This is a genomic window from Microvirga roseola (assembly GCF_020866965.1).
GTDB classification, from domain to species: Bacteria; Pseudomonadota; Alphaproteobacteria; order Rhizobiales; family Beijerinckiaceae; genus Microvirga; species Microvirga roseola.
On the sequence record NZ_JAJATX010000004.1, the window covers coordinates 1 to 55,903 of the forward strand.

58 protein-coding genes and 1 riboswitch (1 of these 59 cut by a window edge) are annotated in these 55,903 nt (G+C 65.3%); of the genes, 29 read left to right on the forward strand and 29 right to left on the reverse strand.

Annotation, left to right across the window (positions count from 1 at the left end):
• Both LG661_RS03985 and LG661_RS03990 read left to right on the forward strand, forming a co-directional pair.
• Positions 1-582: response regulator (locus tag LG661_RS03985; RefSeq protein WP_230530579.1), on the forward strand; the 582-nt coding region annotated here is incomplete at its 5' end.
• A gap of 208 nt (positions 583-790) precedes the next feature.
• Positions 791-1,084 carry a hypothetical protein gene (locus tag LG661_RS03990; protein WP_230530580.1) on the forward strand — a complete coding sequence of 98 codons (294 nt, stop codon included), beginning with the start codon at positions 791-793 and terminating at the stop codon, positions 1,082-1,084.
• A 133-nt stretch (positions 1,085-1,217) separates the two neighbouring features.
• On the opposite strand, the gene LG661_RS03995 is transcribed toward LG661_RS03990, so the two are convergent.
• Positions 1,218-1,625, reverse strand: coding sequence for a hypothetical protein (locus tag LG661_RS03995; RefSeq protein WP_230530581.1), 408 nt, complete (start codon positions 1,623-1,625; stop codon positions 1,218-1,220).
• Between the two features lie 494 nt (positions 1,626-2,119).
• Here LG661_RS03995 and LG661_RS25660 point away from each other — a divergent pair, with 494 nt between their 5' ends.
• The 3 genes from LG661_RS25660 (at position 2,120) to LG661_RS04010 (ending at position 4,327) form a co-directional block, all read left to right on the forward strand.
• Positions 2,120-2,767 (forward strand): lipocalin family protein, encoded by a 648-nt coding sequence (locus tag LG661_RS25660; RefSeq protein ID WP_230530582.1) that lies wholly within the window; start codon positions 2,120-2,122, stop codon positions 2,765-2,767.
• 39 nt (positions 2,768-2,806) lie between these two features.
• Positions 2,807-3,223, forward strand: coding sequence for an SgcJ/EcaC family oxidoreductase (locus LG661_RS04005; protein WP_230530583.1), 417 nt, complete (start codon positions 2,807-2,809; stop codon positions 3,221-3,223).
• Positions 3,224-3,394: 171 nt separating this feature from the next.
• Complete coding sequence (locus LG661_RS04010) at positions 3,395-4,327, forward strand: DMT family transporter (RefSeq protein WP_230530584.1); 933 nt, start codon at positions 3,395-3,397, stop codon at positions 4,325-4,327.
• 2 nt (positions 4,328-4,329) lie between these two features.
• Here LG661_RS04010 and LG661_RS04015 read toward each other — a convergent pair whose 3' ends face one another.
• Complete coding sequence (locus LG661_RS04015) at positions 4,330-5,220, reverse strand: LysR substrate-binding domain-containing protein (protein ID WP_230530585.1); 891 nt, start codon at positions 5,218-5,220, stop codon at positions 4,330-4,332.
• Between the two features lie 252 nt (positions 5,221-5,472).
• On the opposite strand from LG661_RS04015, the gene LG661_RS04020 reads away from it, so the two are divergent.
• Complete coding sequence (locus tag LG661_RS04020; RefSeq protein WP_230530586.1) at positions 5,473-5,802, forward strand: DUF1127 domain-containing protein; 330 nt, start codon at positions 5,473-5,475, stop codon at positions 5,800-5,802.
• On the opposite strand, the gene LG661_RS04025 is transcribed toward LG661_RS04020, so the two are convergent.
• The 3 genes from LG661_RS04025 to LG661_RS04035 are packed head-to-tail and all read right to left on the reverse strand — an operon-like array spanning position 5,789 to position 9,835.
• A complete protein-coding gene (locus LG661_RS04025; RefSeq protein ID WP_230530587.1) occupies positions 5,789-6,565 on the reverse strand; it encodes a DUF937 domain-containing protein in 777 nt (258 codons plus the stop codon). The genes LG661_RS04020 and LG661_RS04025 overlap by 14 nt on opposite strands.
• A gap of 40 nt (positions 6,566-6,605) precedes the next feature.
• A complete protein-coding gene (locus tag LG661_RS04030) occupies positions 6,606-7,985 on the reverse strand; it encodes an MATE family efflux transporter (protein WP_230530588.1) in 1,380 nt (459 codons plus the stop codon).
• Positions 7,985-9,835: a monovalent cation:proton antiporter-2 (CPA2) family protein gene (locus LG661_RS04035; protein WP_230530589.1), complete on the reverse strand. Its 1,851-nt coding sequence runs from the start codon at positions 9,833-9,835 to the stop codon at positions 7,985-7,987. The genes LG661_RS04030 and LG661_RS04035 overlap by 1 nt, the downstream gene beginning before the upstream one ends.
• A gap of 255 nt (positions 9,836-10,090) precedes the next feature.
• Here LG661_RS04035 and ispH point away from each other — a divergent pair, with 255 nt between their 5' ends.
• Genes ispH through rnhA form a run of 3 tightly spaced genes read left to right on the forward strand, consistent with a single transcriptional unit; the run spans position 10,091 to position 12,498 of the window.
• A complete protein-coding gene (gene ispH, locus LG661_RS04040; RefSeq protein ID WP_230530590.1) occupies positions 10,091-11,050 on the forward strand; it encodes a 4-hydroxy-3-methylbut-2-enyl diphosphate reductase in 960 nt (319 codons plus the stop codon).
• Positions 11,051-11,053: 3 nt separating this feature from the next.
• Complete coding sequence (locus LG661_RS04045) at positions 11,054-12,019, forward strand: homoserine kinase (RefSeq protein ID WP_230530591.1); 966 nt, start codon at positions 11,054-11,056, stop codon at positions 12,017-12,019.
• Between the two features lie 20 nt (positions 12,020-12,039).
• A complete protein-coding gene (gene rnhA / locus LG661_RS04050) occupies positions 12,040-12,498 on the forward strand; it encodes a ribonuclease HI (RefSeq protein WP_322098838.1) in 459 nt (152 codons plus the stop codon).
• A 27-nt stretch (positions 12,499-12,525) separates the two neighbouring features.
• On the opposite strand, the gene LG661_RS04055 is transcribed toward rnhA, so the two are convergent.
• Together LG661_RS04055 and LG661_RS04060 are read right to left on the reverse strand one after the other, a co-directional pair.
• Complete coding sequence (locus LG661_RS04055; RefSeq protein WP_230530593.1) at positions 12,526-13,008, reverse strand: peroxiredoxin; 483 nt, start codon at positions 13,006-13,008, stop codon at positions 12,526-12,528.
• Positions 13,009-13,048: 40 nt separating this feature from the next.
• The gene (locus LG661_RS04060) at positions 13,049-13,873 is read right to left on the reverse strand and encodes a protein-disulfide reductase DsbD domain-containing protein (RefSeq protein WP_230530594.1); all 825 of its coding nucleotides are present in this window, start codon (positions 13,871-13,873) and stop codon (positions 13,049-13,051) included.
• A gap of 94 nt (positions 13,874-13,967) precedes the next feature.
• Between LG661_RS04060 and LG661_RS04065 the strand changes: the two genes are divergently transcribed.
• Positions 13,968-14,588 carry a YqgE/AlgH family protein gene (locus LG661_RS04065; protein ID WP_230530753.1) on the forward strand — a complete coding sequence of 207 codons (621 nt, stop codon included), beginning with the start codon at positions 13,968-13,970 and terminating at the stop codon, positions 14,586-14,588.
• A 14-nt stretch (positions 14,589-14,602) separates the two neighbouring features.
• Here the strand turns inward: LG661_RS04065 and LG661_RS04070 are convergent, their stop codons facing one another.
• The 4 genes from LG661_RS04070 to LG661_RS04085 form a co-directional block, all read right to left on the reverse strand.
• Positions 14,603-17,482: an EAL domain-containing protein gene (locus LG661_RS04070; RefSeq protein WP_407666640.1), complete on the reverse strand. Its 2,880-nt coding sequence runs from the start codon at positions 17,480-17,482 to the stop codon at positions 14,603-14,605.
• Positions 17,483-17,684: 202 nt separating this feature from the next.
• Complete coding sequence (locus LG661_RS04075) at positions 17,685-18,971, reverse strand: M16 family metallopeptidase (RefSeq protein ID WP_230530595.1); 1,287 nt, start codon at positions 18,969-18,971, stop codon at positions 17,685-17,687.
• Complete coding sequence (gene thrC, locus LG661_RS04080) at positions 18,968-20,383, reverse strand: threonine synthase (RefSeq protein ID WP_230530596.1); 1,416 nt, start codon at positions 20,381-20,383, stop codon at positions 18,968-18,970. The genes LG661_RS04075 and thrC overlap by 4 nt, the downstream gene beginning before the upstream one ends.
• Positions 20,384-20,459: 76 nt before the next feature.
• Positions 20,460-20,981, reverse strand: coding sequence for a GNAT family N-acetyltransferase (locus LG661_RS04085; protein ID WP_230530597.1), 522 nt, complete (start codon positions 20,979-20,981; stop codon positions 20,460-20,462).
• Positions 20,982-21,209: 228 nt separating this feature from the next.
• Here LG661_RS04085 and LG661_RS04090 point away from each other — a divergent pair, with 228 nt between their 5' ends.
• Entirely contained in the window at positions 21,210-21,566 is a 357-nt protein-coding gene (locus LG661_RS04090) for a hypothetical protein (RefSeq protein ID WP_230530598.1), read from the forward strand.
• On the opposite strand, the gene LG661_RS04095 is transcribed toward LG661_RS04090, so the two are convergent.
• The 8 genes from LG661_RS04095 to coxB form a co-directional block, all read right to left on the reverse strand.
• On the reverse strand, positions 21,549-22,319 hold the full coding sequence (locus LG661_RS04095) for an SURF1 family protein (RefSeq protein WP_230530599.1): 771 nt from the start codon (positions 22,317-22,319) through the stop codon (positions 21,549-21,551). The genes LG661_RS04090 and LG661_RS04095 overlap by 18 nt on opposite strands.
• Positions 22,316-22,687 (reverse strand): DUF983 domain-containing protein, encoded by a 372-nt coding sequence (locus LG661_RS04100; protein WP_230530600.1) that lies wholly within the window; start codon positions 22,685-22,687, stop codon positions 22,316-22,318. Before LG661_RS04100 ends, LG661_RS04095 begins: the two co-directional genes overlap by 4 nt.
• A 118-nt stretch (positions 22,688-22,805) precedes the next feature.
• A complete protein-coding gene (locus LG661_RS04105) occupies positions 22,806-23,669 on the reverse strand; it encodes a cytochrome c oxidase subunit 3 (RefSeq protein ID WP_230530601.1) in 864 nt (287 codons plus the stop codon).
• A 68-nt stretch (positions 23,670-23,737) separates the two neighbouring features.
• The gene (locus LG661_RS04110) at positions 23,738-24,328 is read right to left on the reverse strand and encodes a cytochrome c oxidase assembly protein (RefSeq protein WP_230530602.1); all 591 of its coding nucleotides are present in this window, start codon (positions 24,326-24,328) and stop codon (positions 23,738-23,740) included.
• 7 nt (positions 24,329-24,335) lie between these two features.
• On the reverse strand, positions 24,336-24,494 hold the full coding sequence (locus LG661_RS04115; RefSeq protein ID WP_230530765.1) for a hypothetical protein: 159 nt from the start codon (positions 24,492-24,494) through the stop codon (positions 24,336-24,338).
• A gap of 7 nt (positions 24,495-24,501) precedes the next feature.
• Positions 24,502-25,458 carry a heme o synthase gene (locus LG661_RS04120; protein WP_230530603.1) on the reverse strand — a complete coding sequence of 319 codons (957 nt, stop codon included), beginning with the start codon at positions 25,456-25,458 and terminating at the stop codon, positions 24,502-24,504.
• A gap of 136 nt (positions 25,459-25,594) precedes the next feature.
• Complete coding sequence (gene ctaD / locus LG661_RS04125) at positions 25,595-27,211, reverse strand: cytochrome c oxidase subunit I (protein WP_230530604.1); 1,617 nt, start codon at positions 27,209-27,211, stop codon at positions 25,595-25,597.
• Positions 27,212-27,240: 29 nt separating this feature from the next.
• Positions 27,241-28,095 (reverse strand): cytochrome c oxidase subunit II, encoded by an 855-nt coding sequence (gene coxB, locus LG661_RS04130; protein WP_230530605.1) that lies wholly within the window; start codon positions 28,093-28,095, stop codon positions 27,241-27,243.
• Positions 28,096-28,446: 351 nt separating this feature from the next.
• Here coxB and LG661_RS04135 point away from each other — a divergent pair, with 351 nt between their 5' ends.
• Together LG661_RS04135 and LG661_RS04140 are read left to right on the forward strand one after the other, a co-directional pair.
• A complete protein-coding gene (locus tag LG661_RS04135) occupies positions 28,447-28,920 on the forward strand; it encodes an invasion associated locus B family protein (protein ID WP_230530755.1) in 474 nt (157 codons plus the stop codon).
• 26 nt (positions 28,921-28,946) lie between these two features.
• Positions 28,947-29,516 carry a hypothetical protein gene (locus LG661_RS04140; protein WP_230530606.1) on the forward strand — a complete coding sequence of 190 codons (570 nt, stop codon included), beginning with the start codon at positions 28,947-28,949 and terminating at the stop codon, positions 29,514-29,516.
• A 7-nt stretch (positions 29,517-29,523) separates the two neighbouring features.
• On the opposite strand, the gene LG661_RS04145 is transcribed toward LG661_RS04140, so the two are convergent.
• Positions 29,524-30,831: a hemolysin family protein gene (locus LG661_RS04145; protein WP_230530607.1), complete on the reverse strand. Its 1,308-nt coding sequence runs from the start codon at positions 30,829-30,831 to the stop codon at positions 29,524-29,526.
• Positions 30,832-31,000: 169 nt separating this feature from the next.
• Positions 31,001-31,091: riboswitch (glycine riboswitch) on the forward strand.
• Positions 31,092-31,248: 157 nt separating this feature from the next.
• Here LG661_RS04145 and gcvT point away from each other — a divergent pair.
• The 7 genes from gcvT to LG661_RS04180 all read left to right on the forward strand — a co-directional run bounded on the left by gcvT (position 31,249) and on the right by LG661_RS04180 (position 37,167).
• The gene (gene gcvT, locus LG661_RS04150; protein WP_230530608.1) at positions 31,249-32,397 is read left to right on the forward strand and encodes a glycine cleavage system aminomethyltransferase GcvT; all 1,149 of its coding nucleotides are present in this window, start codon (positions 31,249-31,251) and stop codon (positions 32,395-32,397) included.
• A gap of 18 nt (positions 32,398-32,415) precedes the next feature.
• Positions 32,416-32,790 carry a glycine cleavage system protein GcvH gene (gcvH, locus tag LG661_RS04155; RefSeq protein WP_230530609.1) on the forward strand — a complete coding sequence of 125 codons (375 nt, stop codon included), beginning with the start codon at positions 32,416-32,418 and terminating at the stop codon, positions 32,788-32,790.
• Positions 32,791-32,803: 13 nt separating this feature from the next.
• Positions 32,804-33,280, forward strand: coding sequence for an OsmC family protein (locus LG661_RS04160; protein ID WP_230530610.1), 477 nt, complete (start codon positions 32,804-32,806; stop codon positions 33,278-33,280).
• A 16-nt stretch (positions 33,281-33,296) separates the two neighbouring features.
• On the forward strand, positions 33,297-33,803 hold the full coding sequence (locus LG661_RS04165; protein WP_230530611.1) for a hypothetical protein: 507 nt from the start codon (positions 33,297-33,299) through the stop codon (positions 33,801-33,803).
• Positions 33,804-33,817: 14 nt separating this feature from the next.
• Positions 33,818-35,158, forward strand: coding sequence for an aminomethyl-transferring glycine dehydrogenase subunit GcvPA (gene gcvPA, locus LG661_RS04170; RefSeq protein WP_230530612.1), 1,341 nt, complete (start codon positions 33,818-33,820; stop codon positions 35,156-35,158).
• Positions 35,158-36,804, forward strand: a complete 1,647-nt coding sequence (gene gcvPB / locus LG661_RS04175; protein WP_407666643.1) for an aminomethyl-transferring glycine dehydrogenase subunit GcvPB — start codon at positions 35,158-35,160, stop codon at positions 36,802-36,804. Before gcvPA ends, gcvPB begins: the two co-directional genes overlap by 1 nt.
• A gap of 66 nt (positions 36,805-36,870) precedes the next feature.
• Positions 36,871-37,167 carry a GNAT family N-acetyltransferase gene (locus tag LG661_RS04180; RefSeq protein WP_322098835.1) on the forward strand — a complete coding sequence of 99 codons (297 nt, stop codon included), beginning with the start codon at positions 36,871-36,873 and terminating at the stop codon, positions 37,165-37,167.
• A 141-nt stretch (positions 37,168-37,308) separates the two neighbouring features.
• Here the strand turns inward: LG661_RS04180 and LG661_RS04185 are convergent, their stop codons facing one another.
• Entirely contained in the window at positions 37,309-37,959 is a 651-nt protein-coding gene (locus tag LG661_RS04185) for an HAD family hydrolase (RefSeq protein WP_230530613.1), read from the reverse strand.
• A gap of 226 nt (positions 37,960-38,185) precedes the next feature.
• Here LG661_RS04185 and LG661_RS04190 point away from each other — a divergent pair, with 226 nt between their 5' ends.
• Both LG661_RS04190 and LG661_RS04195 read left to right on the forward strand, forming a co-directional pair.
• Positions 38,186-38,380 carry a hypothetical protein gene (locus LG661_RS04190; protein WP_230530614.1) on the forward strand — a complete coding sequence of 65 codons (195 nt, stop codon included), beginning with the start codon at positions 38,186-38,188 and terminating at the stop codon, positions 38,378-38,380.
• A 266-nt stretch (positions 38,381-38,646) separates the two neighbouring features.
• Entirely contained in the window at positions 38,647-39,627 is a 981-nt protein-coding gene (locus LG661_RS04195; RefSeq protein ID WP_230530615.1) for an amidoligase family protein, read from the forward strand.
• A 4-nt stretch (positions 39,628-39,631) separates the two neighbouring features.
• Here LG661_RS04195 and LG661_RS04200 read toward each other — a convergent pair whose 3' ends face one another.
• The 3 genes from LG661_RS04200 to LG661_RS04210 form a co-directional block, all read right to left on the reverse strand.
• Positions 39,632-40,522 (reverse strand): LysR family transcriptional regulator, encoded by an 891-nt coding sequence (locus LG661_RS04200; protein WP_230530616.1) that lies wholly within the window; start codon positions 40,520-40,522, stop codon positions 39,632-39,634.
• 165 nt (positions 40,523-40,687) lie between these two features.
• Entirely contained in the window at positions 40,688-41,791 is a 1,104-nt protein-coding gene (locus tag LG661_RS04205) for a M20 family metallopeptidase (protein WP_230530757.1), read from the reverse strand.
• Between the two features lie 150 nt (positions 41,792-41,941).
• On the reverse strand, positions 41,942-42,859 hold the full coding sequence (locus LG661_RS04210; protein ID WP_230530617.1) for a LysR family transcriptional regulator: 918 nt from the start codon (positions 42,857-42,859) through the stop codon (positions 41,942-41,944).
• A gap of 175 nt (positions 42,860-43,034) precedes the next feature.
• Here LG661_RS04210 and LG661_RS04215 point away from each other — a divergent pair, with 175 nt between their 5' ends.
• From LG661_RS04215 to LG661_RS04245, 7 genes are all read left to right on the forward strand, one after another.
• Entirely contained in the window at positions 43,035-44,567 is a 1,533-nt protein-coding gene (locus LG661_RS04215; RefSeq protein WP_230530618.1) for an ABC transporter substrate-binding protein, read from the forward strand.
• Positions 44,568-44,708: 141 nt separating this feature from the next.
• Positions 44,709-45,626 carry an ABC transporter permease gene (locus tag LG661_RS04220; RefSeq protein WP_230530619.1) on the forward strand — a complete coding sequence of 306 codons (918 nt, stop codon included), beginning with the start codon at positions 44,709-44,711 and terminating at the stop codon, positions 45,624-45,626.
• A 1-nt stretch (position 45,627) separates the two neighbouring features.
• A complete protein-coding gene (locus tag LG661_RS04225) occupies positions 45,628-46,524 on the forward strand; it encodes an ABC transporter permease (RefSeq protein WP_230530620.1) in 897 nt (298 codons plus the stop codon).
• Between the two features lie 2 nt (positions 46,525-46,526).
• Positions 46,527-47,501 (forward strand): ABC transporter ATP-binding protein, encoded by a 975-nt coding sequence (locus tag LG661_RS04230; RefSeq protein ID WP_230530621.1) that lies wholly within the window; start codon positions 46,527-46,529, stop codon positions 47,499-47,501.
• A complete protein-coding gene (locus LG661_RS04235; RefSeq protein WP_230530622.1) occupies positions 47,498-48,475 on the forward strand; it encodes an ABC transporter ATP-binding protein in 978 nt (325 codons plus the stop codon). The genes LG661_RS04230 and LG661_RS04235 overlap by 4 nt, the downstream gene beginning before the upstream one ends.
• A 48-nt stretch (positions 48,476-48,523) precedes the next feature.
• Positions 48,524-49,915 carry a M20 family metallopeptidase gene (locus LG661_RS04240; protein WP_230530623.1) on the forward strand — a complete coding sequence of 464 codons (1,392 nt, stop codon included), beginning with the start codon at positions 48,524-48,526 and terminating at the stop codon, positions 49,913-49,915.
• A 125-nt stretch (positions 49,916-50,040) separates the two neighbouring features.
• Positions 50,041-51,024 carry a bile acid:sodium symporter family protein gene (locus tag LG661_RS04245; protein WP_230530624.1) on the forward strand — a complete coding sequence of 328 codons (984 nt, stop codon included), beginning with the start codon at positions 50,041-50,043 and terminating at the stop codon, positions 51,022-51,024.
• Positions 51,025-51,069: 45 nt separating this feature from the next.
• On the opposite strand, the gene LG661_RS04250 is transcribed toward LG661_RS04245, so the two are convergent.
• From LG661_RS04250 to hutU, 5 genes are all read right to left on the reverse strand, one after another.
• Entirely contained in the window at positions 51,070-51,861 is a 792-nt protein-coding gene (locus tag LG661_RS04250) for an ABC transporter ATP-binding protein (protein ID WP_230530625.1), read from the reverse strand.
• Positions 51,858-52,634 (reverse strand): ABC transporter permease, encoded by a 777-nt coding sequence (locus tag LG661_RS04255; RefSeq protein WP_230530626.1) that lies wholly within the window; start codon positions 52,632-52,634, stop codon positions 51,858-51,860. Before LG661_RS04255 ends, LG661_RS04250 begins: the two co-directional genes overlap by 4 nt.
• A 111-nt stretch (positions 52,635-52,745) precedes the next feature.
• On the reverse strand, positions 52,746-53,687 hold the full coding sequence (locus LG661_RS04260) for an ABC transporter substrate-binding protein (RefSeq protein WP_230530627.1): 942 nt from the start codon (positions 53,685-53,687) through the stop codon (positions 52,746-52,748).
• 187 nt (positions 53,688-53,874) lie between these two features.
• Positions 53,875-54,456: a HutD/Ves family protein gene (locus tag LG661_RS04265; RefSeq protein WP_230530628.1), complete on the reverse strand. Its 582-nt coding sequence runs from the start codon at positions 54,454-54,456 to the stop codon at positions 53,875-53,877.
• Positions 54,456-55,903 carry the 3' portion of a urocanate hydratase gene (hutU, locus tag LG661_RS04270; protein ID WP_230530629.1) on the reverse strand. Its footprint extends 217 nt past the window's final position, so the window shows 1,448 of its 1,665 coding nt (coding positions 218-1,665); its start codon lies off the right edge, out of view; its stop codon occupies positions 54,456-54,458. Before hutU ends, LG661_RS04265 begins: the two co-directional genes overlap by 1 nt.

Sequence of the window (55,903 nt, forward strand, 5' to 3'; positions counted from 1 at the left end):
CCGTTCTTCACGACCAAGGAAGCCGGCAAGGGAACTGGATTGGGCCTGAGCCAGGTGTATGGCTTCGTCCGGCAGTCCAACGGTCATGTAAGGATCAACAGCGAACTGGGCGAAGGCACGACGATCAAGATCTACCTGCCCCGCCTGATCGGCTCCGATGAGGAGCCTGCCGAGATGCCGGCAAAGAGCCCAGTCATGGTGCGGGGGGCAGGCGAGACTATCCTGGTTGTGGAGGACGAGCCCGATCTGCGAGCCTACACCACTGAGACACTCCGTGATCTTGGGTACCGCGTTCTTGAGGCGGCCGAGGGTCGGGAGGCTCTAGAGATTGTCGAGCGGCATCCGGAGATCGACCTACTCTTTACCGATGTCGTTCTGACCGGGGGGATGAACGGGCGTGCGCTTTCTGACGAGGTTTCCCGGCGCAAGCCGGGGCTGCCGGTTCTGTTCACCACGGGCTACACCTCGAACGCCATCGTCCACCATGGTCGCCTTGACCCTGGGATGCATCTGATCGGGAAGCCTTTCACCTATGCCGAGCTAGCCACCAAGGTGAGGCGAATGCTGGACAGAACCGTGTAATGGTTTCCTCTACCTCAAGACCCAGTGCGTCCCGAGCAATGGACACAGCGAGCAATGTTTGGTGAGAGATGCTGAGAGGGCATTTCTCCGTAAACACAAACGCGATGTCCCCCATAGGGCCGCCTTCCTCAAGTCGTCATGTTGTAAGCAACTGGTCCGCTTGCTTCTGACCAGTTCAGTGTCCGAAGTTCCCCCCGTAGGAGGGCCGGTGCTGAGAACACCCCGCTATCTCTATCATGGCACGATGTTCGCACGATTGAAGGCGATCTACCGTGATGGTCTGAAGCCCGGCGAAGTTCCGATCTGGCGTGACGATGCAGAACTTACTCAGCGTTGCTCAGAAGCTGTCTTCTTTGCAGATTATTGGCGTGGTGCCGCGTTCTTCGCTGAGATCGCATACTACCGTTCCCGTGGCCGCAGAGAGGGACTAGGGAGGCGCCCCGTCATCATTCGCATCAGCGCGAGCGAGCATGTGGCATCGCAGAGGTTATTGACTATTTAAGGGATGGCGGCGACACGCTCGCTGCTAATTCTGTAGCAGTTCGCTTCAGATCAGCAGAATGTGTGCAGTGGATCAGCCTGAGTTGCTGCTGGTTGGGAGATGCTCGCACTTAGCCGCAAGTAGTCTCGCCCAATCAAATCCCCGCGCCATTCTCGAAGGTTCGCCCCCACCGCTCCTCGAACTCCTCTTCCTCTCGAATGATGCGGTTGAGTTGGCCGTCGAGTTCGTCCCGCAGTTCGTGGATGCTGCGGCGGGGTTGTTCGGGCTCGCCATAGGGATCGTGCTCCGGATAGGCCGGGCGGACATGCTTCTCGATCTCGCCGAGGACGCGGGTGATGCGGGCCAGCGGCTGGAGGGAGCGCTGGGCGATGTCGAGGGGCTGCTCCTCGAGAGCCGCCGCGTGGCGCTCGGTGAGCCGCCAGAGCTTTTCGGTGACCCGCTCCCGGGCATGGCCCGAGCGGTCGGGCCGGTTGACGACCCGCGCCGGAGCCGCCGCGCCCGGCGGACGCCGCCAGCCCCCTTGCGTGGCGTAGCGGGACACGGTGGCGGCGGAAACGCCGACCTCCTGCCCGATGCCGCTGGTAGGATTGCGTCGTGCCCTCCACCAGATTCCGCATCTGCCCGATGCGGTCGGCCGACAGCTTCTCCCGGAACCCGGCGGCGAGATCGGCGGGCTTGCCGGGCGGGGACGGGGAGGATGCGTCGGTCATGGCCATGGCTCTTCCGGCTTTCGAACAAAACAAGAACAAAATAGCGGTGCGGTGAAAAGAGTCAAGCTTGGAGCGGGGATCGGTTTTCCCTCGCCCGTGCGGGAGAGGGAGTCGGGCGTGGCCTCCTGGTCCGGCCTCTCGCCCGGTCGGACCACCCCCCTAGCCTTTCCCGAATACGGGGAGGGAGTGGCGCTTGCGTCCCGCGACGGCCTGCGGCCTCGCGCCGGTTCGCGCCGGGGTCTCATCCGAAAGGGCGCTCTAGGCATCGCCCCGTGGACCGGAACCGGGATTTGCGGCGCCGATCAACCCGAAGAGGAGATTCGCGATGAAGGCCCTGGCGTCCGCCACGTTTCTTGCCGCAGCCCTGACCGCCGTCGGCGCCCAGGCGCAGGAGAAGGCAGCCGGTTCGCAGACCAGGGTGGACCCCAAGGCCTATGCGGGCCTGTGGTACGAGGTCGCCCGCACCCCGACGCCGTTCCAGGAGCCCTGTGACGGCGGCGTGACCGCCTCTTACGAGATCGTCGATCCTCGGACCGTGCGGGTGCTCAACCGCTGCGACCGGCCCGACGGCAGCGTGAACCGCGTCGAGGGAACGGCCAAGGTCGTGGGCGACGATTTCCGCCGCCTCAAGGTCGACTTTCCGCAAACGCCGGACGACGGCGAGGCGAATTTCGTGATCGAGGCGGTCGGCCCCGGTCGAGGACGGGCGCTATTCCTGGGCGGTGGTCCGCGGGCCGGGCGAAGGGTTCGGCTGGATTCTCTCCCGCTCGCCCGACCTCGACGAGGAGGCGCGCGAGGCGGCGGAAGCGGCCATGGAGGAGGCGGGCCTCGATCCGACGCGGCTCGAGGAGACCGATCAGCCGCCCGAGACCTACCGGCCCGGCCAGCAGTAACCGCCTGCGAAGCGCCCGTCCGCCTTCCGACGGGGCTCATCCGAAAGGGACAGAGCGCAGACGTGTGGCTGCCTCTATGATGGCGGCGGGGAGGGGGCTTTGCCGGAAAGGGGGCCGCGATGCCGCGCCTGGAGGAGATACCGGATGCCTTCATGGAGGCGTGGAACCGGCACGACATGAACACGCTCGCCGGCCTGTTCGCCGAGGACGCCCATTTCGTCAACGTGGTCGGGATGTGGTGGACGAGCCGCGCCGAGATCGCGGCCGCCCATGAGGCCACCCACGCCACCCTGTTCAGGGACAGCCAACTCTCCGGCGTTCTCGCCGCCATGACGCCCCTCGCCCCGGGCGTCGCCGCCCTGCACGTGACCTGGACGCTCGAAGGCCAGCTCGAGCCCGACGGCAGCCGCGGCGGGATCAGGCGGGGCATCCTGCTCCTCATCGCGACCGAGGCGGCGGACGGCTGGACGATCCGGGTGGCCCAGAACACCGACATCGTGCCGGGCCTGGCCGCGCCGCCTGCCCTGGAGCGCTGAAACGGGGCTGTAACGGATTTCAGGGCCTTTCAGGGAATCTTGCAGGGCATTACAGGGCATTGCCATGAAACGTTTCATCAGCGTTTCAGGAGCAACCGATCATTTTTCATCATTTGTGCTGATGGGGGGTTCGGGCTTAAAGCGGGGGTGCATCACCACATCGGAACGACCATGACCCAAGCCGCCCTTGCCCCTGCCGCAGCCCCCGCGCCGGCGCGGATCGACGGGAGCACGCTCGGCCTTTATGTGGCCACCGTGTTCCTGTGGGGCGTGAGCTGGATCGGGATCAGGGCCCAGCTCGGGATCGTGGCGCCGGAAATGTCGGTGCTGTGGCGGTTCCTGCTCGCGGCCGTTCTCATGTGGGGCTGGGTTCTCGCCACGGGACACCGGGTGCGGTTCGCGCTCGGCGATCACCTGCGCTTCGCCGCGGTGGGGTGCTGCCTGTTCTCGTTAAACTTCATCTCGTTCTATTACGGAGGGCTGAGCATTCCCTCGGGCCTGCTCTCGGTGGTGTTCTCGCTGGCCTCCGTGTTCAACCTCGTCCTCGGCTTTCTCATCTTCCGCCAGAGGGTCGAGCCGCGGGTGGCGCTGGGCGGCGTGATCGGGTTTGCCGGGATCGGCCTTCTGTTCTGGCCGGAGATCGCGGGCGCGGGCTTCAATACGGCGGCCTTGTGGGGGCTCGGGCTCTGCGTGATAGGCACGCTGTTCTTCTGCTCCGGCAACATGGTCTCGACGGTCGTGCAGCGCCGGGGCGTGCCGCTGCTCTCGGCCACCGCCTGGGGCATGACCTATGGCTGCGTGGTGCTGCTGGCGCTGAACCTGGTGCGCGGCAACGCCTTCATCATCGAGCCCACGGCGAAGTACATCGGCTCGCTTCTGTATTTGTCCGTGGGGGCGTCCGTGCTGGCCTTCATGTCCTATCTGACGCTGCTGCGCCGCCTCGGGGCCGCGCGGGCGGGCTATGCCACGGTGCTGTTTCCCATCGTGGCTCTCGCCGTCTCGACCGCGGTCGAGGGCTACGCGTGGACGCCGCTTGCGGTGATCGGCGTCGCCTGCGCGCTCGTGGGCAACATCCTCGTCCTGCGCCGCCCGGCGGCGAGGTAAGGCTACTCCGCCGCGACCGGGAGCGGCGCGCGGGCCGCGCCCAGATTGTCCAGCGACTGCTTGATGTGGACGCCGAGCGCATCGGCGAGCGGGTTCTCCGCGCCGCGGGCGCGGATGAGCCCGATCTTGCAGGAGGGCAGGGCGGGATAGCCGTCGGAGGGGCCGAGGATCCGCATGCCGGGGCGCACCGCGCTCTCCGGCAGCACCGAGACCGCGAGCCCCGCCAGCACCGCCGCGCCCACGGCGGTCGAATGCCAGCTCACATAGGCGATGCGGTAGGGACGGTTCGCGCCCTCCAGCGCCTCCGTCGCGGAGTGGCGCCAGTCGCAGTTGGGACGGCCCATGGCCAGCGGAGTCGGCGATTCCTCATGCACCCCGTGGCGGGCGGAGGTGACCCACAGGAGCTGCTCGATCCGCACGATCTCGGAGGGGCCGCGCCGGTCCATGTGGGTGATGATGGCGAGGTCCAAGTCGCCGTGCTGCATGCGCTCGATCAGGTTGTGCGTCGGTTCGCACACCACCGTCACCTCGGCCTTGGGGTTGGAGCGCGAGAAGCGGGCCAGGATCTCCGGCAGGTAGCGGTCGGCGTAGTCGTCCGGGAGGCCGAGCCGCACCCGGCCGGTGAGTTTGTTGTCCTCGAAGGAGGCCATGCATTCCGCATTCAGGCGCACGATCCGGCGGGCATAGTCCAGCAGGCGCTCGCCCTCGTCGGTGAGCTTGGAGAGCCGCCCGTCGCGCTCGAAGAGCGGCTTGCCGACCCGGTCCTCCAGCCGCTTCATCTGCATGGACACGGCGCTCTGCGTCTTGTGCACGGTCTCCGCCGCGCGGGTGAAGGACCCCGTATCCGAAATCGCGACGAAGGTCCGAAGCTGGTCGATATCGAGAAGGTGCATGCCTTTAGCCCCATCATCAAGATCAGTGATGATACATATCTCAAACAATCGCTTCAAGTGATGAAATGGCCCGTGGTATAAAATCTGTGGATGTTGAAATCCAATAATCATTTCAGCGGACTAGGCGAAATATCGATGTGGAATGCTTCGGAAGATTTCCGGCAGTCCTCTCACCTTTCTCCGGCACATCCTTGAAGCCATTCCACCGCTTCACCGCGGCAGAATTGAGATTGAACGCGAAGGAGACCACCGATGAACCGGTCTGCAAACCCTGTGATGAATGTTCCCGGATCGAGCGTCCTGGGCCAGGTGACGCGCACGGTCCTCCGCTTCTTCGCGGCCCTCAAGGACCGCCGGGAGGTCCTGCACCTCGCCGAGTTCGACGACCGGATGCTGCAGGACATCGGTCTGTGCCGCAGCGATGTGGATTCGGCGCTGTCGGAACCGCTCATCCGGACGCCCTCCGCGGTGTTGGTTCGATGTGCGGAGCAGCATGGTCGGACGAGGCGGGCAGCCCTTTCTGTCCGCGCCGGACGGCCGGTGGTTCCGGTTGTGAAACGGTCGACGCTCAGGGCTTCTTGAGGTCGATCTTCCAGGCATCCGCAAAGATCGACTGAAGGGACGCGATGTACTGCGCCTGCATCTCGCGCCCCTTCTCCATCATCTCCTCCCAGGGAGCAGCCGGCCCGGCCGGGTTCGGCTGCTCCTCCGGTTTCGGAGCCTGGGGCATCTGCATGAAGGCCGTCATCATCCCCTCGAAGGGATTGGCCGCGGGGGTCGCCCGTTCCTGCCCGGACGAAGCCTTGCTCTGCTCGTCCGGAGATGCGGTCTTCATCCAGCCGCCCCAGAGATCCATCGGGGGATTGGCGGCTTTCTGATCGCCCTGGGCGGCTCCGGCCTGAGGGGCGAAGGCCTGCATCGCCTGGGTCTGAGCCATCGCCCATTGCGACATCGCCCCGGCGAAGAGCCCGGCAAAGACCGGCAGCAACTGCTGCATGGTCTCGACGCTGATCCCCGCAAAGTCGGCGGCCTGATGGGCGACGCGGCGGCTGACCTCGTCAGAGCCGAAGATCTGATCAAGGACCCTGCGGCCCTCCTGCTGCGCCTGTGCCGCGAAGGCCTGCCCTGTCCCCTGCCAGGGATTCGGGAAGGCCCCGCCCATCATCGACTGGAAGAACTGGGCAGGGTTGGAGGCTATGTTGTGCTGCAGCCCCATGGCAAAGGCCGGCATGATGGCCGCCATGGCCTTCTGCATCTGATCGTTCGAGAGCTGGAACTGCCGGGTGAGGGCGCTGAGGCCCGCATGCGCCTGGGCCTGCTGCACGAGATCGAACCAGTTGAACATGGGCGGCCTCCCTGAAGGCGACGCTTCGCCCCCTGCTGACTTACAACGCCGGAACAGCTTGCCTCTCCAGGCGCCTGATTGTCCAGAACGCCGTTAAGATGGCTGCAATGCCAAACGCGACAGACCCGATACCGATCCCGAGGAGGGCGCCCTTGGGCCCGCCGATCTGCGCGCCGAAATAGGCGAAGGGGATCATGCCGAGCGTTGCCCGTCCCCAGTTGAAGAAAGTCGAGAGCAGCGGATAGCCGAGATTGTTGAAGGAGGCGTTCGCCACGAAGACCAGGGCGACGAAGAACCAGATGAACCCGCTGAGCTGGCAGAAGAACTGCACCAGCTCCGCCGTCAAGGGAGGTGCGTTGAAGATCTGGGTCAGCGGGACGCGCACGAGGAACAGGATCAGCCAGACCACGCCGACATAGACCACCGTGAAGGTGAGGGCGTCCTTGAGGACCTGTTGCATCCGGTCGTAGCGCTGCGCGCCCCAGTTCTGCCCGAGCACGGGACCGATGGCTCCCGCGAGCGCGAAAAGGCCGGCGAAAGCGAGCGGCGTCACCCGGTCGATGATGGCGGAGGCGGCGATGGCCTGATCGCCGAACTGGGCCATGACGCCGGTGAAGAAGGCGTTGGAAGCGGGCGCCGCGATGTTGGTGAGGATTGCCGGGACGGCGATGGCGAAGAAGGCGCGCGCATCGGCTGCGACCGCGTGCGGATGCGGGTAGGCGAGCAGCTTGTGGACTCGCGTGACATAGCCGTATGCAACGGCGAGATAGGCGACCCGGGCGATGTTGATGGTGATCGCCGCGCCGTCGGATTTGAGGTCGAGGCCGAAGATCAGAAGTGGATCGAGCACCACCGTGACGGCCGCGACGGAAAGCGTGGCATACATGCTGCGCCTCGCGTCGCCCGCGGCGCGCAGGACGGTCGAAAGCCCCATCCCCAAGGCCATCAGCACGTTGGTCGGCAGTGCAATCCAGAGAAAGCTGCTGGCGACGAGGTAGGTCTGTTCGTTCGCGCCGAGCGCATGAAGCACCGTCGGCAGCAGAGGCAGGATAATTCCGCTAACGGCCGCGGCGACCAGGGCCATGAGAATGGTGCCGGAGGTCGCAAGCCTGCGCGCATCGTCGAGGCGTCGTGCGCCGAGCGCCCGCGAGACCAGGGCGCCGATGGGGATCATCAGGCCGACATTGATCGAGACGGTGAAGAACATCACCACCGTGGCGAGACCGACGCCCGCCGTCATGCTCGGATCGTTCAGCCACGAGATGTAGAGAAGCGAAACGAAGTCGACGATGAAGATCGCAATCAGCCCGGCCGTCGCCGTTCCCGTCATCACGAGGACATGGCGCATGGTCGAGCCGACCACGAAGCGCGGAGCCGTCGCGTGCCCGTCGAGCGTCCCCGGCTTGGGTTCCGCGTCCATCAGACGACCCCTTCGCCGAGAATATCGCGGGTCTCTGAGCTGAGCGCCTTGGCGCGCTTCGCCGGAGCCGCCAGGGGTTCGGGGGCGATCTTCGCCCCGACCATGAGTTCCGCGCCGCCCATGGCACCGATTTCCTTCTGCAGCACGAGGCGCGCGACATCGCGCTTGCGCACGTCGTTTGCAGTCTCGCCGGCAGTCTCGGGCGCAATCCCGAGTTCCTCTAGCGCCACCCGGCCGAAGACGATGGCGGATTCGAACACTTCCCTGAGCTGGTAGTCGACTTCGAGCTTCATCAGTTCGATGGCGTGGATGCGGTCATAGGCGCGCACGAAGCTGCGGGCGTTCCTGAAGTTCTCGTGGATGATCTCAACGATCTTCGCCGTGGTCTCGGGATCGTCGGTGCAGACGCAGATCATCTCGGCCTTCTCGGCCCCTGCGGTGCGCAGCACGTCGAGGCGGGTGCCGTCCCCGTAATAGACCTTGAGGCCGAATCGGCCCGCGTCGCGAATGCGCTCCACATCCCGGTCGATCACCGTGGCGTCGATGCCCTGAGACAGGAACACTTGGTTCACGATCTGCCCGAAGCGCCCGAAGCCGATGACGAGAACGCGGCTCGACAGCTCGCCCTCCTGGACGTGCAGGCCCTTGAGGTCGGGATGGGCTTCGCTGCCGTGGCGGTTGCGCAGCATTCTCTCGATCAGGGTCGACATGATCGGCCCGAGGAGCATGGTGAGCGCGGCAAGCGCCGTCACAGGCTGGGCGATCTCGGGAGCCATGAGCCCGAGGCTGGTGGCGACGGGCAGCAGCACGAAGGCGAACTCGCCGGCCGTGCACAGAAGCGCGCCGGAGCGCAGGCTCTCGCGCCAGGTCGAGCCGAAGAGCCTCTCCAGAAGGGTGATGAGGATGGTCTTGCCGAGGATGACAGTGGGAGCCGCGATCGCCAGCATGACCCATTGCTCGCGCACCAGGCCGAGGTTGATCGACATGCCCACGCTCATGAAGAACAGGCCGAGCAGGATGCCGCGGAAGGGCTCGATATCGGCCTCGAGCTGGTGGCGGAAATTCGATTCGGCCAGCAGGAGTCCTGCCAGGAATGCGCCCATCGCCATGGAGAGGCCGACCTCGTCCATAAGGAGGGCCGCGCCGAGCACCACGAGGAGGGCGGCGGCGGTCATGACCTCGCGCGCGCCGGTCCGGGCAAGGATGCGGAAAAACGGGTTCAGCCCGTAGCGTCCGACCAGCACGACGGCGGCGATGGCCGCCACGGTTTCCCCGACGGCGAGAAGCCGGTCGAGGAGGGATCCTCCCTCCGCGGCCGTGCCGGTGGCCAGCAGCGGCAGGATGGCGAGAATCGGCACGACCGAGATGTCCTGGAAGAGCAGGATCGCGAATGAGCGCTGCCCATAAGGCGTCTGGAGGTCGTTGCGCTCGCCCAGCATCTGCAGGGCGATGGCCGTGGCCGAGAGCGCAAGGGCGATGCCGGTGACGAAGGAGGCCTGGGGCGTGAAGCCGAGACTGAGGGCGGCGGTGCCGAGGCATAGGGCCGTGAGCCCAAGCTGGGCGAGGCCGAGCCCGAAGATATCCCGCTTCATCGACCAGAGATGGGAAAGCTTGAGCTCGAGGCCGATGATGAACAGCAGGAGCACGACCCCGAGTTCCGCGACGGTCGCGATGTCTTCGGGATCGCCAACGAGCCCTAACCCTGAGGGGCCGATGACGACGCCTGCAGCGAGATAGCCGAGAACGGCGCTGAGTCCCATGAACCTGAAGACGGGCACGGCCACGGCCGCCGCTCCGCAGAAGGTCAGGATGGGGGGAAGAAAGCTGACGTGGGAGGCTGCGTTCGCCATGGGATCAGGGCAGAATGAGAGAGTATTCACCTTTCTAGGCAGTCTTTGCGGGAAGAGCGAGCGTTTCTTGCGGGGGAGCCGATGGGTCTTGTGTCAAAGCGCACGGGACGAACGGAAGCCGGATTTTTTCTCGTGAAACGACACATTGCGGAAGCTGCGCCATTTCCTGCAGGAGCAAACGGTCCTAAGCTTGGCCGGGAATAAGCGTCGCTCCCGCTTGACAGGAAGGGCCCGCTCTCGCCACATCGCCGGATCATGACGAAGCCACCCCTCGACATCCTGCTCTGCGCCCCGCGCGGCTTCTGCGCCGGGGTCGTGCGCGCCATCGACGCCGTCGAGAAGGCGCTCGCAATCCACGGCGCGCCGGTCTATGTGCGCCACGAGATCGTCCACAACAAATACGTGGTGGAGAACCTGAAGCGGAAGGGAGCGGTCTTCGTCCGGGAACTCGACGAGGTGCCGGATACCGATGCGCCCGTGATCTTCTCGGCCCATGGAGTGCCCCAGTCGGTTCCCGAGGCGGCCAGGGCCCGCAATCTCTTCGCCATCGACGCGACCTGTCCGCTGGTGACCAAGGTCCACCGGGAGGCGCAGGTCCATTTTAAGAGGGGCCGCCATATCATCCTGATCGGCCATGCGGGACATCCGGAGGTTATCGGCACCATGGGCCAGCTCCCGGAAGGGGCCGCGACCCTGGTCGAGACCGTGGAGGACATCGCAAGGCTTCAGCCCGCCGATCCGGACAACCTCGCCTTCGTCACGCAGACGACCCTCTCGGTCGACGACACCCAGGACATGGTGGATGCGCTGAAAAAGCGCTTCCCCTCCATCGTCGGGCCGCACAAGGAGGACATCTGCTACGCCACCACCAACCGCCAGGGGGCGGTCAAGCGCGTCGCCCCGCAGGTCGACGCCATGATCGTGGTGGGCTCTCCGAACTCCTCCAACTCCCAGCGCCTGCGGGAAGTGGCCGAGCGTGAAGGCTGCTCGCTGGTGCGCCTGATCCTGCGCGCCGAGGACATCGACTGGTCGCTCTTCGGCGGCATCCGGAGCCTGGGCATCACGGCCGGGGCCTCCGCGCCCGAGATCCTGGTGGAGGAGGTCATCGACGCCTTCGCCGAGCGCTACGAGGTGAATGTAGAGAGCGTGTCGACGGCGGATGAGAGCGTGTTCTTTCCTCTCCCGCGCGAGCTGCGCGAGCAGGCGGCGGAGTAGCCCGTGGCAGTCTATACGGAAGTCAGCGACGAGGAGCTCGCAAGCTTTCTCGAAACCTACGATATCGGCACGGTTATGTCCTATAAGGGCATTGCCGAGGGCGTGGAGAACACGAACTACTTTCTCCACACGACGAAGGGTTCCTACATCCTCACGCTCTACGAGAAGAGGGTGCGGGAGGCGGACCTGCCCTTCTTCCTCGGCCTCATGCAGCACCTGGCGCTGAAGGGCCTGAACTGCCCGCTGCCGGTCAACAACCGCCGCGGCGAGCCTCTGGGCCGGGTGGCGGGACGTCCCGCCGTCATCATCACGTTCCTGGACGGCATCGCGGTGCGCCGGCCGATGGCGCAGCATTGCGGAGCGCTTGGGGCGGCGCTGGCGAGGCTGCACCTTGCCGGCGAGGGCTTCTCCATGAGCCGGCCCAACGCGCTCTCGCTTCCCGCCTGGCGGCCGCTCTTCGCTCAGGCCGAGGCCCAGGCCGACACCGTGTCGCCGGGCCTCGCCGAGCGCACGCGGCGGGAACTCGCGCTCCTCGAGGAGGCTTGGCCTGTGGGCCTGCCCACCGGCATCATCCATGCCGACCTCTTCACCGACAACGTGTTCTTCATCGGCTCGGAAGTGTCGGGGCTGATCGATTTCTATTTCGCCTGCACCGACGCTTTCGCCTACGACGTCGCGATCTGCCTCAACGCCTGGTGCTTCGAGGCCGACGCCTCGTTCAACCTGACGAAGGGACGGGCGATGCTCGCGGGCTACCAGTCCGTGCGGCCTTTGAATGCGGAGGAGAGGGAGGCGCTTCCCGTGCTCTGCCGGGGCTCGGCCATGCGCTTCATGCTCACCCGTCTCGTCGACTGGCTCAACGTGCCGCCGGGCGCGCTGGTGAAGCCGAAGGACCCGCTGGAATACGACCGCAAGCTCAACTTCCACCGCCATGTGCGGCACGCGCGCGAATACGGGCTCGAGGCATGAGCGGACGGGACATAAGCGGGATGGGCCGCGTGACGATCTACACGGACGGCGCCTGCTCGGGAAATCCCGGGCCGGGCGGCTGGGCCGCGATCCTCTCCTTCAAGGGAAAGGAGAAGGAGGTCTCCGGCGGCGAGGCGCATACCACCAACAACCGGATGGAGATCCGCGCGGCGATCGAGGGGCTGAGGGCGCTCAGCCGGCCCTGCGCGGTCGATCTCTTCACGGACTCGCAATATGTGCGCCAGGGTATCACCCAGTGGATGCACAACTGGAAGCGCCGCGGCTGGCGCACGGCGGACAACAAGCCGGTGAAGAACGAGGATCTCTGGCGGGAGCTCGACGAGACGGCGTCACGCCATCAGGTCACCTGGCACTGGGTGAAGGGGCACGCGGACGATCCCACCAATATCCGCGTGGACGAACTGGCGGTGGCCGCCATGAAGCCCTTCAAGAAGGGGAACGGAAGACCCTCGCGCTGAACGGCAGGGCGAGGGCCCTTTTTGGGATCAGAGATCCTTGAAGATGTTGTCGGCGCCGGAATTCTGGGCCTTGGAAGGCGCATCCTCCACGTTGATCGCCTTCACGACGCCGTCCTCGACCACCATGGAATAGCGCTGGGAGCGCGTGCCGAGGCCGAAGCCCGAGCCGTCCATGGAAAGGCCGATGGCGTTGGCGAAATCCGCATTGCCGTCGGACAGGAACTCCATCTCCTCGGCTCCGGTGGCCTTCGACCAAGCGTCCAGCACGAACACGTCGTTGACGGAGGTGACCAGGATCGAATCCACGCCCTTGGCCATGATCTCGTCCTTCTTCTGCACGTAGCCCGGCAGGTGGTTGCGGTGGCAGGTGGGGGTGAAGGCACCGGGAACGGCGACGAGAACGACCTTGCGGCCCTTGAACAGGTCGTCCGTGGTCTTGGCCACGGGGCCTTCGGGGGTCATGACGCGGAAAGTGACCTGGGGCAGGCGCTCGCCAACCTGGATGGACATGGGCAGTTTCTCCGAAGCTTTGCCGATAAGGGAGCTATCCCTAGCGCGGCTGTCCGCCGCCGTCGAGGCTCACCTCCGTCTCCACCGCCTTGTCGCCGGCGACAAGGGTCAGGCGCAGGGGAACGGGACCCGCGGTGTTCTTCGGTTTCTCCTCGACCGTGACGGTGAAGCGGTTGTCGCCGTCGGGGAGCGTGGTCGAGAGATACCAGTCCTCCGGCCCTTCGGCGAAGAGGGTGGGCTTTGCGCCGTCCGGTGCACGGACCTTGACGGAGAGGCCGGGCTTGTCCTGCTTCAGGGACTCGACGGAAACCACGGACAGGTCGCCCTCGGCGCCCAGCGCCTGCGGGCGCGGCACCTTGGCCAGCGCCTTCCTGATCGCGGCGCGGTTAGCCTCGTTGCCGGAGAGAACCGTGTCGATCTCCGCATGGGCCGGGATGCAGATGTCCTTGCAGATCCCGTAATCGGCGGTGAGCTTGAGCTTGACCGGCTTGCCCTGCTCCTTGGCCTTCACCAGCACCGGCAGGACCACTGTCCCGCTATAGGTATGGGCCACGCCGGCCGCGTCCTCGGTGCGCGAGGGGGCGGGCCATTGGATCTCGATGGAGGAGGCGTTCTCCGAGCCCGACCAGTCGAAACGGGGCGGCAGGCCGGAATCGCCGGCGTTGCGCCAATAGGTCTTGAAGCCGGGATCAAGGGCGATCTCGATGCCTGCGAGCCAGGTGCCGTTCTCCTGTCCGCCGGAGATCAGACGGGCGCGGGAATGGAAATTCTGGGCCGAGGGGGAAGCGAGGGACTGTCCAAGAACGGAAAAAACCGCGAGGATCGAAAATGTGATGACTGAAAAGGTGCGGAACATGATTGCCATGGAACTGACGCCTCCCTGACGCGCTTCCCTTATGCGGATTATCCCCGGGGCTGCCATCCACGATCCTGTGATCGAGGGGCTGCCCGCAAGGCAGATGCGAGACATGAGCTTTCCTTCGTCCCCTTACGATGCCGAACCGACCTTCCTCGATGGCCAGTGCCTCGTGGCCATGCCCGGCATCGTGGACGAGCCCTTCGCCCGGTCCGTCATCTATGTCTGCGCCCACTCTGCGGAAGGGGCCATGGGCATCGTTCTCAACCGGCCTGCGCCGAACGTGAGCCTTCCCGATCTCCTGGTGCAGCTGGAGATCGTGCCTGAACCCGACCGCATCCGCCTGCCGCAGAATGTCGGCCGGATGCAGGTGCTGATCGGCGGGCCCGTCGAGACGAGCCGGGGTTTCGTGCTCCACACGCCCGATTTCCACATCGCCCAGTCGACCCTGCCCATCGATGCAGGCGTGTGCCTGACCGCCACCGTCGACATCCTGCGGGCCATTGCCAGGGGCGATGGCCCGAAGAACGCGGTTCTGGCTCTCGGCTATGCCGGCTGGGGCGCGGGGCAGCTCGAGCTCGAAATGCAGGCCAATGGCTGGCTCAACTGCCCGGCCGATGCGGACCTGATCTTCAATACCGCCGCCGATGCCCGCTATGAACTCGCCCTGCGCCGGATCGGGATCGACCCGGCCATGCTCTCTGTCGAGGCGGGACACGCCTGAGGGTTTGACGAAGCTCAGGCCGCTTCCGGAGCCGCGCCCACGAGCTGGCGGGCCTGAAGCACCGACATCGGCTCCCCGAAGACCGGACCCTGCGCATATTCGCAGCCGAGCTGGTAGAGCTCGATGGCCTCCGACTCGCTGTCGGCGCCTTCCGCCACGATCTCCATCCCGAGCTCGTGCGCCATCTTGATGATGGAGCGCAGGATCACCGGCTTGCCCGAGGCCATCTGGCGCACGAAGGACTCGTCGATCTTGATCGTGTCGAAGGGGAAGCGCAGCAGGTAGGAGAGGGCGGAATAGCCGGTGCCGAAATCGTCGAGCGAGAGCCCCGCGCCGAGGTCGCGAAGCCGCGCGAGCATCTGCGCCGAATATTCCGGGTTCTCCATCACGAGGCTCTCGGTCATCTCGATCTTGAGCGAGCCGGGGAGGACTCCCGTGCGGGCAATGACGGCCTTCACGTCCTGGAGCAGGTCGTGCCGCAGAAGATGGTGGCTCGACATGTTGACGCTGGCGAAGATCGGCGGATCGACCTCCAGGGCGTTCTGCCATGCGGCGAGTTCCCGCGCGGTCTGCTCCAGGAGGAAGACGCTCAGGCTCACGATCTGCCCGGTCTCCTCCGCGATCGACAAGAAGTCTTCGGGGCCGATGCGGCCCAGGCGCGGATGATCCCAGCGGAGCATCGACTCGAAGCCTGCGATGGTCCGGTCCTCGAGGCGCACGATGGGCTTGAACAGCACCTTCATCTCGTTGCGCTCGAGCGCCTTGCGAAGATCGCTCTCCATGGCGAAGTGGTCGCTGCGGTCCGAGCGCATGGTGGGGCGGAACACCTCGATGCGGTCGCCGCCGCTGCGCTTGGCATGGGCCATGGCGATCTCGGCGTTGCGCAGCACCTCCTCGCGCCGGGCCGCGATCTGCGGATCGTGCAGGGCAATGCCGATGGAGGCGGTGAGGAAGATCTCGCGCTCGGCGAAGGTCACGGGCGTCGTGACGACGCGGCGCACCATGTCGGCGAAGGCGATGATGCGGTCGGGCTCGCGCTCCGAGAGCAGGATGATGGCGAACTCGTCGCCTGCGATGCGCGCAAGGGTGTCCTGAGGCTTGAGCAGGCGGCTCAGGCGGCGGGAGAGGGTGAGCAGGATCGAGTCGCCTGCGGCGAAGCCCGCGGCATCGTTGGTGTTCTTCAGCTTGTCGATGTCGATGACGAGCACCGTGGGACGCAAGGAATCGTCCTGGCTTGCGAAGGTCAGCGCCGCTTCGAGCCGGTCGTAGAAGAGCTGGCGGTTGGGCAGGCTCGTCAGGTTGTCGTGCACCGCGTCATGGAGCAGGCGCTCCTCCGCCGTCTTGGTATCGGTGACGTCCGAGAGCGTGCCGACGATGCGGTTGACCTCTCCGTCCGAGCCGATCACCGGACGGGACTTGAGGCGGAACCAGTAATGGGAGCCGGAGGCCGTGCGCAGGCGGAAATCCTGGACGAGGCGGCCGCGGCGCTGCTCGATGACCGCATCGAGGGCGGCTCGGTAGCGGTCCTTGTCGAAGGGATGGATCAGGTCGAGCCAGTCGGAGGCTGGGCCTTCCAGCGCGCCGCGCTTCAGGCCGAGCTGGTGCTCCACTTCCGGGCTGACGAAGATGTGGTCCGATACCACGTCCCAGTCGAAGACGATGTCGCCCGCACCGGCGAGCGCCAGGGCCCGGCGCTCGGTATCGGGCACGAAGCCCTTCGCAAAGGGTCCGCCCGCGAAGGCGTGCTGCATCACCGTGAAGCCGATGAGCATGACGATGAGCACGAGGCCGCCGACCAGGGCCGAGGGGACCAGATCCGAGGCGAGCTGCCCCACGACGGTGAAGCTCGCGGCCGACACCCAGGCGATGAGGAGCAGCCAAGTGGGCACCAGCATGATGGCCCGGTCGTAGCCGTGGGTCGCCAGATGGATCACGAGGACGAAGCCGATAGCCGCGACCGCCGCGATCGAGATGCGCGCCACGCCCGAGGCCACGGGAGGGTCGAAGATGGCGAGCCCGATCAGACTCCCGAGGAAGACAAGCCAGAAAGCCGCCACATGGCTGTAACGCACGTGCCAGCGGTTGAGGTTGAGATAGGCGTAGAGGAAGACGAGGAGGGTCGCCGCCAGCACCGCCTCCGCGCCTGCGCGGTAGATCTGCTCGGTCGCCTCGGTGATCGGGAAGACCCGCTGGAAGAAGCCGAAATCGATGCAGGCATATGCCAGCACCGCCCAGGCGAGCGCAGCCGCCGCCGGGAAGATGAGGGCGCCCTTCACCACGAAGACGATGGTGAGGAACAGGGCAAGGAGGCCCGCGATGCCGATGATGATGCCCTTGTAGAGGGTCAGCCCGTTGACCCGCTCCGTATAGGCTGCCGCATCCCACAGGTGGAGCTGCGGCAGGTTGTTGGAGCGCAGCTCCGCGACGAAGGTCACGGTCGTGCCCGGGTCGAGGGTGATCAGGAAGATATCCGCATCCGCGCTGTCCTCGCGCTCGGGCCGGATGCCCTGGCTGGCGGTGATGGCGGCGATGCGGGTCGAGCCGAGATCGGGCCAGAGGACGCCGGAATTGGTGAGGCGGAAGTGGGGAGCCACCAGAAGGCGGTCCACCTGCTCATCGGAATCGTTGGTGAGGGCGAAGACGATCCAGTCGGGGCGGGTGCCCGCCTCGCGTGCCTTCACGGCGATGCGGCGCACAATGCCGTCGCGGCCCGGAGCCGTGGAAATGCGGATCTCGTCCCCGTCCGAGTTGTAGCGCTCGATGGCGGATGTGAGGTCGATGGCCTTCATCTTGGGATCGACCCGCACCGATTCCACCGCCCAGCCGCTGGACGGCCAGACGAGACCCACGAAAGTCGCCAAGAGAAGGGCTATGGCGAAAGATACGATCCGCAATGCTTCGGTCTTTCGTCCGGTACGAAACGGTGGAGCTGGATTGGTACCGGTCAGGAGGCTCGAGGGCAAGGCGCGGCCGGGGAGGGGGGCCACTTGTCCGCAAGACTCGATGGATATCGTTAACCACGCGGCCATGGGGGCACTTTGCGGCGGGATTGAGGAGAGTCGGGCATGACCAAAGGTCAGCTGCGACGGAAAGCCCTCAGGCCCGCAGCCGCGATGCGATGCTCTCCAGGGTGGGCAGCCCCTTGATGGGACCGATTGCCGCCAGGGTCGGCGGCCCCTGCAGCAGACGGCGTCCCGCTTCCTGCACCTGGTCGGCGTCCAGGGCGTCGACCTTGCGGACGATCTCCTCGCTCGGCACGATCCGCCCCCAGGACAGGAGCTGACGGGCGATGCGCTCGATGCGCCCGCCGGGTGTCTCCAGCGCCGTCAGCAGGGCCACCTTCATCTGGGCCTTGGCGCGGGTGATCTCGACCTCACCGATGTCCTCCGTCGCCTCGCGCAGACAATCGAGAGTGACGTCCATCAGTTCGGCCACGTCCGGGCCGGCCGTGCCCGCTCCGATGCCGAAGAGGCCCGTATCGGAGAAGGGCCAGTGGAAGGCGTCGATGGAATAGGCGAGGCCCCGGTTCTCGCGCACCTCGTGCCAGAGGCGCGAGGTCAGGCCGCCGCCGAGAATGTGGGCGAAGAGATGGGCCGCGTAATAACCCTTCTCCTTGAAGGAGAGGCCCGGCAGGCCCAGGACGATGTTGGCCTGTTCGAGCTTGCGCGGGATGCGCCTCTCGCCGCCCGTATAGCGCCCGGGCTCCGGCTGGCGCTGGATCTCGACGGCAGGCATACCGCCGAACAGCTGTCCTGCGAGATCCACGATCTGCGCGTGCTCCACGTCGCCTGCGGCAGCGAGCACCATCTTGCCCGGGGCGTATTCCCGTCCCATGAAGGCGCGGATGGTCGCTTCGTCGAAGCTTCTGATCGTGTCCGGCGTGCCGAGGATCGGGCGGCCCACGGACTGTCCGGGGAAGGCCGTCTCCATGAAGGCATCGTAGATCAGGTCGTCGGGGGTATCCTCGACGGCAGCGTATTCCTGCAGGATCACGCCCTTCTCGCGGGCCAGTTCGCCCGCATCGAAGGCGGAGTTGGTGAGAATGTCGCCCAGCACGTCGAGGGCGACATCCACGTTCTCGCCCAGCACCCGTGCCGTGTAGCTCGTATACTCGACGCTGGTGGCCGCGTTGATGTCGCCGCCCACATTCTCGATATCCTCGGCGATCTGCCGGGCGGAGCGCCGCGCCGTGCCCTTGAAGGCCATATGCTCGATCAGGTGCGAGAGGCCATGCTCGCGGGCCTCCTCGTGCCGGGAGCCGGTACCCACCCAGACGCCGAGGGTCGCGGTGGCGATCTCCGGCATTCTTTCGGTTGCGACGATCAGGCCGTTGTCGAGCTTGGTGATGTCGATCCGCTTCTCGTGGACGAGATGCTGGTTCATGCGGCTGCGCCCCGGTGCGCGCGGGCGCGTTCGCGGATGAAGCGCTCCACGGCGGCCTGGTCGTTGGCGACGATCGTGAAACGCTCCTGGCGCTCCATCAGGTCGGCCATGTGCGGCGGGAGGGCGGGGCGGATGCCGGTCGCGCGCTCGACCGCATCGGGGAACTTGGCCGGATGGGCCGTGGAGAGCGCGACCACAGGCACCTGTGGGTTCTCGCGAAGCAGGGCGCGTCCGGCGCGGGTGCCGACGGCGCTGTGCGGATCGAGGATGTAGCCGGTCGTGCGGTAGGTCTCGGCCATCTCGTCCGTCACCTTGGCTTCGTCCATGGCTGCGGCCGAGAACTCCTCGCGGATGCGCGCCAGCGGCCCGGCCTCGATCAGGAAGGAGCGGGACTGGTTGAGGTTCGCCATGAGGCGGCGGATCGCGCCCGCGTCACGGTCATAGGCCTCGAAGAGCAGGCGCTCGAAATTGGAGGAGATCTGGATGTCCATGGAGGGCGAGGTCGTAGGCTGCACGCCCTTGAGTTCGTAGGCTCCGGAGCCGAGGGTGCGGGCCAGGATGTCGTTGGCGTTGGTGCCGATCATCAGCCGCTCGATGGGAAGCCCCATGCGCTTGGCGGCCCAGCCGGCGAGGATGTCGCCGAAATTGCCCGTCGGGACGGAGAAGGAGACGGGCCGGTGGGGCGACCCCAGGGCCACGGCTGCGGTGAAGTAATAGACCGCCTGAGCGGCCACGCGGGCCCAGTTGATGGAGTTCACGCCCGAGAGCTGGAGCTCGTCCCGGAAGCGGGCATGGTTGAACATGCCCTTCACCATGTTCTGGCAATCGTCGAAGGTGCCCTCGACCGCCAGGGCATGGACGTTGGGCGAAGCCACGGTCGTCATCTGACGGCGCTGCACGTCCGACACGCGCCCATGGGGGTAGAGAATGAAGATGTCGACCTGATCGAGCCCCTTGAAGGCCTCGACCGCCGCGCTTCCCGTATCGCCCGAGGTGGCCCCCACGATGGTAGCGCGGGCGCCGCGCTCCTTCAGCACATGGTCCATGAGGCGGCCGAGCAACTGCATCGCCACGTCCTTGAAGGCGAGCGTCGGGCCGTGGAAAAGCTCCAGGACGAAGAGGTTGTCGCCGATCTGGGTCAGTGGGCAGACGGCCGCATGTCGAAACGAGGCATAGGCCTCGTCGATCATGCGGCCGAGGTCGGCTTGGGGAACGTCGCCGTCGACCAGCGGCCCCAGCACGGCCTTGGCGACCTGGGCGTAGGACTGCCCGGAAAAGCCCTTGATCGTGTCCGTCGTCAGCTGCGGCCAGCTCTCCGGCATGTAGAGGCCGCCATCCCGGGCGAGGCCGGTCAGCAGGGCGTCGGAAAAGCCAAGCGCGGGGGCTTCTCCCCGGGTCGAGACATGGCGCACGGTCGATCTCCTGAAAGTCGGCGGGACATTAGGCGCGACGACCGGTTGCGGCAAGCCGCAACCGGTGCTCTGCGGCTCAAGGTTTCACCCGCGCCATGCCATAGGCGTCGACGAAGGCGCCTTCCCGGAAGGCGAAGGCCTTGTGGGTGCCCTCGATCTCGAAACCGTTGCGCTTGTAGAGCGCGATGGCGGGCGCATTGTCGACATAAACCGTCAGCTCAATCCGCTTCAGGTTGAGCCAGTCGTCGGCGATCATGATGAGTTCGCGCAGGAGCCGGGAGCCGATGCCCCGGCCGCGGAAGTCATCGTGCAGGCCCATGCCCAGATAAGCCACGTGGGCGCGCCGTCCCTGCAGGCGCTCGAAACCGCCATTTCCGATGATGCGGCCCTTGCATTCCACCGTGAGGCTTGGGTTTCCGGGCGGATTGTTCTCGATCCATTTCCGCGTCGCCTCGGGCGTCTGGTAGGGCAGGCGCAGGGTGCCCCGGCGGTAGCCGGGCAGGTCGCCAAGCGCGGCGATGCCCTCACAGTCATCGGGCCTAGTTGCGCGGATGATGATGTCATCGGCAGGTTGGGGTGGTTCGGATTCGGTGTCCATGTCGCTCTCCTTGGAAAAGGCGGAGGCGAACGGAACTCTCGAAGCCCTGCTCGTCTCCGCAGGGCTTCGGAAGAATGTTCACGCTTCTAAACGCGCAAAACCTCTCCCGTGCGCCCTGCAAGGCGCATCGTGAGATGGGTTACGGTCATGACGAGCGTGAACATGGACGCTATGGTACAGTGTCGCGGGCAAGATGCCAAGCTCGTCCCGATGCGGAGGTCCGGACCGATGCGCATGACACGAACCGACTGGATCCTGCTTCCCATCCTGGTGGGCGTGCTGGCGGGGATCGCGCTCGGCGCTTTCCTGATCGTGGGCTTCCTTGGGCTCGGTATCCTGGGGCTCATCATCGGAGTCATCGTCCAGCGAGTCGAGCTGGAGAAGGATGGGGCGGTGAGCAACTACATGACCACCTCCCTCTATGCGGATCAGTTCAGGGCGCGGGAGAGGATGGGCCATGCGGAACGCGCGGAGCGACATGCCGAGACGCAGTCGCTGCTGAGGCCGCTCTTCATCGCCAAGGTGGTCAGCGCGGGGCTGGTGATCCTCGGCTTCGGCTTCTTCTTCCTATTTCAGCTCCCCTGAGACCGGTCCCTTCACCCGCCGCCAAGCGAAGGCCGTGAAGACGCCGATCAGGGTGAGCGCAATCCCGAACCAGGTGACGGCATATTGCAGGTGGTTGTTGGGCAGGCTCAGCGGGGTCTGCCCGCCCTTCGGCCAGCCGCCGGGATTGGGGGTGGCGTCCGCATCGATCAGGAAAGGGGCGACCCGCTCCAGGCCATGGGCCTGGGCAATGGTCTGCGGATCCCGCAGGAACCACGTGTTGCGGGCAGGATCGTTCTCAGGCGTGAACAGGGTTTCCGCCTCCGGCGCGCGCACCAGGCCGGTTACGGTCACCTCGCCCGCAGGCTGGCTTCCCGGCCGTGTGGCCGGGTCCTTCAGCTCCATCGGCACGAAGCCCCGGTTGACCGTGACGATGGCCCCGCCCGGGAGCCGCAGGGGCGTCAGCAGGTAATACCCTTGAGCGGGCGAGCCCCGCTGGGAGCCGGGAGCAAGGCCGTAGACGGGAGTTTCATAAGGATGCAGGAAGGTGCCGGTGACCCGCACCTTCCTGAACTCGTCCCGTTCCGCGCTCCAGGCCGGCCATTCCGCTTCCGCGACGATATCGCCCGGCTCGCCATAGGCGCGAGTTTCGATTTGGGAGATCAGGTTCTCCTTCCAGGCCAAGCGCTCGAGCTGCCAGGTGCCGAGCCCGATCAGGATGGCGAGAGCGACGAGCGCGGCGAGACCGGGCAGGAGGAGCGACCGTCCGGGATGGACGCTGACGGGCCGTGTCACTTCTCGAAGCGTCCTTCTTCCGCCTTGTGGTGGTATTGTAGGGCGACCAGGACGCCCTTCGAGGGACGGACGAGGAGGAGGCTCAGCACGATGCTCAGGGCCGACCACAGGACGAGGTGGAGCCAGATCGGCGGCTCATAGGCGAACTCGACCCAGAGGGCGAGCGCCACCACCACGATGCCCACGATGGACATGACGAAGAAGGCGGGCCCGTCGCCGGAGTCTGCGAAGGCGAAGTCGAGACCGCAGACTTCGCAGGAGGGCCGTACCGAGAGAAAACCCTTGAACAGGTATCCCTTCCCGCAGCGGGGGCACAGACCTTTTAGGCCCGTGATGACGGGGGAGGGTGCCGAATGATCCTGGGCCAAGACGATTCTCCAGAGGCTTCCTTCAGGCCGTGGCTGCCCGACAGATGGTGATCCGGTGGGCAAAAACGAAGGGCGGCTCCTGAGAGCCGCCCTTGTTGAGTTGTTGCGATGAGCGGCGTCAGTGCGCAGCGCCGGCCACCGGTCCGCCGTAGCCCCACACGTAGATGGCGGCGAAGAGGAAGAGCCACACCACGTCGACGAAGTGCCAGTACCAGGCGGCGAACTCGAAGCCGAGATGCTGCTGGGGCGTGAAGTCGCCACGATAGGCGCGCAGCAGGCACACGGCCAGGAAGATCGTGCCGATGATCACGTGCGCGCCGTGGAAGCCCGTCGCCATGAAGAAGGTTGCGCCGTAGATGTTGCCGCTGAAGCCGAAGGTCGCGTGGCTGTACTCGTAGGCCTGGACGCAGCTGAAGATGAAGCCGAGGATGATCGTCAGCCACAGGCCCGCCTTGAGGCCCTGGCGGTCGTTCTCCAGGAGCGCGTGGTGCGCCCAGGTGACCGTGGTGCCCGAGGTGAGCAGGATCAGGGTGTTGAGCAGCGGCAGGTGCCAGGGATCGAAGGTCTCGATGCCGCGGGGCGGCCACACGCCGCCGAGCGCCTCGACGCGCGAATAAAGCTGCGGGTCGTTGGCATAGAGGGCGGCGTCGAAATAGGCCCAGAACCACGCGGCGAAGAACATCACCTCGGAGGCGATGAACATGATCATGCCGTAGCGGTGATGGAGCTGGACGACGCGGGTGTGGAAGCCGGTATTGGCCTCGCGCACCACGTCGCTCCACCAGCTGATCATGGTGTAGAGCACGCCGATGATGCCTGCGCCGAAAATGTAGGCGCCGATATCCATCCCGGCGATGTTGATGTCCTTCCACCAGGTCACGAAACCGGACGCCATGAGGAAGGCGCTGAGCGAGCCGATGAGCGGCCACGGGCTCGGTTCGAGAATGTGGTAGTCGTGATTTTTGGCGTGGGCCTCGGCCATTTCGTGTCGTCTCCGTACCTCGAAGGTGTGCTCGCTTTAAGACGTTTCAGTCCAGCTTGTCACGTCCCTTATTGAGTGGTGGTCCTGGTTGATGAGGTCGCCTCCGCCACCGGCTGTCCCCCCTTGGAAGGGAAGTAGGTGTAGGAGAGGGTGATGGAACTGAGGTCCTTCACGTCGGGATCCTGCGCGAGGCGGGGATCCACGTAGAACACGACCGCCGATTCCAGGGTCTCGCCCGGCTGCAGGGTCTGTTCGGTGAAGCAGAAGCATTCGAGCTTCGAGAAATAGGTGCCGGCCAGGTCGGGCTGCACGTTGTAGGTGGCGATGCCCGTGGCCGGCTTGTCGCTTGTGTTGGTGACCTTGTAGAGGACGGTCGTGGTCTCGCCGAGCCTGACCTTGATCTCCGGGGTCTCGGGCGAGAAGCGCCAGCTGAGGCCCGGCGCGACATTGGCGTCGAAGCGGACGGCGATGGTCCGGTCCAGCACCTGAGACCCGTTCTCCGCCCGGGCGATCGGCGTGCCGCCGAAGCCCGTCACCTTGCAGAAGAGATCGTAGAGCGGCACGGACGCATAGGCGAGGCCGACCATGCCCACGACAAGGCCGGCGCAGGCGACGGCCGTGCGCTGCATCTTCCGTTGGACGTCCGGTGTCGCCGTCATGGCATCCTCACAGGGGGCGTTGCAGGATCTGGGGGCCGAACTTCGCCATGGTCACCACGTAGAAGATCAGCACGAGCGCGCCGAGAACCAGCGCCAGCGCCACTGAGCGATTGCGGCGGCGCTTCTGCTCTTCGGGGGTCAGGCCGGACGGAGGTTTCTGGTCCACCATGATCTCACCCGAGAACCGGCCTGAAGAAGCCGAGGCCATGCTCCGCGAGCAGCGTCGCGAAGAGCAGGAAGAGGTACAGGATCGAGAAGCCGAAGAGCTGCTGGGCCACCCGCATGGCCGGCTCGCCCTTGCGCAGGCGGTAGACCTGGACGGCCAGCGCGAGCATGCCGAGCCCGCCGACGAGCGAGATGATGGCATAGGCCAGGCCGCCGAAGCCGAAGAAGACCGGGCTCATCCCCAGGGGAGCGAGGAGCAGGGTGTAGGCGAGGATCTGCGTGCGGGTCGAATCGGGACCGGCCACGTTCGGCATCATGGGAATGCCCGCGCGCTCGTAGTCGCCCGACTTCACCAGAGCCAGCGCCCAGAAATGCGGGGGCGTCCAGATGAAGATGATCGCGAAGAGGATCAGCCCCTCGAGGCCGACATGACCGCTCACCGCCGCCTGCGCCACTATGGGGGGCAGGGCGCCGGCCGCGCCGCCGATCACGATGTTCTGCGGCGTCGATCGCTTCAGCCACATGGAATAAATGACGACGTAGAAGAAGATGGTGAAGGCGAGCAGTCCCGCGGCGAGCCAGTTGCTGGCGAGCCCCAGCACGATCACCGAGCCGACGGAGAGGATCGTGCCGAAGGCCAGGGCCTCGCCCGGCTGGATCTTGCCGGCAGGAATCGGCCGCTTGCGCGTGCGGGTCATCACGGCGTCGATATCCGCGTCCCACCACATGTTCAGGCATCCCGACGCTCCGCCGCCGACGGCGATCATCAGAAGGGACACCAGGGCCAGGACGGGGTGAACGTCCGGATGCACCACGACCATGGTGACGAGCGCCGTGAACACGACGAGGAACATCACTCGCGGCTTCAGGAGAGCGAAAAAGTCGGACACCTCGCCCTGGGAAAGCCCGCCGTTGGCGAGGCTTTCGGTGCGGCTGTCGGTCAAGCTGTTCGATACGGTATTCATAATACTCGCTGATCTTCTGAAACACCCGGACGCTCGTTCCAGGCTCCACGATCGTAAGCCCCTCGCCGGAAGGCTTGGGTTGTACCAAGCCCTCGGGGGAGAGGCGGGCGGCGTGACGCCGCCCGGCCGCTTCGTCTTAGTGGCCCGTATCCGCAATGCGCGGCAGGGTCTCGAACTGGTGGTAGGGCGGGGGAGAGGACAGGGTCCACTCCAGGGTGGTCGCACCCTCACCCCACGGATTAGCGCCAGCCTGCTCCTTGCGGACGAATGCGTACACCACGCCGAAGATGAAGATGAACAGCCCGGCGAAGAAGATGTAGCCGCCGATCGAGGACACGAGGTTCCAGCCCGCGAAGGCGTCCGGATAGTCCGCATAGCGGCGCGGCATGCCGGAGAGGCCCAGGAAGTGCATCGGGAAGAACAGCACGTTGGAGCCGATGAAGGCGACCCAGAAGTGCAGCTTGCCGATCCACTCGGGCATGATGTAGCCCGTGATCTTCGGGAACCAGTAGTACATGCCGGCGAAGATGATGAACACCGCGCCGAGGGACAGCACGTAGTGGAAGTGGGCCACCACGTAATAGGTGTCGTGCATGTAGCGGTCGACCGGAGCGTTCGCGAGCACGACGCCGGTGACGCCGCCGACCGTGAACAGGAAGATGAATCCTACCGACCAGTACATGGCCGCCGTGAAGCGGATGGAGCCGCCCCACATGGTGGCGAGCCACGAGAAGATCTTCACGCCCGTCGGCACCGCGATCACCATGGTGGCGAACACGAAGTAGGCCTGCGTCTGAAGCGACAGGCCGACCGTGTACATATGGTGCGCCCACACGACGAAGCCGACCACGCCGATCGCCACCATGGCGTAGGCCATGCCGAGATAGCCGAAGATCGGCTTGCGCGAGAAGGTGGAGATGATGTGGCTGACGATGCCGAAGGCCGGCAGGATCATGATGTACACTTCGGGGTGACCGAAGAACCAGAACAGGTGCTGGTAGAGCACCGGGTCGCCGCCGCCCGACGGCTCGAAGAAGGTCGTGCCGAAGTTACGGTCGGTGAGCAGCATCGTGATCGCACCGGCAAGAACCGGGAGCGACAGGAGCAGCAGGAACGCGGTGACCAGCATGGCCCAGGCGAAGAGCGGCATCTTGTGCAGCGTCATGCCCGGAGCGCGCATGTTGAGGATCGTGGTGATGAAGTTGATCGCACCGAGGATCGAGGCCGCACCGGCAAGGTGCAGGGCTAGGATGCCGAAGTCGAGCGCCGGGCCAGGATGGCCGGTGGTCGAGAGCGGCGGATAGACCGTCCAGCCGCCGCCGAAGCCCAGCGAGCCCGGAGCGCCCTCGACGAAGAGCGAACAGAGCATCAGGGCGAAGGCCGAGACGGTGAGCCAGAACGAGATGTTGTTCATCCGCGGGAAGGCCATGTCCGGCGCGCCGATCATGATCGGGATGAACCAGTTGCCGAAGCCGCCGATGAGGGTGGGCATCACCATGAAGAAGACCATGATGAGGCCGTGGCCCGTCACGAAGACGTTGTAGGCCTGCGGATTGGCGAACCACTGCAAGCCGGGATCCTGAAGCTCCAGCCGCATGGCGATCGAGAGCAGACCGCCGACGATACCCGCCGTGAAGCCGAAGATGAGGTAGAGAGTGCCGATATCCTTGTGGTTCGTGGAATAGAACCACCGCCGCCAGAAGGTCGGGGTATCGTGGTGATCCGCATGAGCGGCATCAGCTGCATGTGCCATGATGAGACCTCTATGGTCCTTGTTCCAGATTACTGAGCGGTTGCGAGCTTGAGCAGAGATGAGCCGTCGGTGGCAGCATAGCGCTCCTTCGCCTCGGCCAGCCAGGCGGCATATTGCTGCTCGCTGACAACGCGGATTTCGATCGGCATGTAGGGGTGACCGTTACCGCAGAGCTCCGAGCACTGGCCGTAATAGACGCCTTCTTTGTCGGCCTTGAACCAGGTCTGGTTCAGGCGGCCGGGAATGGCGTCGATCTTCACGGCGAAGGACGGCAGCGCGAAGGCGTGGATCACGTCCGCCGCGGTGACCTGAAGGAGGACGACCTTGCCCACCGGCACCACCATGGCGTTGTCGACGCCGAGCAGCCTGGGCTGATCCGGCTTCAGGGCGCTGGTCTCGGTGATCATGTTCGAATCGAACCGGAAGCCGCCCTGATCCTCAGGGTACTCGTAGCCCCAGTACCAGGAATAGCCGGTCACCTTCACCACCACGTCGGCCTGCGGGGGAACGAGCTGGAGACGCAGCAGGCGGAAGGAGGGAATCGCGATGGCGACGAGGATGAGCACCGGGATGATGGTCCAGCCGACCTCCAGGAGGGTGTTGTGCGTGGTGCGCGAGGGGACCGGGTGCTTGCGCTCGTTGAAGCGCACGACGATCACGAGGATCAGCGCAAGAACGAAAAGGCAGACTGCTGCGATCAGCCAGACGAGATAGGTGTGGAAGTTGGCGACGCCCTGCCCGACCTCCGTGACCATCTCCTGCATGCCCGTTTCCCAGGGGGTGGGCTGGCCAGTGCCGGCCCATGCCGCACTTATGCCCAATACAAATGCGACCGCGGCCGTGGAGAGGGCAGTCACCGATCGAAGTCCTGTCTCGATCCGCATTGGCGTTCCAAAGCTCCTAGATATGGTGGCCAGCGGCCACGAAAGCATCGGGGGAAGGTGCAGGCGTGCGGAATTGGGTGCCCGGCCTGCGCCACCACCTTTTTGATCTGCGTCAAAGATCACAGGACGCGCACAAGCGCAACGGTACATACGTCGCAATCTGTGCGTCATAACCGCCAAAAACCGCTTTGAGGCCCCGATTGTCGCGTCTCGCTTGACATTCCGGCCCCTGCCATGGTCCGAACGGGCCCAATAGAGATTGGATCGGAGCGGCCAGGCCGCTGCCCTGCAAAGGGCTCAGGAAGGGAGAGACCGATGGGCGTGTCACGATGGGTTCGTTATGGGGCGCTCATGCTCGGGCTGTGGACCCTGTCCGCGACCGGCGCCGCCAATGCCCAGGGCATGGTCAAGAACACGTTCGGCGACTGGCAGATGCGCTGTGAAACCCCGGCGGGGGCGACGGCCGAGCAGTGCGCCCTCGTGCAGAACGTGGTGGCGGAGGACCGCCCCAACATTACCCTCGTCATTATTGTGTTGAAAAATGCCGATGGCGTGACCCGGCACCTGCGCGTGGTCGCGCCTCTGGGTATTCTCCTGCCGTCGGGCTTGGGCCTCAAGATCGACGACACGGATATCGGCCGCGTCGGATTCGTGCGCTGTCTGGCCGCGGGCTGCGTCGCCGAAGTCGTGATGGAGGACGCGCTCATCGAGCAGATGAAAACCGGCAAGTCGGCCACCTTCATCGTCTTCCAGACGCCGGAGGAGGGGATCGGGATTCCCGTGTCGCTGAACGGGTTCGCCGCCGGGTTCGACGCACTGCCGTAAGGGCTGAAGAAGAGTTGGGGGACACCATGCGTAACGGATTTGGCGCAAAGGCCGGCTGGGCCGTGGCTCTGCTCGGGGTCTCGGTTCTGGCCGGGTGCAACACGCCCGGCGAGGGCGGGATGGGCGTGGGAGACATGCTGCTGACGGCCGGGACGAGCCTGCCGCCCGCCCAGTCGGCGGTGATCGAGGACGTCTACTGCCCGCCCGTGACCATTACCGAAGGCGGGGCGGCCCTTCAGGTCTATGCGGGCGGCCGTGCCGGAGACGCGGGGGCCCTGCGCAGCCAGGTCGCCCTCGGCCAGCTCGCCCGGGAATGCGTGGGCCAGCCTGACGGCTCCACCCTGGTCAAGATCGGGGTCCAGGGCCGGGCGCTCCTCGGCGCCGGCGGCTCGCCGGGGCGCTACGACGTGCCGGTCCGCATCATGGTCAAGAAGGGCTCCACCGTCTTCGCCAACCGCTCGCGCCGGATGGCGGTGGCGATCCCGCCCAACGACACCCAGGCAAGCTTCACGGTCGTTGAAGAGGGGATCGTTGTCCCCGCCGCCAACGCCAACAACTTCGAGATCGAGGTCGGCCTCGCGGGCCGCCAGGGCTGAAGTCCCTTTACGCAAGGATGGCTGCGGAGCCGGCCCTCTGGTTGAGGGGAATGGCGAGGACCTTGTCGATCCGGCGGCCGTCCAGATCCACCACCTCGAAGCGCCATCCGAGGGCGTCCACATGCTCGCCCGTATTCGGCAGGTGCTGGATCTCGCTGATCACCAGCCCGCCGACCGTGTGGTAGCTGCGCGGCTCGGGTAGGATGACGCCCAGGACCTCGGCCATCTCGTCCACCGGCATGGAGCCCGCGAGCAGCCATGAGCCGTCGCTCCGGCGCACGGCATCGGGATCCGGCGTTTCCGCGTCGGCGCGGAACGCGCCGACAATGGCTTCCAGGGCGTCCGCCGGGGTCACGACGCCTTCGAAATGGCCGTACTCGTCGTGGACGAGGGCCATCGGCACCTCGGCGTCGCGCAAAACCGCAAGGGCATCAAGGGCATAGAGGGTGTCCGGCACGACCGGGGCCTGCCGGACGTGGTCGCGGATGTTGAACTCCTCGCCCGAGAGCATGGCGGCCAGAAGTTCCCGCGACTGGACGACGCCGATGACGTTGTCGGGCGTTCCCTCGCTCACCGGCAGCCGGGAATGCGGGGTCTCGATCAGGAGCGTCCGGATCGCCTCCAGGTCGTCGTCTAGATCGATGCGGTCCACATCTGTGCGGGGCGTCATGAGGCCCCGGACCGGCCGGTCACCGAGGCGCAGCACGCCTGCGATCATCCGGCGCTCCTCCTCCTCGATCACGCCCGCGCTCTCGGCCTCGCCGACGAGCATCTTGATCTCCTCTTCCGTGACCGTCGCCTCGTTTCCCGTAGCGGGGCCGAACAGGCCGAAGATGAGGCGGGTGGAGGCGTTGAGCAGCCAGACCGCCGGGGCTGCAACCTTGGAAATGACCAGCATCATCGGCGCGACCGCGCAGGCGGTGCTCTCCGGATGGCGCAGGGCGAGCTGCTTGGGAACGAGTTCGCCGATGACGATCGAAAGATAGGTGATGAGCCCGATGACGAGGCCGTAACCGAGGGGCTCGGCCGCGCCCTCCGGCATGCCCTGATCCAGGAAAATCCTCGTCAGCCGGGCTCCGAGCGCCGCGCCCGAGAAGGCGCCCGCCAGGATTCCGACGAGGGTGATTCCGATCTGGACCGTGGAAAGGAACCGGCCCGAATCCTCCATGAGCGCCAGGGCCGTGCCGGCGCCGGAGCGGCCCTGTTCCGCCATAGCCTTAAGGCGGGGGCGGCGGGCTGAGACGATGGCGAGTTCCGAGAGCGCGAAGACGCCGTTGAGGGCGACGAGAGCCAGAGCGATGATCAGTTCGAGCAACGATGTCAGGAGCTGCCGACCGGATCGGGCCGCGTGTCTCCCCTTCTGTGACAGATGGTCCCAAGATGCGGCTTCGGAGGGCTGCCGTCAATTAAAGCGGGAGGAGGCCTGTTGCGGCGGCGTGCTTTATTGACAGGATCGCAATTCCTCTTCAGAGGTGGATCAGCCGCTGATCCCCGCGGAAGAGACCGGACCTCGGGTCCGGCGCCGAAGGCGCAACCGCCCCGGAAACGCTCAGGCCAAAGGACCGCGCGGGAGCTGGCACTCTGGAAAGCGGCGACGCTTCATAGCGTCGCCCACCGACGGGCGTAACCTTTTGCCTTTGGCATTGGGGAAATCTCTCAGGTCTCGGGACAGAGGGGGCGCACAGCAACGGGCCGCAAGGTCCGATGAAACGCGCACCTTTGAGGGAACCTGATGGCCGAGCCTGCGCATAGCGACGAGCCGCTCCTGCAAACCCCGCTTCATGCCGAGCATGTAGCCCTCGGCGCCCGCATGGTGCCCTTCGCCGGCTACGACATGCCGGTGCAGTACCCCACCGGCATCCTGACCGAGCATAACTGGACCCGCGAGCATGCGGGCCTGTTCGACGTCTCCCACATGGGCCAGGCCTTCCTCGTGGCCGAGGACAAGAGCCACGAGACGGCGGCCAGGGCGCTCGAGGCGCTCATCCCCGCCGACGTGCTGAACCTGAAGCCCAATCAGCAGCGGTATTCGCAGCTCCTCGCCGATGACGGCGGCATCCTCGACGACCTCATGGTCACCCGCCTCGGGGCCCCCGGCCACGAGGGCTGGCTCTACCTCGTCGTCAACGCCTCCATGAAGGAGGCCGACTACGCCCACATCCAGGCGCGGCTGCCCGAGGGCGTGACCTTGCAGCGCAAGGACGGCCTCGCGCTCATGGCGCTCCAGGGTCCGTCCGCCGCGGGCGTCCTCGCCAAGCTCGCGCCCGAGACGGCGGATCTCGCCTTCATGATGTCCGCCGACGTGCAGATCGACGGCACCTGGTGCCATCTCTCCCGTTCCGGCTACACGGGCGAGGACGGGTTCGAGATTTCCTGCAAGGCGGAGGACGCGGCAAAGCTCTGGAACAAGCTGCTCGCCGATCCGGAAGTGAAGCCCATCGGCCTCGGCGCGCGCGATTCCCTGCGCCTCGAGGCGGGCCTCTGCCTCTACGGCCACGACATCGACACCACGACCTCGCCCATCGAGGCCGGCCTGATCTGGTCGATCCAGAAGCGCCGCCGGGAGGAGGGGTGCTTTCCGGGAGCCGAGCGCGTCCAGCGCGAGATCAAGGAGGGGCCCGCCCGCGTCCGCGTCGGCATCAGGCCGGAAGGCCGTGCGCCGGCCCGCGAGGGCGCCGTCATCACCACGCCCGACGGGCGCGAGGTCGGCATCGTGACCTCCGGCGGCTTCGGGCCGACCGTGAACGGCCCCGTCGCCATGGGTTATGTGGCGAAGGACGTTTCCGCTGTGGGAACGGATCTTCATCTCGTGGTGCGCGGCAAGCCGATCCCGGCCAAGGTCGCGGCCATGCCTTTCGCACCTCACCGTTACAAGCGCTAAGATTCCAGGGGGACAACCATGACCACGCGCTATACCAAGGATCACGAATACATCCGCCTCGAAGGCGATACCGGCACGGTCGGTATTTCCGACTACGCGCAGTCGCAGCTCGGCGACGTCGTCTATGTGGAGCTGCCGGGCGTGGGCAAGAGCCTCGCCAAGGGAGCGGAAGCCGCCGTCGTCGAGAGCGTGAAGGCCGCAAGCGAAGTCTATGCGCCCGTCTCCGGCGAGGTGGTGGAGGTGAACAGCGATCTCGAATCCTCTCCCGGCACCGTCAACGAGGACCCGGCCGGCCGCGGCTGGTTCATGAAGATCCGCGTGAAGGACGAGGGCGAGCTCAACGATCTCATGACTGAAGAGCAGTACCAGGAATTCCTGAAGTCCATCTCCTGAGGGCTCAGCGGCCATGACGCACGAATACAAGGCGACGATCCGCTGGACGCGCGGGGCTGAGGAGGCTTTCTCCGACAACCGCTACAGCCGCGGCCATCTCTGGTCCTTCGATGGCGGCATCGAAGTCCCTGGCTCCGCATCGCCCTCCGTCGTGCCGCTGCCGCTCTCGCGGGAGGAGGCGGTCGATCCGGAAGAGGCTTTCGTGGCGGCTGTCTCCAGCTGCCACATGCTCACCTTCCTCTCCATCGCCGCCAAGAAGCGCTTCGTGATCGATCGCTATGAGGACCAGGCGCTCGGCGTCATGACCCCGAACGCCAACGGCAGGCTCTTCATCTCGAAGGTCACTCTCGATCCGGCAGTCGAGTTCTCCGGCGAGAAGCGGCCGACGCCGGAGCAGATCGCCGAGATGCATCATCTCGCCCATAAGGAATGCTTCATCGCGAATTCCGTCCTGACGGAGATCGTGGTGGCGGGTCTTCCCTCACACTGACGAAAAGGCGATCCGCATGAGCTTCGACATACATTTGATTGATGCAACGCAATCCAAAAGTACTGCCGAAGTCCAGCGGGTTCTCGGGGAAGTTTTAGCCCGACATGGTGCGCGAATTGTTCGCAAGAACGTGATCGAGCATGTCACACCAGAAGGTAAGACCTTGAAGGTGGCGGTCGAGGATATCGAGGGGCCAAATGATTTGCGCATCGAGTGGTACGGGCCGTCCCTTGAGAGGGACGTGACCTCCGCCACAGCGATTCCGCGCGATGGATCCCTCAAGGATACCTGTCGCGTCATCTATGACATGGCCGCTCATGTTCCATGGATCATTGCCCCAACCATGGAAGGAGAGGTTTTCCTTCAGCTAATAGAGAGTCGGGATATCCCTATTGCCTACGACGATTTTCCGCCTGTCACCATCATCGAGAACGCCGAAGTTCTTGAAGCGATTTTGTCAAAAGGGCTCGACCAGTGGTTGGGCTATCGAAACAGGGTTCTCGGGATACCGCAGAACAAATAAGCCAGGACCGTCTTATGCGTTACCTTCCCTTATCCGATACCGACCGCGGCGAGATGCTCGCGCGGATCGGCGTCAAGGCCGTCGACGATCTTTTCGCCGATGTGCCGAAAAACCTGCTCCTCAAGGAGCCGGTCGATCTGCCCCGCCGCAAGGGCGAGCTGGAGGTGGAGCGCATCCTCTCCCGCATGTCCGCGAAGAACATCTCGGCCTCCTCCGTGCCGTTCTTCGTCGGCGCCGGGGCCTACAAGCACCATGTGCCCGCGACCGTCGATCACCTGATCCAGCGCTCCGAGTTCCTGACGAGCTACACGCCGTATCAGCCGGAGATCGCGCAGGGCACGCTGCAGTACCTGTTCGAGTTCCAGACCCAGGTCGCCGCGCTCACCGGCATGGAGGTGGCGAACGCCTCCATGTATGACGGCTCCACCGGCACGGGCGAGGCGGTGCTCATGGCGCATCGCGTCACGAAGCGCCGCAAGGCCGTGCTCTCGGGCGGCCTGCATCCCCATTACGTGGACGTGGTGCAGACCCTCTCCGAGATGGCGAGCGACGAGGTCGTCGCCATGAAGGCGGATGTGGGCGGTACGGAAGACATCCTCTCGCAGATCGACGACAGCACGTCCTGCGTCGTCGTGCAGTCGCCGGACGTGTTCGGCAATGTACGCGACCTGAAGCCCATCGCCGAGAAGGCGCACCAGCACGGCGCGCTGCTCGTCGCTGTCTTCACGGAGGCCGTGTCGCTCGGCCTCCTGCAGTCGCCCGGAAGCATGGGCGCGGACATCGTGGTGGGTGAGGGACAGTCCATCGGCAACGCGCTGAACTTCGGCGGACCTTATGTCGGCCTCTTCGCCGCCAAGTCTAAGTACATCCGCCAGATGCCTGGCCGCCTCTGCGGCGAGACGGTGGATGCGAACGGCAACCGCGGTTTCGTGCTCACGCTCTCGACCCGCGAGCAGCATATCCGCCGCGACAAGGCGACCTCGAATATCTGCACCAATTCAGGGCTTTGCTGCCTCGCCTTCACCATTCACATGACGCTGCTGGGCGAAGCGGGCCTGAAGCGCCTCGCGCGCATCAATCATGCGAATGCAGTGAAGCTGGCGGATCAGCTTTCCGGCGTAAAGGGCTTGGAGGTTCTCAACAAAACCTTCTTCAACGAGTTCACCGTGAAGCTCCCGCAGCCCGCCGCCGAAGTGGTCGAGCGTCTGGCCGAGAAGGGCGTTCTCGCGGGCGTGCCCGTCTCGCGCCTCCTGCCGGGGGCAGGCCTCGACAACCTGCTGCTCGTAGCCTCCACCGAAGTGAACACCGATGATGACCGCGCGGCCTTTGTCGCCGCCCTGAAGGAGGTCCTGTGATGTTGAACCGCCAGGGACGTCCCAGCGCTCCTCAGGCCCACGGCGTGGCGGATCCCGCCGCCGGCATGGGCGATCAGGCTGCCCGCCTGCAGGGCGATGCCAGCCGCGCCGGCGCTGACGCCGGAAGCCATCCGACCTTCACCGGCAACAAGGCGTTGGCGCAGATCGAGCCGCTGATCTTCGAGATCGGCCGCTACGACACCACCGGGGTCGATCTCGACGAGCCGGACGATTTCAAGCCGCGCCTCGGCGGGCTGGAGCGCAAGGAGGCCATTGGCCTGCCGGGCCTCTCCGAGCCGGAGACCATGCGCCACTACGTTCGACTCTCGCAGATGAACTACGGCATCGACACGGGCCTCTTCCCGCTCGGCTCCTGCACCATGAAGCACAATGCGCGCCTCAACGAGCGCATGGCGCGCCTGCCGGGCTTCTCGGACGTCCATCCGCTGCAGCCGGTCTCGACCGTGCAGGGTGCGCTGGAGCTGATGAACGAGCTCGGGCGCTATCTGCTGACGCTCACCAACATGACGGCCGTGGCGCTCTCGCCGAAGGCCGGCGCGCATGGCGAGCTCTGCGGCATGATGGCGATCAAGGCCGCCATCGAGGCCAAGGGCGAGGGCAAGACCCGCAACGTGGTGCTGGTGCCCGATTCCGCCCACGGCACGAACCCGGCGACGGCCGCTCTCATCGGCTTCGTGGTGAAGCCGGTTCCGGCCCGCGATGACGGCTACGTCTATGTCGAGGACGTGAAGAAGCTCCTCGGTCCCGATGTCGCGGCGATCATGCTGACCAATCCCAACACCTGCGGCCTCTTCGAGCCCCAGGTGGCGGAGATCGCCAAGGCCATCCACGATGCAGGCGCGTACTTCTACTGCGACGGCGCGAACTTCAACGCCATCGTGGGCAAGGCGAAGCCGGGCGATCTTGGCGTCGACGCCATGCACATCAACCTGCACAAGACCTTCTCGACGCCCCATGGCGGCGGTGGTCCGGGCTCCGGCCCGGTGGTGCTCTCCGAGCGCCTCTCCCCCTTCGCCCCGGTGCCGTTCGTGCGCGCGGGCAAGGAGGGCTTCGAGCTGGTGGAGCACGAGACGGATGCGGCGGAGAAGCCTTTCGGCCGCATGACCGCCTTCCATGGCCAGATGGGTATGTATGTGCGCGCGCTGTCCTACATGCTCTCGCATGGGTCCGACGGCATGAAGCAGGCGTCGGAAGACGCAGTGCTCAACGCCAACTACATCCGCGCGGGCCTCTCCGACCTGATGTCGCTGCCCTTCGGCAACAAACCCTGCATGCACGAGGTGCTGTTCGACGATGCGTGGCTGAAGGACACGGGCGTGACCACCCTCGACATCGCCAAGGCGATGATCGACGAGGGGTATCACCCGATGACCATGTACTTTCCGCTGGTGGTGCATGGCGCGATGCTGATCGAGCCGACGGAATCCGAATCGAAGGCGTCGCTGGACCTCTTCATCGCGACCCTGCGCGACCTCGCCATGGCCGCGACGACGGGCAACGACAAGGAGCGCTTCACCGGCGCGCCCTATCACGCCCCGCGCCGCCGCCTCGACGAGACCCGCGCCGCGCGCAGCCCGGTCCTCAAATGGACCCCGCCCGCTCCGGTTGCTGAGGCGGCGGAGTGAGGCTGGACCATCCTCCTGCAGAGGAGGATGGCTTGCCCTGTGCTGTCCATGAAATAGAGTGGTGCCATGACCATCATGGCGCCACTTGATTGTGAACTCGCCGCAGGCGTCCCGAACGTGGACGATTACCTGCGGCTGCGTCGTGTCGCGGGCCTGGACGAACGTTCCTCCGAGGCCGCAGCGGCCGGCCTGCCGAATACGTGGTTCGGCGTTCTCATGAGGCATGAAGGTCCGGTCGTCGGGATGGGCCGCATCATCGGCGATGGCGGCTGCTTTTTTCAGGTCACCGACGTGGCGGTCGATCCCGGGCATCGGGGCAAGGGCCTGGGCCAGTGCATCGTGAGCGCTCTGGCGCCCATCTGAACGCGCATGCGCCCGAAAGCGCCTATATCAGCCTGATCGCCGCGCGACGGGCCCAGAGCCTTTACGAGCGCTTCGGTTTCAGGCCCACGCGCGGCCTGGGAATGTCGCTCACCTCAAGCTGAGGCGGACCGGCAACTCGCCTCACGGCAGCGTCCGCACCACCTCCGGCAGATCCGCCATCCGCCCGACGATGATGGATGCGCCTGCGTGCCGGAGCTTCTCCCCATGCTCCGGTCCGCAATGGCCGCCGCCGGTGAAGCCGATCACGCGCATTCCGGCAGCGCGGGCAGCCTGGACGCCGGCGGGTGAGTCTTCGATCACCAGGCAGGCCTCGGGAGCAATCTCCATCCGCCGGGCTGCATGGAGGAACAGGTCGGGCGCCGGCTTGCCGCGCGCCACTTCCGATGCGCTGAAAACGTGGTCGAACAGGTCCGCGAGACCCGTCACGCGCAGTGACAAGGCGATCCGCTCCGGGACCGAGGAGGATGCGACGCAGCGCTGGAAAGGGAGCGTGAGGATTGCGTCCCGCACGCCGCCGACAGGCTGCAGGTCGGTCTCGAAGCGGGAGAAAAGCTCGCGGTTAAGCCTCTCCCCGAAATCGGCGGGCAGCGTGCAGCCGTGCTCCGCCTCGATGCGCGCGACCATATCCTTCAGGCTCGCGCCGACGAACTGGCGCATGATGTCCTGAGCCGTATAGGGCAGGCCGATCTCGGTCAGGATTTCCGCATCGATCTGGCAGGCGAGCGTTTCGGAATCGACCAGAACTCCGTCGCAATCGAAAATCAGCAGCATGGCGCTCCCCGGATCGGCCCGTCCCCAGTAGCCGGACCGGCCTCATGCCCGCAAGCCTACCTCTTTCGAGCTATGGTATATCTCTTTCGAGACATTGTGCGCCGGCAAGCAATCTCTAAAAGTCGGGATGTGAATGATTCCTCGCCGTCCTAGGGCGCAGCCAAGAATGCGCCCGGCAGCGAGGACAAACAACAAACGAACGACGTCTTTATTGGCGGGGCAGATCATGGATTATCGGGTAGAGCTTGTCGCTCGCGCGTTTTACGACGCCGAGGAGGATGGTTATTCTTGGGATTGCGAGCCCGAGATCCTGCGTGAGGAGTTCCGCAGGCTTGCCCGGAACGCCATCGCGCTCATGGGCGACGAGATCGGGGTGCTGGTGCTCGAACTTTCGCCCGGCGACTACCTCAAAGCGGCTTGATCGAACAGGCGGAAGCGGGCGGCAGTTCATCCGTGCGCGCCCGCTCCCTCCGTATCGTGGATTTGGCCGTTCCCATGGCAGCCGTGTGCGGTCTTGGGCGCCTCAGCCAGGGGAGATCGCTTGAAACCCCGGCTGAGGCGTATGCCGTGTCGAAGACCACCACAGCGATCCCAGTCTACCTCTAGGGCAGGTCACATCAATCCACGGGCTGCCGCTCTTTTGTTCAGGGGCTGCGGGAAAAGCGGACATCTGCTCAAGATGTGCCCGTGCGAGGGTGCGTCCCCGGCATTGCGGTTCGCCGGTCCGAACCCCATCTCCCGGCTCTGATGAACAGCAACGATTCCCGCTTACCCGAGGCGCTCAGCCCTCCTGTCCTGGTGACCTCAGGCGGCGCATTGCGGCGGGTCGGGATCGAGTTCGAGTTCCTGGGGCCGAGCGCCAGAGGCGCCGCCGGGGCGATTGCGCGTGATCTCGGCGGCTCTATCGAGGCGGAGGACCCGAACGCGTTCAGGATCCGAAATACCCGCCTGGGCGATCTCGCGGTGGAAACCGACCTGCGGTATCTCCATCCCGAACGCCACCCCGGTCTCGGCATCCGGCTCGGCGCCGGTGCGGCCCGGTGGCTGGGCGCCGCGCTTTCTCCCGTCGTCCCTCGCGAACTCATCACCGGTCCGATGCCCATCGCGCGGCTTCCCGAGGTCGACGAGATCGTCGGCGTCCTTCGCGGCGCTGGCGCGCGGGGCCACGGAACGGTGCTGTGGGACTCGCTCAGCCTCCACTTCAACATCGATCCGCCGAGCCTCGATGCGGCGACCCTGACCGCCTTCCTCAAGGCCTTTCTCCTGACCGGCGACCGGATCAGGCAGGAGGTCTCGCAGGGAAAATGGTGGCTGGCTCACGTCCTGCCGCAGGATTACCCGCCAGCCTACAGGCAGCTCGTTCTCGATCCGGACTACTGGCCCGACCTCAAGACTCTGGCGGACGATTATCTTGCCGCCAACCCGACGCGGCGGCGGGCGCTCGATCTCCTGCCGCTTCTGGCCCATCTCGACGAGGAGCGCGTGCGCGCCGTGCTGTCCCATGAGAAGATCGGCCCGCGGCCGGTCTTTCACTACCGGCTCGCCCTGTCCCATGTCAGCGATCCCCGATGGAGCATCCTGCCCGATTGGGAGAGATGGCTGATTGTGGAGCGTCTCGCTTCGGACCATGAGCGCCTCGGGGCCGCCGGGCGGATGGCTGCGGGCTGAGGCGCTAGAAGGCCCAGTGCTGCGCCTTGGCGACGAGGAAGTCGCGAAACACCTGGACGCGGGCGACGGAGCGCATTTCTTCCGGATAGACGAGATAGCTGTCGAGGGTCGGCATCTCCACGTCCTTGAGGACCTGCTTCACGGCCGGACTGCCGCCCAAGGCATAGTCAGGAGCCATGCCGATGCCGGCGCCGGTCTCGATGGCCTGTCTCAGGGCCAGGCTGTCATTGACGACGAGCCGGCTGGGCCGCGGGTCCTTCGGATTGCGGCCCCAGGTGGTGAGCTGATGCAGGTCGAGGATGAAGGAGGGCAGATCGCCGCCCAGGCACACGATGTGGTGCCGGTCGAGATCCTCCACCGTCACGGGCTCCCCATGCCGCTCGATATAGCTGTGCGCGGCATAGGCATGGTAGTGAATGGTGAAGAGGCGCCGCTGAATCAGGTCCGGCTGGGCCGGGCGGCGCAGGCGGATCGCGATATCGGCCTCCCGCATGGCGAGATCCAACTCGTCGCTGGTGAGCAGAAACTCCACATGCACCTCGGGATAGAGATCGAGGAACTCCGAGATGCGCTGGGCAAGCCAGATCCCGCCGATCCCGACCGTTGCCGTCACTTTGAGAACCCCGCTCGGCCTCTCGCTCGTCTCGGTGAGGCGCTGGCGCATCGAGTCGAGGCGCAGGCGAATGTCCTGCGCCGTGTTGTAGAGCATCTCGCCCTGCTCGGTCAGGAGAAGCCCGCGGGCATGCCTGTGGAAGAGGGGCACCTTCAGGTCGTGTTCAAGGGCGCTGATCTGCCGGCTGACGGAGGACTGGTTGAGGCCGAGCTTCTCGCCTGCGCGGGTAAAGCTCCCGGCCGCAGCGACCTCATAGAACAGTCTGATCTTGTCCCAGTCCAAGGCAAGTCCTTCAAAAGAGTGCGCGCTAGGCAGCGTGCTCCCGAGCGGGCCGGAAATCCAGCGGTTCGGCACGAAGCCGGTCCGGGACACCCGATATCACGGGCATCCGGACACTGTCACGCTTGCCTCAACCGGGGATGGCTCCCGCCCAGCCGGGGACCGCTTTCAGGGCGAGCCAAGGGCGAGGATCGAGAGCGCGAGCGCCTGGGCGCGGGGGACGAGGGTGTCCAGTTCCAGATACTCGTCGGGGCTGTGAGCCTTGCCGCCGCACGGGCCGGTTGCGCAGAGGGTGGGCACGCCGAGCGCCGCGGCAAATCCGGAATCGGCACAGCCTCCGGTGAACTCTTCCCCTACCGTGAGGCCGATGCGCTCCGCACAGCCGGCATAGAGCGCGAACAGTTGCCGCGAGGCATCGGTCGAAACGAGAGGCAGGAACTCGCCAAGGATCTCCAGCTCGGCGGAGGTGCCGGGCACGAAGCTCGTGGCGACGATCTCCTGGATCTGCCCAACGATCCGGGAGTGGTCCTGCGGCTCGATGTAGCGCAGGTCGATCTCGGCCCGGGCGTTCGGCGCAACCGTGTTGACCGACTGCCCGCCCGAGACGAGCCCGACATTCACGGTGATGCCTTTCTCGAGATCGGTCAGAGCGTGGATCGCCGTGACCTTCCGCGACAGCTCCTCGATGGCGCTGACGCCCTGCTCGAAGTTGACGCCCGAATGGGCCGGAACGCCGCGGATCTCCATCCGAATGAACACGCCGCCCTTGCGGCCGGTCACGACATTGCCGCTCGGACGTCCCGGCTCCGCATTGAAGACGGCGCGGGCGCGGCGCGCCTCCTGCTCGATGAGCGCGCGTGAGGAGGGCGAGGCGATTTCCTCGTCGCTCGTGTAGAGGCCGACGATGGGACCGGGGGCACCGAAACGGGCGAAGGCTGCCAGCACAAAGCTGTTCATCACGAGGCCGGCCTTCATATCCGCGACGCCCGGGCCGTAGGCGAGATGATCTTCGATCCGGAAGGGCCGTTGCCCTGTCTCGCCTTTCGGGAAGACCGTATCGCGATGTCCCATGAGCAGGATCGGCTTCTGCCGCTCGTCGGGCGTGCCGAGAGTGGCCCGCAGCCCGTCTCCGTAACGCTCACTGACAAAGGTCTCGCAGGTGAGGCCTGCTCCTTCGAGGAACGTGCGCAGATGCGCGCCGACGCGGTCGACGCCCTCCTTGTCGTAGCTCCCGCTATCCGTATCGACGAGCAGGCGAAGCTGGTCGATCATGGCCTGTCTTTGGCTGGCGAGCCATTCAAGGACTTGCGCTTCCAGATTCGTGCTCAACGGTCGTCTCCTGTTCGAAAGGACATGTCTGACTCTACCCAGAGCGCAGTTTCGTTGTCAGTGCAACGGCCGAACTCCGATCTTCCGCATGGGTCATGCAAGGGGAGGGCGGATCGCCTCCGGCCGCCGCAGTTCCGAGACCACAAAGGCGATGAAGTCCTGTGCGCTCTGCGGCAGGGTGCGGCCGAGCATGGTCTGGATCTGCAAATTGCGTTTGAGAAAGCTCGTCTCTTTCAGGGGGACGATGGCGATGTGCCCGTCGCGCACCGCTCTGCGGACCGAGATGTAGGTGGAGAAGGTGATCGCGCCGCCCAGCCTGCAGAAGCTCAGGAGGCTGGCGATGTTGGTGGAGCTGACGACAGGCGCGAGCGTGATGCCTTTGGTGGCGCAGAATATGTCGAGCACCTTCTTGATCGTCGTCGCATCGTCGAGAATGGCGATGGGATACTCAAAGAGCTCCGTCGTCGAGACGGGACCGCGCCCGACAAGGGGGTGATCGGGGCTGGCAATGGCATAGGCCAGCATGGGTTGCTGCCACTGGACCTTGACCCCGCCATCCGGTGAGAGCGAAAAGCTGATGCCGATATCGACCTCGCCGTCCTGAACGCTGCGCACCACGTCGCCGGGCGCCAGAACCTTCAGATCGAACAGAACCTGGGGGCGCTCCGTCCGAAAGGCGTGGATCATTTCCGGAATGAAGCTGACGGCGAGACCTTCCGTGACGCCGAGGCGGATGTGACCGCGCGTGGCGCTGTTGAGCTCCCGGATCTCGCTGACGATCTGATCGCTCTCCAGCGTGGCCCGCTGTGCATAGGATTCCAGCAGGCGTCCTGCATGGGTCAGCGTCATGCCTCGCGAGCGTCGCTCGAAGAGAGGCGATCCGAGTTCCTCCTCCAGCTTCGAGATCTGCCGGCTGACGGCCGATGCCGCCACATGGAGCCGATCGGCGGCCGCGCTGACCGATCCGGTCCGGGCGACCTCCAGAAAATAGCGCAAAGCGGATTGCTGCATGATGGGAGATTGGTCCGTTGCCGAAAAGGCAATGATCCTTTCGAATCATTCTTATGGAAGCAAGATCTCTCTCTTGGCACATTCGATATGCTGCCGTCTCGTGTGTTGATCGAATCGACAATCGAGCACGGATTTCAAGAAACAAAACAACATTCATAACTCCAGAGGACCAAACATGAAGTTCATGCACAAAGCCGCTCTCCTCGGCTTGGCCTCCACGGCCCTTGTGTCGGTCGCATTCACCGGCACTGCGCTGGCGGGCAAGGCCGACAACACCATCCGCTTCGCCTACGATCAGGCGCCGGAGAGCGTCGATCCTTACTTCAACAACGTGCGCATCGGCGTCATCATCGGCCAGCACGTCTGGGATACGCTGGTCTACCGCGATCCCAATACCAACGAATACAAGGGCCAGCTGGCGACCGCCTGGAAGCAGGTCGACGACCGCACCATCGAGTTCGACCTGCGCCAGGGCGTGAAGTTTCACAACGGCGAGGAGTTCGATGCGGATGACGTCGTCTACACGCTCAACTTCATCTCCAAGCCCGAGAATAAGGTCGTCACCCAGAATAACGTAAGCTGGATCGAGAAGGCGGAGAAGCTGGACAAGTACAAGGTCCGTCTCACGACCAAGGAAGTGTTCCCGGCGGCCATCGAGTATCTCGCTGGCCCCATCGTGATGCACCCGAATGAATACTACGAGAAGGTCGGCCCGAAGGGACAGAACGACAGGCCCGTGGGATCGGGCCCCTACAAGGTCACCAACTACGTTCCCGGCAAGTCGATCACGCTCGAGAAGAATGACCAGTACTTCAAGGACTCGCCGAAGCCGCAGCCGAAGATCGCGAAGATCGAGATCCGCTTCATTCCCGACCGCCAGACCCAGATGGCGGAGGTGATCTCCAACGGCATCGACTTCATCATGCACGTGCCGAAGGATCAGGCGGACCAGCTTGAGGCCGTGCCGTCCCTTCAGGTGGTCTCGGGCGAGACCATGCGCATCGTGTTCATGCAGATGAACCTGCTCGACGGTTCGCCGGCTCCGGCGCTCAAGGACGAGCGGGTGCGCAAGGCCATCATCCATGCCATCGACCGCGAGAGCATGGTCAAGAACATCGTCGGATCGGGTTCGCGCGTCATCAACACCATCTGCTTCCCCTCGCAGTTCGGCTGCACCGACGAGGGCGCGATGCGTTATCCGTATGACCCGGCCAAGGCGAAGCAGCTTCTGGCCGAGGCCGGCTATGCCAACGGGCTCAACCTCGACATTCTCGCCTATCGCGAGCGCAACCAGACTGAGGCCCTGATCGGCTACCTCCAGGCCGTCGGCATCAAGACCAACCTGCGCTTCCTGCAATATGCGGCGATGCGCGAGCAGGTCGCCAGCAACAAGGCGATGCTGACGCACCAGACCTGGGGATCCTTCTCGGTGAACGACGTCTCGGCCTCGACGCCGAACTACTTCGCCTTCCGCTCGGAGGACATCACCCGCGATTCGCAGGTGCGCGACCTTCTGATGAAGGGCAATACCTCGGTCGATCCGCAGGTGCGAAAGGACTCCTACAAGGGCGCCCTGAAGCTCATCGCCGACAAGGCCTATGCGGTGCCGCTGTACTCGCTGCCAGTCTATTATGTCGCAACGTCGGATCTGTCGTTCAAAGCCTATCCGGACGAGCTGCCGCGCTTCTGGGAAATGACCTGGAAGTAAGGCAGGCTGCCTTCGGTATGGAGCGGCCCGCACCGGACCGCTCCACGAAGGCCTGAAGCAAGACAATCCGGAATCCGGCCGCGCCTGTCGCGGCGGACCTTGCAGGTGGGCCCGTATTGCGGGTCAACACGGAGCAGCGCCGTGATCGGCTATATTCTCAAACGCCTTGGCCTGGCGCTCCTCGTGGCGCTGGCGGTCTCGATTATTGCCTTCTTCCTCCTCCGGCTTTCGGGCGACATTGCCGTCGCCATCGCGGGCGAGGGGGCCCAGGACGAGGATCTGAGACTCATCCGCCAGACCTATGGTCTCGACCGGCCGCTGGTCATTCAATATCTCGACTGGCTCTGGCAGACCATCAGGGGCGATTTCGGCACCTCCATCTACTTCAAGACCGAGGTCAGCAAACTCGTCCTCGAAAAGCTTCCGACGACGATCATCCTCGGTTTCTCGGCGCTCGGCTTCGCGCTGCTGATTTCCATTCCGCTGGGCGTTCTGGCCGCCGTCTATCCGAACACCTGGATCGACCGGCTGGCTCTCGGAATTGCGGTCGTCGGTCAGGCGATGCCGAACTTCTTCTTCGCCCTGATCCTGGTGATGATCTTCTCGATCTCCCTGCGCTGGCTCCCGGTCTCGGGCTCGGGAACGTGGCTGCACTTCGTCATGCCCACGATTGCGCTGGGCTATTACGTGGCTCCGGCCTTCATGCGGCTCATCCGCGCCGGCATGATCGAGGTCCTGTCGGCAGACTACATCCGCACCGCGCGGGCGAAGGGGCTGCCGGCCGGAAAGGTCATCTTCAAGCACGCCCTGCGCAACGCCGTCGTTCCGGTGGTGGCCCTGACCGCCGTTCAGCTCGGGTTCCTCCTCGGCGGCTCCGTCGTCATCGAGACGATCTTCGCTCTCGATGGGCTCGGCTACCTCGCCTACCAGAGCATCACGTACAAGGACTTCCCGGTGATGCAGATCATCGTGCTGCTGCTCTCGGTTCTCTACGTTCTGCTGACGCTCGCCTCCGACATCGCCAACGCGTGGCTCGATCCGCGCATCCGGGTGGCCTGACATGACCGACACCGCTCTCTCCCTCCCCACCGTGCCGGAGCCCTCGGCCGGTCGAAAGCTCGCCCGCCGTTTCTTCGGCCAGAAGGCCTTCGTGATCGGCGCCGGAATCCTGGCCGTGATCGTTGCGCTGGCGCTTCTGGCTCCGGTGATCGCGCCGCATGATCCCTATGCGCAGAACCTAGCCATGAGGAACGTGCCTCCGTTCTGGTACGAGAAGGGCTCCTGGCTCCATCCGCTCGGCACCGACCAGCTCGGTCGCGACTACCTGTCCCGCGTTCTCTACGGGGCCCGGATCTCGCTGCTGATCGGCGTCAGCGTCGTGGCCATTTCAGGCCTGACCGGCACCGCCATGGGCCTCGCGGCCGGCTATTTCGGCGGCAAGGTCGATCTCCTCGTGACCTTCCTCGTCACCACGCGTCTCTCGATGCCGGTGATCCTGGTGGCGCTGGCCGTCGTGGCCATGGTCGGCGGTTCGCTCTGGATCGTCATCCTGGTGCTGGGCCTGCTCAAGTGGGACCGCTTCGCCGTGGTGATGCGAAGCGCCACCCAGCAGGTGCGCTCGCTCGACTATGTGGCGGCGGCGGAGGCCGCCGGCGCTTCGACCACCCGCATCATCGTGGGGGAGGTGCTGCCGAACATCGTGCCCCACCTCATCGTGGTCGCCACGCTCGAGGCCGCCAGCGCCATCCTGCTCGAAGCCGCGCTTTCCTTCCTGGGGCTCGGCGTTCAGCCCCCGCTGCCGTCCTGGGGTCTCATGATCTCCGAGGCGAAGGCCTACATGTTCTTCTCGTTCTGGCTCATCGCCATCCCGGGAACGGCGCTCGCGCTGCTGATCTTTGCCATCAATCTCGCGGGCGACGGCCTGCGCGACGTGATCTCGCCGGAAGGACGGGCCTGACCATGAGCGACACGATCCTTGGGGTCGACGGCCTGAGCGTCGACATCGCAACACCCCGCGGCACCTTGCACGCGGTGCGCGACATCTCCTTCTCCATCAAGCGCGGCGAGACGCTCTGTCTCGTGGGCGAGTCCGGCTGCGGCAAATCCATGACGTCGCTTGCGATCATGGATCTCCTGCCCAAGGCGGCAAAGCGCCAGACCCGGCGCCTCGCCTTCGCGGGCGAGGATCTCGCCGGTGCGTCCAAGCGGCGCATCAATGCGCTTCGCGGAAACCGCATGGCGATGATCTTCCAGGAGCCGATGACGGCGCTGAACCCCGCCTACACGATCGGCAACCAGCTCATCGAGGCCTACCGTCTCCACCGCAATGCCAGCGAGTCGGAGGCGCGCGAGCGGGCCGTCTTCCTGCTCGGCAAGGTCGGCATCGCCTCGGCGGCGGAACGCCTCGGGCAATATCCGCATCAGCTCTCCGGCGGATTGCGCCAGCGCGTCATGATCGCCATGGCGCTGATGTGCGGGCCGGATCTCCTCATCGCCGACGAGCCGACGACCGCTCTCGACGTGACGATCCAGGCGCAGATCCTCCGGCTTCTGGCGGACCTGCAGCGCGAGCTCGGCATCGCGATGCTGCTCATCACGCACGATCTCGGCATCGTGGCGCGCATCGCTGACCGGGTCGCAGTCATGTATGCGGGCCAGATCGTGGAGGAAGGGACGACGGAGGCGCTGTTCCGCAGTCCGAAGCATCCCTACACCCGCGGCCTGATCGACTGTATTCCGGTGCCGGGTCGCACGGTTCCGGGCGGCCGGCTCGGCGTCATCCCCGGCGTCGTGCCCTCTCTCGTCGGCGACATTCGCGGCTGCAGCTTCCGTGACCGCTGCAGCTTTGCCCAAGACATCTGCGCCCAGGCGCCGCCCATGCGTGGGACCACGGACAGCCAGAGCTGGCGCTGCATTCTGGAGAACGCAGCATGAGCGCGCTTCTCGAAGCTCAAGACCTCACCCGCTCCTTCACCGTCGGCCAGGGCATGTTCAAGGCCCGGCGGACCCTGCATGCGGTGAATGGCATCAGCCTGGATATCCGCAAGGGCGAAGTGCTCGGCATCGTCGGGGAATCCGGCTGCGGCAAGTCCACGCTCGCCCGCATGCTGCTCGGCCTCATGCCGCCGACCGGTGGCCGGATCACCCTCGACGGAACGGATATCCGCGAACTCGGCCGCAAGGGCATGGCCCGGCGCGTGCAGCCCGTGTTCCAGGATCCCTATTCCTCGCTCAACCCGCGCCGCACCATCGCCTCCATCGTGGCCCTTCCGCTGGAGGTTCACGGCATCGGCACGGCGTCCGAGCGGCGCAGGCAGGCTCTGGAGATCCTCGACAAGGTCGGCCTGCCGCAGCGCTTCGCCGACCGCTATCCGCGCGAGCTGTCGGGCGGCCAGCGTCAGCGCGTGGCGATCGCCCGCGCGCTCATCATGAAGCCGGAGATCGTGGTCTGCGACGAGCCGACCTCCGCCCTCGACGTGTCTGTGCAGTCCCAGATCCTCAACCTCCTGATGGACCTGCGGCGCGAACTCGGCCTCACCTATGTCTTCATCAGCCACAATCTGGCGGTGGTGGAGCATATCGCGACCCGCGTGGCCGTGATGTATCTCGGCCGCGTCGTCGAACTCGCCGAGACCGAAGCGCTCTTCAGGACGCCGCGTCATCCCTATACGAAGGCGCTGCTGGCGTCGGTCCTGACGCCCGAGCCGGGCGAGGGGATTCCCGAGACGGGCCTCGGCCTCGCCTTCCCGGATCCGCTCAATCCGCCGCCCGGGTGTCCGTTCCACCCGCGCTGCGCCGAGCGGATGTCGCAATGCAGCTCGATCGCGCCGCGCTTCACCCAGCATGGCCGGGACGTGGTGGCCTGCCACCTGCACGATTCCGAACAGGTGGCCGCCATCAGCGCATGAGCGGCGAGCCTCTCCAATCCTAACGATAACCAAGAGGAAATATTCGAGATGACCCGCGAAGCGGCCATTGCAAGGGCAGAGAACTATTTCGAGTCCGGCGCTCTCAAGAAGGACCTGGCGCGCCTCGTCGCCATGCCGACCGAGAGCCAGAACCCGGACCGTGCCGAGGTTCTCACCGCCTATGTCGAGAACGAGATGCGGCCGCTGCTGGAAAGCCTCGGCTTCACCTGCAGGACTCTCCACCACCCCAAGGCAAAGGGGCCGTTCCTGTTTGCGGAGCGCATCGAGGATCCCTCCCTTCCGACGATCTTCGGCTACGGGCACGGGGACGTGATCCGCGGTCTCGACAAGGATTGGAGCGAAGGGCTTTCCCCCTGGACGCTGACCGAGGTCGGCGACCGCTGGTACGGTCGCGGCGTCGTGGACAACAAGGGCCAGCACGTCATCAACATCGCCGGAATGCGGGCGGTGCTCGAGACGCGCGGGAAACTCGGCTTCAATGCCAAGTACCTCATCGAGATGGGCGAGGAGATGGGATCGCCCGGCCTGCGCGAGCTCTGCACCGAGCAGAAGGAGCTCTTCAAGGCCGACGTGCTGATCGGCTCGGACGGCCCGCGCCTCAATGCCGAGCGCCCGACTATCTTCCTCGGCTCGCGCGGCGGCGTGACCTTCGATCTCACCATCAAGGCCCGCGAGAGCGGCCACCATTCCGGGAACTGGGGTGGCATTCTCTCCGATCCCGCCATCCAGCTGGCGCATGCCATCGCGAGCATCGCCTCGCCGACCGGGCAGATCCGGATTCACGAATGGGTCCCGAAGGAGGTTCCCGTTTCCGTCCGCCGGGCCCTGGCCGATTGCGAGGTCGATGGCGGACCGGATGGCCCGACCATCGATCCCGAATGGGGCGAGCCCGGCCTGACGCCCGCCGAGCAGGTTTTCGGCTGGTGCTCGTTCGACGTGCTCGCCATGAAGTCGGGGAACCCGGAGACGCCGGTCAATGCCGTTCCGCCGAGCGCCTGGGCCCGCTGCCAGCTGCGCTTCGTCGTCGGCATCGACCCGGGTGAGGTTCTCCCGGCCCTGCGCCGCCACCTCGACCGCCACGGCTTCCCGATGGTCGAAGTGGCCAAGAGCCGGGATGAGATCTTCCACGCCACCCGCCTCGATCCGGAGGATGCATGGGTGACGTGGGCCGTGAAGTCGCTCGCCAGGACCACGGGCAAGAAGCCTGCCATCCTGCCGAATCTCGGTGGATCGCTGCCCAACGACATCTTCTCGGAAATTCTGGAGCTGCGCACGATCTGGGTGCCCCATTCCTATCCCGGCTGCTCGCAGCACGCGCCGAACGAGCACCTGCCGGTGGCCATCGCCCGCGAGGGGCTGGCGATGATGGCTGGCCTGTACTGGGACATCGGCACCGGCGACGTTCCGCCTCTCGACTAAGCGTCAGGCGATAATGAAGCGGGCGCGAGGGACGCTTGCGCCCGCTTCATCATTTTTATCGAGAGCGCCTGCCCGTGCCTTTCGCATGAGGGGACAGGCGTCCGTTATCGGAATTGAAGGTAGGGATGACTGCATTCATCAGGCGTGAATGGTACACGCTGGCGATCTTCGGGATGCTCCTACCCGCCGCCATTCTCCCGGTCCAGGGCGATGCGGCCGCGATCTTTTCGGTCCTCACGAAGATCGCGGTCATGCTGCTCTTCTTCCTGCATGGCGCTCGCCTGTCGCGGGATGTGGTGATTGCAGGGATGACCCATTGGCGGCTGCACCTCTTCGTGCTCGCCACCACCTTCGTGATCTTTCCGATCCTCGGGCTGATCATCATCGCCGTTCCGGGTCTCACCACGGCGGCGCTCGGCACGGGCATCCTGTTTCTCTGCGTCCTGCCGTCCACCGTGCAGTCCTCGATCGCCTTCACCTCCATCGCCGGCGGAAACGTGCCGGCCGCGATCTGTTCCGCAACGGCCTCGAACATTCTCGGCATGTTCCTGACGCCGCTGCTGGTCGGGCTCCTGTTCAAGACCCAGGGCGGCGGCGTATCGCTCGATGCGGTTCAAAGCATCGTCCTGCAGCTTCTTGCTCCCTTCATTCTGGGACAGATCCTGCAGCCGTTCATCGGGAAATGGGTGGCGCGGCACAGGGCCTTGACCCTGACGGTGGACCGCGGCTCGATCCTGATGGTCGTCTACGCCGCATTCAGCGAGGCCACGATCACCGGCCTGTGGTACAGGCTCTCGGCAAGCGATCTGGTAGCCATCATCGTGATCGATGTCGTGCTCCTGATCGCGGTCCTGTGCTTCACCTATTACGGCAGCGGCTGGCTCGGCTTCAAACGCGAGGACCAGATCGCGGTCACGTTCTGCGGCTCCAAGAAAAGCCTGGCCTCGGGCGCTCCGATGGCGAACGTGATCTTCGCGGGCCAGAACGTCGGATCGATCATTCTGCCCCTGATGATCTTCCACCAGATCCAGCTGATGGTCTGCGCCATCCTCGCCCGGCGCTTCGCCGCCGATTGGGAACGGCCGAACGCTACGCTCGCGAAGCGATAGGCCTACCGCTTCGCGAGCGTTGACAGCAGCATTGCTTGTGCCGGATCAGTGCGCCCCGTCCGCCTGAAGGGCTTCGGCGCGGATCTCTTCCGTGAGCTGCGCCTTGAGTTGCGAGAATTCCGGGCTCGTCTTCATGGTGTAGTGGCGCGGATGCGGAAGCTCGACCGGGATGTCGGCCTTGATCCGCCCGGGGCGCGCCGTCATCACGATCACGCGGGACGCCAGGAAGATCGCCTCTTCGATGTCGTGGGTGACGAAGAGCACGGTCTTGCGCTCGCGCTCCCAGATCCCGAGCAGCAACTCCTGCATCAGGGCGCGGGTCTGGTTGTCGAGGGCGCCGAAGGGCTCGTCGAGAAGCAGGATGGCAGGATCGTTGGCTAGCGCACGGGCGATGGCGGTGCGCTGCTGCATGCCGCCCGAGAGCTGCTTGGGATAATGGTGCTCGAAACCGCGAAGGCCGACCTTGTCGGTGTAGGAGGCCACGATGTCCCGGCGCTCCGACTTCGGAATACCCTTCTCCCGCAGGCCATAGGCGATGTTCTCCGCAATCGTCAGCCACGGAAATAAGGTGTAGGACTGGAACACCATGCCCCGGTCTGCGCCGGGACCCTTGATCTCGCGCCCGTCGAGGAGCACGCGTCCGCCGCTGGGCCGGTCGAGGCCGGCGACGATGCGCAGCAGCGTCGACTTCCCGCAGCCGGAGGGGCCGAGGATCGTGATGAAGTCGTTCTGAGCAACCTCGAGGCTCGTCGGCTCCAGCGCCCGCACGGGAGCGCCGCCCCGCACGCCGGGAAAGGTGCGCGACACGTTTTCGATGGTGAGGATCGTTCTGGTCATGCGAGCTTCCACGGAAAGAGCTTCCGGTTGCAGGCTTTGAACAGGAAGTCGGAGATGAGGCCGATGATGCCGATGACGATGATGCCGAAGATCATCTGGCCCGTCGCCATGAGCGCTTGGCTGTCGATGATCATATGGCCGATTCCGGCTGAGGAGCCGATCAGCTCCGCGACGATGACATAGGTCCACGCCCAGCCGAGCACGAGCCTCAGGATCTCCGCGATGTCCGGAGCATTGGCCGGAATGAGCACCCGGTTCACGATGCCCCGGTCGGAGGAGCCCAGCGTGTAGGCCGCCTCGACGAGGTCGCGGCGCGTGTTGCCGACGGCGACCGCCACCATCAGGATGATCTGGAACACCGAGCCGATGAAGATGACGAGCAGCTTCTGCATCTCGCCGATGCCCGCCCACAGGATGAGGAGCGGAATGAAGGCGGAAGCCGGAAGATAGCGGGCGAAGGACACGAAGGGCTCGAGGAAGGCCTCGATGGGCTTGTAGGCTCCCATCAGCACGCCCAGCGGCACGGCGACCGCCGCCGCGATGACGAAGCCTCCTACGACCCGCCAGACCGTGATGCCGATATCGGAGAGAAAGCCGAACCGGGTGAGCAGCATCCACCCGTCATGCAGCATGGTGATCGGATCGGCGAGAAACGTGCGTGAGACGTAGCCGCCGAGCGTCGCAATGGACCAGGCGGCGAAGAAAAGCACGAAGAAGGAGATGCCAAGCACGATGCGCGTGCTGTAGCTGACAGGTTCGAGAGGGCGATGCATGGGAGGTTTATCCTGCCACCGGGGCCGCGCTGGAGCCGGCCGGGATGGCACCGGAGAATGGTGAAAGAGCAGTGGCCCGCGCTGCGGGCCACTGTCGGAAGTCCTGGCGTCTTACTGAATGAAGCTCGTGTCGGCCAGAGCGTTCATGTCCGGCTTCTGCTTGATGACACCGATTTCCAGCAGCAGGTCGGCGGCTTCGTTCGAGAAGGTCTTGAACTCGCCCTCGAAGAACTTCTTGTTCGCCTCGCGGTCCTGCCAGCGCAGGAACTGGGCCGACTTGCCGAAGGCTTCGCCGGTCTGCTTCACGTCCGCGCCCATGATTTCGTAGGCCTTGGTCTGATCCTTCTTGATCATGTCGAGGGCTTCGAAATAGCTGTCGGCGAGGGCCTTGGCGGCCTTCGGATTGTCCGACAGGAATTTCGGCGTGCAGCCGAAGGTGTCCATCACCACCGGATAGTCGAGGGTGGTGGCGATGATCTTGCCGGCCTGCGGGGCGGCGCGCACGGACGACAGGTAGGGCTCGTAGGTCATGGCGGCGTCGTTCTGGCCGGCGATGAAGGCCTGGGCGGCCGGTCCCGGCTCCATGTTGACGATGGTCACGTCCTTGGGCGTGAGGCCGTTCTTCTTCAGCATCCATGCCAGCACGAAATAGGGCGACGTGCCCGGAGCGGAGGCCGCGATGGTCTTGCCCTTGATGTCCTTGATCGAGCCGACGTCGTTGCGCACGACCATACCGTCCGCGCCGTAGCTCTTGTCGAGCTGGAAGATCTGCTTGGTGGCCACGCCGTTCGCGTTCCACACGATCCAGGTCTCCACCGTGGTTGCGGCGCATTGCACGTCGCCGGACTGGATCGCGAGGTGGCGGCTGGCCTGCGGGATCTTCTTGATCGTGACCTCGAGGCCGTTCTTCTTGAAGATGCCGGCTTCCTTCGCGAGCGTCAGGGGCGCGAAGCCCGTCCAGCCCGAAATGCCGACCGTAACCGGGGTCTCCTGTGCGGAGGCCGAGCCTGCCGCCAGCGCCAGCAGCGCCAATCCACCCATTATTGCTTTCATTGCAGCCTCCTGTTTATCCACCTTGCTCGTTCGGGCTCGACGGGTTCCCTCTGGAAGGTCCTGATCCGTCCTCTTGTCAGCCGCTGAATGTGAGCGGGCGAATGGCATCACGCCCACGCTCCGATGTCAAATGTATAGACAAGATGAGGTGCCGCCATTTTCAGCAAGATGAGCCCGAACTGCACTCTCATTGCGCAGCTTCGGGGGCGATTTCAATCAGGATCGCGCGGCCGGATCCTGCAAGCTGGATGATTTCCTGAGTGGAGGCGAGAGCGAGGGTGTCGAGTCTCTGAAGCGAATGGATCGCATCGCCCACGGTGACGTCGAGTGCGGCATCCATGGCGACGATGAAAGCGGCGTCCGTATCCTCCGACAGCAGCGCGATGCCCGATTCCATGATCCGCGTGCGGTGATTGAACCGTCCGCGCCGCGTCATCACGTTGAGGTCGCGGATCGGGCCGGACGGAAGCCGTCCCACGGTGGCGTCGTCGCCCGCAAACGAGAGCTTCGGGAATGCGCTGTCCAGGCGATAGGAAACGCCTTCGATATCGAGTTCGATGCCGCTTCCCTCGACCAGGATCAGGGTCCTGTCGATTCCCGGAAAGACCGAGAAGGGGCCGTCGGATGCCACATCGGCCATGCTGATGCGCCACCCGAAGGTCTCGAAGCCCGAGCCCTCCGGGAAGGCGGCGACTTCCGCGGTCGTGCCGCCGCCGTTCTTCCACGGCACCCGGACAAGGTCGCCGTTGCGGATGACGCGGGCAGGCATCAGCCCAGGCTCGGCAGATTGAGTCCGTGCTCGCGGGCGCAGTCGATGGCGAGCTCATAGCCCGCATCCGCGTGCCGCATGACGCCGCTGGCGGGATCGTTCCAGAGAACGCGTTCGATCCGCTTGGCGGCCTCCGGCGTGCCGTCGCAGACGATCACCATGCCGGAATGCTGCGAAAAGCCGATGCCGACGCCGCCGCCGTGATGGAGCGACACCCATGTCGCGCCGGAGGCGCAGTTGAGAAGCGCGTTCAGGAGCGGCCAGTCGGAGACCGCATCCGAGCCGTCCTTCATGGCTTCCGTCTCCCGGTTCGGGCTTGCGACCGAGCCGGAATCGAGATGATCGCGTCCGATGACGATGGGAGCCTTCAGCTCGCCCTTCGCCACCATCTCGTTGAAGGCGAGCCCGAGGCGGTGCCTGTCGCCCAGGCCCACCCAGCAGATGCGCGCGGGCAGGCCCTGGAACTTGATCCGTTCCTTGGCCATGTCGAGCCAGTTGTGCAGGTGCTTGTTGTCGGGCAGCAGCTCCTTCACCTTGGCGTCTGTCTTGTGGATGTCCTCCGGGTCGCCAGAAAGCGCCGCCCAGCGGAACGGGCCGATGCCGCGGCAGAAGAGCGGACGGATATAGGCGGGCACGAATCCGGGGAAGTCGAACGCGTCGTCAACGCCTTCCTCCTTCGCCATCTGGCGGATGTTGTTGCCGTAGTCGAGAGTCGGCACGCCCGCCTTGTGGAAGTCGAGCATGGCGCGCACATGCTCCGCCATGGAGCGCTTGGCGGCATGCTCCACCGCCTTCGGATCGCTCTCGCGTTTCGCTTCCCAATCGGCGAGCGACCAGCCCTTGGGCAGGTAGCCGTTGATCGGATCGTGCGCGGAGGTCTGGTCCGTGACCGCATCGGGACGGATGCCGCGGCGGTAGATCTCGGGGAAGATCTCGGCCGCATTGCCGAGGAGGCCGACCGAGACCGGCTTCTTCTCGCGACAAGACTGCTCGATAATCGCAAGCGCCTCGTCGAGGGTGTCGGCGCGGCGATCCACATAACCTGTCTTCAGGCGCATCTCGATCCGGCTCGCCTGGCACTCCACCGCAAGGCAGGATGCGCCGGCCATGGTGGCGGCGAGAGGCTGCGCGCCGCCCATGCCGCCGAGGCCAGCCGTGAGAATCCAGCGGCCCGCGAGATCGCCGCCGTAGTGCTGGCGTCCCACCTCCACGAAGGTCTCGTAGGTGCCCTGCACGATGCCCTGGCTGCCGATATAGATCCAGGATCCGGCCGTCATCTGGCCGTACATCATGAGGCCCTGGCGGTCGAGCTCGTGGAACTTGTCCCAGGTGGCCCAGTGGGGCACGAGGTTGGAATTGGCGATCAGCACGCGCGGAGCGTCCGGGTGAGTGCGGAAGACGCCGACCGGCTTGCCGGACTGCACGAGGAGCGTCTCGTCGGCCTCGA

Coding starts and splice junctions, on each gene's coding strand:
- LG661_RS25660 (WP_230530582.1), top strand. CDS start 2,120: ATGAAGGCCCTGGCGTCCGCCACGTTTCTTGCCGCAGCCCTGACCGCC.
- LG661_RS04005 (WP_230530583.1), top strand. CDS start 2,807: ATGCCGCGCCTGGAGGAGATACCGGATGCCTTCATGGAGGCGTGGAAC.
- LG661_RS04010 (WP_230530584.1), top strand. CDS start 3,395: ATGACCCAAGCCGCCCTTGCCCCTGCCGCAGCCCCCGCGCCGGCGCGG.
- LG661_RS04015 (WP_230530585.1), bottom strand. CDS start 5,220: ATGCACCTTCTCGATATCGACCAGCTTCGGACCTTCGTCGCGATTTCG.
- LG661_RS04020 (WP_230530586.1), top strand. CDS start 5,473: ATGAACCGGTCTGCAAACCCTGTGATGAATGTTCCCGGATCGAGCGTC.
- LG661_RS04025 (WP_230530587.1), bottom strand. CDS start 6,565: ATGTTCAACTGGTTCGATCTCGTGCAGCAGGCCCAGGCGCATGCGGGC.
- LG661_RS04030 (WP_230530588.1), bottom strand. CDS start 7,985: ATGGACGCGGAACCCAAGCCGGGGACGCTCGACGGGCACGCGACGGCT.
- LG661_RS04035 (WP_230530589.1), bottom strand. CDS start 9,835: ATGGCGAACGCAGCCTCCCACGTCAGCTTTCTTCCCCCCATCCTGACC.
- ispH (WP_230530590.1), top strand. CDS start 10,091: ATGACGAAGCCACCCCTCGACATCCTGCTCTGCGCCCCGCGCGGCTTC.
- rnhA (WP_322098838.1), top strand. CDS start 12,040: ATGGGCCGCGTGACGATCTACACGGACGGCGCCTGCTCGGGAAATCCC.
- LG661_RS04055 (WP_230530593.1), bottom strand. CDS start 13,008: ATGTCCATCCAGGTTGGCGAGCGCCTGCCCCAGGTCACTTTCCGCGTC.
- LG661_RS04060 (WP_230530594.1), bottom strand. CDS start 13,873: ATGGCAATCATGTTCCGCACCTTTTCAGTCATCACATTTTCGATCCTC.
- LG661_RS04065 (WP_230530753.1), top strand. CDS start 13,968: ATGCGAGACATGAGCTTTCCTTCGTCCCCTTACGATGCCGAACCGACC.
- LG661_RS04075 (WP_230530595.1), bottom strand. CDS start 18,971: ATGAACCAGCATCTCGTCCACGAGAAGCGGATCGACATCACCAAGCTC.
- LG661_RS04085 (WP_230530597.1), bottom strand. CDS start 20,981: ATGGACACCGAATCCGAACCACCCCAACCTGCCGATGACATCATCATC.
- LG661_RS04090 (WP_230530598.1), top strand. CDS start 21,210: ATGCGCATGACACGAACCGACTGGATCCTGCTTCCCATCCTGGTGGGC.
- LG661_RS04105 (WP_230530601.1), bottom strand. CDS start 23,669: ATGGCCGAGGCCCACGCCAAAAATCACGACTACCACATTCTCGAACCG.
- LG661_RS04110 (WP_230530602.1), bottom strand. CDS start 24,328: ATGACGGCGACACCGGACGTCCAACGGAAGATGCAGCGCACGGCCGTC.
- LG661_RS04120 (WP_230530603.1), bottom strand. CDS start 25,458: ATGAATACCGTATCGAACAGCTTGACCGACAGCCGCACCGAAAGCCTC.
- ctaD (WP_230530604.1), bottom strand. CDS start 27,211: ATGGCACATGCAGCTGATGCCGCTCATGCGGATCACCACGATACCCCG.
- coxB (WP_230530605.1), bottom strand. CDS start 28,095: ATGCGGATCGAGACAGGACTTCGATCGGTGACTGCCCTCTCCACGGCC.
- LG661_RS04135 (WP_230530755.1), top strand. CDS start 28,447: ATGCTCGGGCTGTGGACCCTGTCCGCGACCGGCGCCGCCAATGCCCAG.
- LG661_RS04140 (WP_230530606.1), top strand. CDS start 28,947: ATGCGTAACGGATTTGGCGCAAAGGCCGGCTGGGCCGTGGCTCTGCTC.
- gcvT (WP_230530608.1), top strand. CDS start 31,249: ATGGCCGAGCCTGCGCATAGCGACGAGCCGCTCCTGCAAACCCCGCTT.
- gcvH (WP_230530609.1), top strand. CDS start 32,416: ATGACCACGCGCTATACCAAGGATCACGAATACATCCGCCTCGAAGGC.
- LG661_RS04160 (WP_230530610.1), top strand. CDS start 32,804: ATGACGCACGAATACAAGGCGACGATCCGCTGGACGCGCGGGGCTGAG.
- LG661_RS04165 (WP_230530611.1), top strand. CDS start 33,297: ATGAGCTTCGACATACATTTGATTGATGCAACGCAATCCAAAAGTACT.
- gcvPA (WP_230530612.1), top strand. CDS start 33,818: ATGCGTTACCTTCCCTTATCCGATACCGACCGCGGCGAGATGCTCGCG.
- gcvPB (WP_407666643.1), top strand. CDS start 35,158: ATGTTGAACCGCCAGGGACGTCCCAGCGCTCCTCAGGCCCACGGCGTG.
- LG661_RS04180 (WP_322098835.1), top strand. CDS start 36,871: ATGACCATCATGGCGCCACTTGATTGTGAACTCGCCGCAGGCGTCCCG.
- LG661_RS04185 (WP_230530613.1), bottom strand. CDS start 37,959: ATGCTGCTGATTTTCGATTGCGACGGAGTTCTGGTCGATTCCGAAACG.
- LG661_RS04190 (WP_230530614.1), top strand. CDS start 38,186: ATGGATTATCGGGTAGAGCTTGTCGCTCGCGCGTTTTACGACGCCGAG.
- LG661_RS04205 (WP_230530757.1), bottom strand. CDS start 41,791: ATGATCGACCAGCTTCGCCTGCTCGTCGATACGGATAGCGGGAGCTAC.
- LG661_RS04210 (WP_230530617.1), bottom strand. CDS start 42,859: ATGCAGCAATCCGCTTTGCGCTATTTTCTGGAGGTCGCCCGGACCGGA.
- LG661_RS04215 (WP_230530618.1), top strand. CDS start 43,035: ATGAAGTTCATGCACAAAGCCGCTCTCCTCGGCTTGGCCTCCACGGCC.
- LG661_RS04225 (WP_230530620.1), top strand. CDS start 45,628: ATGACCGACACCGCTCTCTCCCTCCCCACCGTGCCGGAGCCCTCGGCC.
- LG661_RS04230 (WP_230530621.1), top strand. CDS start 46,527: ATGAGCGACACGATCCTTGGGGTCGACGGCCTGAGCGTCGACATCGCA.
- LG661_RS04235 (WP_230530622.1), top strand. CDS start 47,498: ATGAGCGCGCTTCTCGAAGCTCAAGACCTCACCCGCTCCTTCACCGTC.
- LG661_RS04240 (WP_230530623.1), top strand. CDS start 48,524: ATGACCCGCGAAGCGGCCATTGCAAGGGCAGAGAACTATTTCGAGTCC.
- LG661_RS04245 (WP_230530624.1), top strand. CDS start 50,041: ATGACTGCATTCATCAGGCGTGAATGGTACACGCTGGCGATCTTCGGG.
- LG661_RS04250 (WP_230530625.1), bottom strand. CDS start 51,861: ATGACCAGAACGATCCTCACCATCGAAAACGTGTCGCGCACCTTTCCC.
- LG661_RS04255 (WP_230530626.1), bottom strand. CDS start 52,634: ATGCATCGCCCTCTCGAACCTGTCAGCTACAGCACGCGCATCGTGCTT.
- LG661_RS04260 (WP_230530627.1), bottom strand. CDS start 53,687: ATGAAAGCAATAATGGGTGGATTGGCGCTGCTGGCGCTGGCGGCAGGC.
- LG661_RS04265 (WP_230530628.1), bottom strand. CDS start 54,456: ATGCCTGCCCGCGTCATCCGCAACGGCGACCTTGTCCGGGTGCCGTGG.